Here is a 57,671-nt window from a genome sequence, read left to right as displayed (position 1 = left end):
AAGTGGTCGGTCAGGCGATCGCCGGGCAACGCGACAATGTCGTGCTGGTGAGCAAGGTCTATCCGCACAACGCCAGCCGCAAAGGCATCCTGAGGCCTGTGAGCGCAGTTTGCAACGCATGAAAACCGATTACATCGATCTCTACCTGCTGCACTGGCCGGGCTCCCATCCGCTTGAACAGACCGTCGAGGCGTTCGAAGCGCTGCGCAAGGCCGGCAAGATCGGCCGTTGGGGCGTTTCGAACTTCGATGTCTCGGACATGGATGAGCTCAACACGCTGGCGCAGGGCAGCGCCTGCGCCACCAATCAGGTGCTCTACAACCCTCAGGAGCGCGGCGTCGAATTCGACTTGTTGCCATGGATGGAAAACGCCCGGATGCCGCTTATGGCTTATTGCCCCATCGGCCAGGCCGGCGATCTGTTGACGAACCCGGCGATGATCGAGGTCGCTAGACGTCACAACGTCACCGCCGCGCAAATCAGCCTGGCCTGGGTGCTGCGCCAGGACGGGGTGATCGCGATTCCCAAGGCGGTGGACCCGCACCATCTGCAACTGAACGCCGCAGCCATCGCCATCGAGCTGACCAGCGACGACGAGCGCTTGATCGACGCCTCGTTCCCGGCGCCGTCGCGCAAGATGCGTCTGGCGATGGTGTAATGAACCGCAATCCCTGTAGGCGTGAGCTTGCTCGCGATTCGGGTCTGTCTGAGATTCAGGTTCTGGCTGACCGACAGGCTTCGCGAGCAAGCTCACTGCTACAGGGTGATGCGTAGCTTGCCGATACAAATCGTCACAAAACTGTCAAAACCGCTTGCGATGATGCCGCTCTGGATCCTGTGCCTGGCGCGGCACTTCTCACCTGCGAGCCTTCATGAATCAAAGCACCGCCCGTCATCAGGACGCTGAGATTTCCGGTCTGCTGTATGGATTCGCCTTTCGTAGCGGCGAGCCGGGGCGCGAAATCGATTCGCCCACCGCGCTGGAATACCTGCGCAATCGCGCCGAACCGAACGAGTTCATCTGGCTGCACCTGAACCTGGCCCACGCCAGCTGCGAACGCTGGCTCAAGACCCACCTTGAGCTGCCGGACGAGTTTCTCGAAGCGCTGCACGAAGGCTCACGCTCGACCCGCATCGAACATGTCGACTCTGCCCTGCTGGCGGTGGTCAACGATGTAGTGTTCGATTTCAATCGCGTCTCCACCGACATCGCCACCTTGTGGGTCTGCGTGCGCAGCAACCTGATGATCTCTGCGCGTCACCAGCCGCTGCGCTCGGTGGACAAATTGCGCTCGTCGGTCAAACACGCTGAGACCTTTCGCTCGCCCCTTGAACTGCTGGCGCACCTGTTGCGCGATCAGAGTGAGGTGCTGGCGCAGTTCATGCGCAAGACCAGCATCAGCGTCGACAGGATCGAGGACCAGTTGCTGTCCCAGCGCCTGAGCAACAACCGCACCGAACTGGGCGCCATGCGCCGGGTGCTGGTACGCCTGCAACGCCTGCTGGCGCTGGAACCAGGCTCGTTGATGCGCCTGCTGCATCGCCCGCCGCAGTGGTTGCTGGAGGACGACCTCCAGGAGCTGCGTCAGTCGACGGAAGAGTCGGCCCTGGTGATCAGCGACCTCACGGCGCTGGGCGAGCGGATCAAGCTGTTGCAGGAGGAAATCGCCGCCAACCTCAACGAACAGACCAACCGCACCCTGTTCACCCTGACCGTGGTGACCGTACTGGCGCTGCCGATCAACATCGTCGCCGGGTTCTTCGGCATGAACGTCGGCGGCATTCCGCTGGCCAGCGATCCCCACGGGTTCTGGGTGCTGGTGGCGTTGGTGGCGTCGTTCACCTTCATCGCCGGGCGCTGGGCATTTCGCAAGAGCCGGGATTATTGAGCCAAGCGCACATTACACGTGTGATCTGCCACTGGCCGAAGGCCTACAGGGTTCTCGGTGTTTTGGCGATTCGCGTCAGGCCGAACACCATAGCTTCGGCCAGATGCAATTTGCCAGCACCATCGGTCCCTTGCCGTAACAAATCCACTGCAAACCTGACCTGCGTCGCATCTCTGTCACATTTTGTAATGATCATGTTCGCCATCCCATCTGAACAGGATTGTGCATCATGGCGACCCCAACACTGGCTCAAGGCTCCCTGTCACAAGGTGCCGGGCTGAGTTCTCAATTCGGGCGCAAGCCTGGCGTTCTGACGATGGTAATGTTCTTCGCCGTACTCGGCCTGGGCCTGTTGTTCACCGCCTACAGCCTCAAGCAGGATATGGATGAGCTGGGCACGGTGGTGCTGACCTGGACCCCTTTCCTGCTACTGGGCGTTGCGCTGTTGATTGCGCTGGGGTTCGAGTTCGTAAACGGTTTCCACGACACCGCCAATGCGGTGGCCACCGTCATCTACACCCATTCTTTGCCTCCGAATTTCGCCGTGGTCTGGTCGGGGGTGTTCAATTTTCTGGGGGTGCTGTTTTCCAGCGGCGCGGTGGCGTTCGGCATCATCGCCCTGCTGCCGGTCGAACTGATCCTGCAAGTCGGCTCGTCGGCCGGTTACGCGATGATCTTCGCCCTGCTGATCGCCGCCATTTTATGGAACCTGGGCACCTGGTGGCTGGGCCTGCCAGCTTCGTCGTCGCACACCCTGATCGGCTCGATCATAGGCGTGGGCGTGGCTAACGCGCTGATGCATGGGCGCGATGGCACCAGCGGGGTGGATTGGTCGCAAGCCACCAAGATCGGTTACTCGCTGCTGCTCTCGCCGCTGGTGGGTTTCACCTGCGCGGCGTTGTTGCTGCTGGCGCTGCGTGCCTTCGTCAAGAACCGTGCGCTGTACAAGGCGCCGGAAGGCAACCAGCCGCCACCGATGTGGATTCGTGGGTTGCTGATCCTGACTTGCACCGGCGTGTCCTTCGCCCACGGCTCCAACGACGGGCAGAAAGGCATGGGCCTGATCATGCTGATTCTGGTCGGCACCCTGCCGATGGCCTACGCCCTGAACCGCGCGATGCCCGCCGACGAGTCGGTACAGTTCGCGGCGGTGGCGCAAGTCACGCAACAGGCGCTGACCAAGGTGGCGCCCCTGCCGGCGCCAGCCGACTCGCGCCTGACCCTGTCCACCTACATCCGCGACAAGCAGGCAACAGCGGAACTGGTGCCGGCACTGGCGGTGATGGCGGGCAAGATCGGTGATCAGGTCGCAAGCTACGGCTCGCTCAGCAAGGTCCCGGCCGAGGCGACCGCCAACGTGCGTAACGACATGTACCTGACCAGCGAAGCCATCCGCCTGATGGACAAGAACAAGGTCGGCAACTTCGATGCCGACACCCAGGGCAAGCTGCAGCTGTTCAAGCAGCAGATCGACAACGCCACCCGCTTCATCCCGCTGTGGGTCAAGATCGCGGTGGCCATCGCCTTGGGTCTGGGGACCATGGTCGGCTGGAAGCGCATCGTGGTCACCGTCGGTGAAAAGATCGGCAAGACCCACATGACCTACGCCCAGGGTGCTTCGGCCGAAGTCGTCGCCATGCTCACCATCGGTGCGGCCGACATGTACGGGCTGCCGGTGTCGACCACCCATGTGTTGTCTTCAGGGGTGGCGGGCAGCATGACCGCCAACGGCTCGGGGCTGCAGATGCGCACCCTGCGCAACCTGGCCATGGCCTGGATCCTGACCCTGCCAGCGGCGATCCTGCTGTCGGGCGGGCTGTACTGGTTGTTCACGCAGATTTTCTGATTTTGCAGAGACTCCCGTGCTCTCCTTCACAGGCGCTTTGGCGCCTGTTTTTTTGCCCGGACTTTGGGGACAACCCATGCCTGCTTCTGCCGAAGGCGTGGGAGGCCAGCGTGCTGACGATCTGCCGGAAACCGGCAGCAAATCCTGTCAGCGCTAGGCGCCTGACACAACCTGGTCGAATGGTTTCGGGACTGCTTCGCAGCCCATCGTCAGCAAGCTGAACTCCCACGCCCTCCGGGCAGAATCAGCCGCGAACCCAGCGTCACGACCTCATCAAACACGATCCATGTCCCATGCCCTCACTGTTCGGCCATTGATGCGCACCCTCGCCTGCCTAAGATGTCAGCAAGCCTTCAAGGCCGTGATTTCTTTCAAGTGAGCACCCTGATGACTCCAACAAGACCGACCTCTAGAACCTTGTACGACAAACACATCGACTCGCACACCGTGTGCAAACTCGATGACCAGGGCCATGTCCTGCTCTACATCGACCGTCAGGTGATCAACGAATACACCAGCCCCCAGGCGTTCAGCGGGCTGCGCGAGGCAGGTCGCGATGTCTGGCGCCCGGAAACCGCCCTGGCCGTGGTCGATCACGTCAACCCCACCGCCCCGCTACGCGTTGCCGCCATGGCCGATCCCGGTGGCGCATTGCAGGTGTCTTATCTGGCCGACAACTGCGAAAAATTCGGCATCGAGCTGTTCGACGTGCTCGACAAGCGTCAGGGCATCGAGCATGTGATCGCCCCTGAACAGGGCTTCATCCTGCCAGGCATGGTGATTGCCGCGGGGGACAGCCACACCACCACCTATGGCGCGCTGGGCGCGTTCGGTTTCGGTATCGGCACCTCGGAAATCGAACACCTGCTGGCCTCGCAGACACTGGTCTACAAACGCCTGAAAAGCATGCGCGTGAGCGTCGAGGGCGATCTGGCAAGCGGTGTGACCTCCAAGGACGTGATCATGGCGCTGATCGGCAAGATCGGCGCCTCAGGGGCCACCGGCTACGCCATCGAATTCACCGGCTCGACCATCAGTGCGCTGAGCGTCGAGGCGCGGATGACCATCTGCAACATGGCCGTCGAGGCCGGTGCACGGGGGGCGTTCATGGCGCCGGACGACAAGGTGTTCAGCTACCTCAAGGACAAACCCCGCGCGCCACAGGGCCAGATGTGGGAGCGCGCCGTGGCCAGCTGGCGCCTCCTGCACAGCGACCCGGGGGCGGTGTTCGACCGGGAAGTGCGCCTCGACGCACGCGCTCTGCAGCCGATGGTGACCTGGGGCACCAGCCCCGATCAGGCCGCCGCCATCAACGGCGCGGTGCCAGACCCGGAAGCCATCGCCGACCTGATCCTGCGTCAAGACATGCGCCGTGCCCTGACCTATATGGGCCTTGAGGCCGGCATGCCGCTGAGCGATATCGTCATCAGCCACGCGTTCATCGGTTCCTGCACCAACGCCCGCATCGAAGACCTGCGCGACGCCGCCCAGGTGGTGCGCGGCAAACATGTGGCCGAGCATGTGCGCGCGATGATCGTCCCCGGTTCCACCGCCGTGCGTGACCAAGCCGAAGCCGAGGGCCTGGGGGCCATTTTCCGCGATGCCGGTTTCGAATGGCGTCAGTCCGGCTGCTCCATGTGCCTGGCGATGAATGACGACGTGCTGGCCCCCGGCGATCGCTGCGCGTCCAGTACCAACCGCAATTTCGAGGGCCGCCAGGGCGCCGGTGCGCGCACCCACCTGATGAGTCCGGCAATGGTCGCCGCAGCCGCCATTACCGGCCACCTGACCGACGTTCGCAGCCTGCAGGGGAGTTTCTGAGATGCAGCCATTTACCCAGGTCAGTGGCAAGGCCGCGCCGATGCTGGCGGCCAACATCGACACCGATGTGATCATGCCCAAGCAGTTCCTCAAGGGCATCGACCGTGCAGGGCTGGATCGCGGCCTGTTCTTCGATTTGCGGTTTTTGCCCTCGGGCGCGCCCGATCCTCAATTCATCCTCAACCAGGCGGGGTGGCAGGGTGCGAAGTTCATGGTGGTGGGGCCGAATTTCGGCTGCGGCTCCAGTCGCGAGCATGCGGTGTGGGGCCTCAAGCAGATGGGCATCCAGGCGCTGATCGGCAGCAGCTTCGCCGGCATCTTCTACGACAACTGCCAGCGCAACGGCGTGCTGACCATCGTCCTGGAAGAGGCTCAGGTTCAAGCGCTGGGACAGGTCATCAGCCAGGCTGAAAACGCCCTGATCGAGGTGGACTTGCCGGCGCAGCAGATTCGTCTGCAGGATGGGCGAGCCATTGCCTTCAAGATCGATGAACTGCGCAAGAACGCGCTGTTGCTGGGGCTCGATGCGATTGGCAGTACGCTGCACAAACGCGAACAGATTCTGGCGTTCGAGCAGCGGCATCTGGCGCAGAATCCGTGGTTGAGCTGATCTGCAGTCGCGCTTGTGCCGCAGGCGTCGGCCTGCGGCCAGACGCATGACCGCGACATGACGACATCCGCCTCATAACGACAACCCCTGAAAATGCGCCTGCAGGAACTCCACGCAAACGCGCAATTTGCCTGAGTTGGCCAGCCGCGTCGGGTACACCGCCCAGACGTTGGCGCTTTCGGTGTAGTCGGGCAATACCTGCACCAGCGTTCCTTGCTCAAGAAACGGTTTGACGTCCCACAACGAACGCTGCAACACCCCTCGCCCGTCCAGCGCCCATTGCAGGACGATTTCGCCGCTGTTGGACGACAAGGGGCCGCTGACCCGCACGCTTTGCGGCACCCCATCATGCTCGACGTGCCAGATACCGAACGCGTTGTCGCGCTCCTTGATCACCAGGCAGTCGTGCTGTTCCAGATCGGCCAGCACCTCGGGCGTGCCGCGTCGGGCCAGGTAATCCGGCGCCGCGCACAGTACCCGCCGATTGCTCACCAGTTGGCGTCCGATGTGTTGCCCTGGGATGTCATCGCCCACGCGAATTTCCAGGTCGAAACCTTCGCTGACGATGTCCACCACCCGATCGAACAGATCCAGCCGCACTTCCAGGTCCGGATACGCCTGGGCCAGTTTCGAGATCGCCGGGGCCACATGATTGCGCCCGAAGCCGAACGAGCTGCACAGGTGCAATTTGCCCCGAGGCGCGCAATGCGCGTCGGACAGCTCGTCATGCAGCAGCTGGAAGTCTTCGAGAATCCGCACCGCCCAACGCTGCACTCGCTCGCCGTCTTCGGTCAGCGCCACCTTGCGGCTGGTGCGGTGCAGCAGGCGGGTGGCAAGAGTCGATTCGAGGATCTGGATGCGCTTGCTGACGTAGGCCGGCGACAGGCCCAGTTCATCCGCTGCGGCGGCGAACCCGGCCTTGCGAATCACGGTAAGAAATACCCGCAGGTCTTCGGGTAGCGGTGCCACTTCTTTTTTTGAGGTCATGCGGCTTCTTATTTGTCAGGCCTGAAAGGACTCCTGTAGGAGCCGGCTTGCTGGCGAATGCGCCAGGCCAGTCGCTGCAGAGGTGGCTGAACGGACGTATTCGCCAGCAAGCCGGCTCCCACAGTTTGAATGTTCGCAACAATAACACCGCACGCGGCGAGCCTTTTCAAAAGGTAAATACAGCTATATCTCCGAAAGTTCTAAAAATATGGGATTCAGTTCTTTTACGGAATATCTCTCAACCTCTATAAATGTCGCACCTACGCAACATACCGATTTTCATACAAGCCACCGATTTCGCTCGAAGGACTTCTCATGGATGTTTTCTGGTTTCTACCGACACACGGCGACGGCCATTACCTGGGCACCACCAAGGGCGCGCGCCCGGTCACCCTCAATTATTTGAAGCAAGTGGCGCAGGCCGCCGATGACCTGGGTTACCACGGTGTGTTGATTCCCACCGGCCGCTCCTGCGAAGACTCCTGGGTGATCGCCTCGGCACTGGTGCCTTTGACCGAGCGCCTGCGTTATCTGGTGGCGATCCGTCCAGGCATCATCTCGCCGACCGTTTCGGCGCGCATGGCGGCCACGCTCGATCGTCTGTCCGGCGGGCGTCTGCTGATCAACGTGGTCACCGGTGGCGATCCTGACGAAAACCGTGGCGACGGCAGCTTCCTGAGCCACAGCGAGCGCTACGAAGTCACCGATGAGTTCCTGAAAATCTGGCGCCGGGTACTGCAAGGCGAAGCCGTGGACTTCGACGGCAAGCACCTGAAGGTACAGAACGCCAAGGCGCTGTATCCGCCGATCCAGAAACCCTATCCACCGCTGTATTTCGGTGGCTCATCGCAGGCCGCCCACGAGCTGGCAGCCGAACAGGTCGACGTGTACCTGACCTGGGGTGAGCCACCTGCCGCCGTCGCCGAGAAGCTGGCCGACATCCGCGAGCGGGCAGCGCGCAATGGCCGCACCGTGAAGTTCGGCATCCGTCTGCACGTGATCGTCCGTGAAACCAGCGAGGAGGCCTGGAAAGCCGCCGACACGCTGATCGAACACATCAGCGACGAGACCATCGCCGCTGCACAGAAGTCCTTCTCGCGCTTCGACTCCGAAGGCCAGCGGCGCATGGCGGCCTTGCATGACGGTCGCCGCGACAATCTGGAAATCGCCCCCAACCTGTGGGCCGGTGTCGGCCTGGTGCGTGGCGGCGCAGGCACCGCGTTGGTCGGCAACCCGCAGGAAGTCGCGGCGCGGATCAAGGAGTACGCCGACCTTGGCATCGAGAGCTTTATCTTCTCCGGCTACCCGCACCTGGAAGAAGCCTATCGCTTCGCCGAACTGGTGTTCCCGCTGCTGCCTGAGCCGTATCGCAGCCTGGCTGGCCGTGGCATCACCAACCTGACCGGCCCGTTCGGCGAAATGATCGCCAACGACCTGCCGCCGCAGAAGTAAGGCCCGAAAACGCGTTATTGATCGCTACCCTGCTGCGCGCGGCAGCGATCAACGAACACTGATGCACAGCAGAACCCTGTGTTGCGCAGTCAGGCTTTGTAGCAACACGGCGTGCCGGCGGTGACGGCCATGACAACGCGACCGCCAGCAGCCGTGCTGCTACAAGACTGTCGATGCCCTCAGGTCTGCCGTTTGATGAGAAGGAGTTCCCTGCATGACCGCCAGCGTACCGTTTCAACCACAAGTGATCCCCATGCAGCTACTGACGTTACCGCCCTCCCCAGCCCTGGCGACATCGATTCGCGCCACTGCACAGGTGTTCGAGGACCCCAAATCGCGAGCGCTGCTGGCCCACGTGCAACAGGTCGCACCCAGTGACGCCAGCGTGCTGATCATTGGCGAAACCGGCACCGGCAAAGAGCTGGTAGCGCGTCATATCCACAACTTGAGCAGCCGCCGTCACCAGCCATTCGTGGCGGTGAACTGCGGCGCGTTCTCCGAATCACTGGTGGAGGCCGAGCTGTTCGGCCACGAGAAAGGCGCGTTCACCGGCGCGCTGACGGCCAAGGCTGGCTGGTTCGAGGAAGCCAACGGCGGCACGCTGTTTCTGGACGAGATCGGCGATTTGCCCATGGCGATCCAGGTCAAGCTGTTGCGCGTGTTGCAAGAGCGGGAAGTGGTGCGACTGGGTTCGCGTAAAAGCACCCCGATCAACGTTCGCGTGCTGGCGGCCACCAACGTGCAGCTAGAGCGGGCGATCAACGCCGGGCATTTTCGCGAAGACCTGTTCTATCGCCTGAATGTGGTCAATCTGGAATTGAGCACCCTGCGCGAACGCCCCGGCGACATCATGCCGCTGACTCGCCACTTCATCGAGGTGTATAGCCAGCGCCTGGGTTGCGGGCCGATCCAGATCAGCAGTGACGCCGAGCACAAGCTGCGTACCTACAGCTGGCCGGGCAACATCCGTGAACTGGAAAACGTCATCCACCACACCCTGCTGATTTGCCGCAACGGCGTGATCCAGTCCAGCGACCTGCGCCTGTCCAACCTGCGCCTGGAGCGTCAGGAGGAAGCTTCACCGGTCGTCGACGATTCGACCGAAGCGCTGCTGGCCCGGGCCTTTCAGAAGTTGTTCGAAGACCAGGCCGGCGCCCTGCACGAGAAGGTCGAAGACGCCCTGCTGCGCGCGGCCTACCGCTTCAGCCATTACAACCAGGTGCACACCGCGCAGCTGTTGGGGCTGAGCCGCAACGTGATCCGCGCACGGCTGATCAAGATCGGCGAACTGGCGGTGAACAAACGCCGTCCCGGCGAGCAGTTGCAGGGCGACCGGATGATGCAGCTGTCGGTCTGATTCGACGTCATCGGGTCAGCAGCGACAGGCATGCCCCACCCACTCAACGCGGCCCGACGACTTCGCTGACCAGCTCATAGCCGTTGAAGATCATTGCCGTAGCGCGGTGGGTGCCAAGCAGATCCCACAGATCGCCCTCACCGCTCTCGGCATTCTCGAAGGCTTTTTCGCAATCTGTTCTTGATTGCCAGAGCACATGAGCCAGCACGCGCTGACGGTCCTCGCTGACCTGCACGCTGGCACGAATGAAACCGGGATAGGTGCGGGTCAAACGCTCGAAGCGCTCATCCAGTGCCAAGACCAGACCTGCTTGCTGGCGCGGATGCACCGCAAACTCGACGAACTGACTGAACGCAAGGTTTGAGTCGTGTAACGTCATGAACACTCTCCACTGATGACGGTTGTTGCTGGACAGGATGCCGCCTGGGCCGCTGGCCCTGACATAGGTTTCTTGTGCTGCATGCCGGTTGCGGGCCGAGGCTGGGAAGGGTAAAACCTCCACCTAACTAGAGGTCAAGCGCCATTTGGCAATGCACAGGCAACGAAACGGCGATATGCGCACAGATTCCCCGAACATCACCCGAGAACTGACAGTAGGCCAACTTTCCGCGCGCAGCGGCGTGGCCATCACCGCGCTGCGCTTCTACGAAGCCAAGGGGCTGATCAGCAGCCGGCGAAACGCTGGAAACCAGCGGCGCTACCCGCGAGAGATGCTGCGCAGGGTGGCGCTGATCAAGACCGCGCAACGCCTGGGCATCCCCTTGGCAAGCATTGAATCGGCACTGCAGACGCTGCCCACGGATCGCCCGGCGACGCTGGATGACTGGAGCAGACTTTCCGAACGCTGGAAGGTCGATCTGGACGAGCGGATCAATCGCTTGACCGCCCTGCGCGATCAACTCAACGGCTGCATTGGCTGCGGCTGCCTGTCCATGGAGGCCTGTCCGTTACGCAACTGGGGCGACAGCCTGGGCGAAAGCGGCGCTGGCCCTCGCCTGCTGGATCAGGACTGAAGGTTCTGCGGGCTGACCAGGGTCCCGGCCAGGGTGCGGTCGGCCAGTGACAGGTGCATTTGCTGCATGGCCTGATTCAGGTCGTTGGTCGCCTGCAGCAGCGAGTTGGTCATGGCCATGATTTCCATCTGCAACTGACGCATCTTGCCTTCGCGCACCTTGGGCGACAGGGAGCGGTCGCTCATGAAGGCCTGCATGTCTTGCATTCTTTTGGCGATGCGTTCTTGAATCGAGCGGATCATCTTCAGCTGTTGCTTGATCCGGTCCGGCAGGTGACTGGCGTCGATGTCCGCGTTCTTGTCGCCGGTTTTCGCCGCCTTCTGCGCTTCGGGCGACAGCAGCACCTGGATGCCTTGACGCGCTTGCTCGGCGGCGCTGGGCATTGCCGAGGTGTCATCGGCCGTCTGCTGATTCCTGGCGACGGTCTGTTGCACCAGCGCTGCGGCGTCTGCCGGGTTCCTGAAACTCAAGCTCAACATGAATCAATGCCTCCATAGCCCTGATAATCGCGTGAATCCACCCGCTGCGTCAGACGGTTTTACCGGGGCGATACCGGGCTGTCGGCTCGTTCGGACAGCTCTTTAGGGGCAGGCAGGAAAATTGTGTCGGAGTCGACACAGTTTTCGCATCGGAGTCTTTTGCTTCTGCCCGGATAGATGCCGACCGTTTCTGCCCGGAGGGCTAAAGGTGTCGATTGCTGCCGCCCGAGGGCGACAAATGCCGACCGCTTCTGCATGGAGGGCTACAGGTGTCGATTGCTGCCGCCCGAGGACGACAAATGCCGACCGCTTCTGCCCGGAGGGCTACAGGTGTCGATTGCTGCCGCCCAAGGGCGACAAATGCCGACCGCTTCTGCCCGGAGGGCTACAGGTGTCGATTGCTGCCGCTCGAGGGCGACAAATGCCGACCGCTTCTGCCCGGAGGGCGTGGGAGTCCGGCTTGCCGACGATCTGGCGCGAAGCGTCAGCAAAACCGGTGAACGCTACGCACCTGACTCACCGCGCCGCCTGATTCTACTGCCGGTGCCCGGCAGCTCGTCCGGATGCGGCCCAGAGGCAAGCCCGTTCCTACGGCCTTCGGCCAGAATCAAAAGCAGCCGGTGCACAGGTGTTTATCGCCTCTGCCGCAGGACGACAGATGTCTGATGCTTCTGCCCGCAGGGTCACAAATGCCGACCGCTTCTGCCCGGAGGAACCCTGGAATCTCTCACAGATTAAAAGCGCTTTCAGGTCTGTACGCCCACCAACCGCGCCGCCAACGCTTTGGCTTGCAGGGCTACATCGGTCACGGCCGTGCTCTCCCACCACAGGCCACGCAACGGCGGGCCCATGGCGAACAGGCGCAAGGACACCTGGCCCTGGGCGTCCAGCACGGCGCCCCCGGGGTCGGCGGCGATGCCCAGGGCCAGCGGCCCGGGCTGGATCAATCCACGCGCCAGCAGTTGCCGAGGCAAGGGTTTATCGACCCGCCGCCAGTCGTATTGAATGCCCGTCGAGTTGATCAACGCCGCACCCTTGATCTCGGTCGGTTGATCATCGCCGCGATAGCGAACGCTGATCTGCACCTGCCCGAGCGGTGCGCGCTGAACAGCCTGCAGGCAGGCGGCATGGACACTCAACCGCCCTTCGCGCAGCAGGCGCTCCAGCAGCCGGGCACTGGGAGGCGGTGAACGATGGTGGTGGCTCTCCCACCAGGGCCGAACATGGCGTACGAACTGGCGCCGTTGTACGTCGCTGGCCTGACTCCACAGTCGTGGGATATGCACCCGCACGGTGTCCAGCGGCGCCTGCCAGTCGATGCCTTGCTCGATCGCCAATCGGCATTGTGCACGCAGCGCGCGGACCAGTTGTCGAGTGCTGCGAATGCCGTGATCGGCTCCCAGAAAGTCCGGCCAGCTCGGTGGCTGGCGGCGCACATGGGGCAGCAGCCCGTGCCGGGAGAAAACGTCGATGGGCCCGCGATGCCCGGCCTGTTCCAGGGACACCACGGCATCGACCATGGTCAGGCCGGAACCGATGATCAGCACCCGTCCCTGCGGGTCGAGCTGGCGCATGGCCGCGACATCCCAAGGATCCACCGCCGCCGCATTGAGCGCGTTGGAGTCGCGCTGCGGGGTGCGGGCCGCGGCGAACATGCCGGTGGCCAGCACACCGAGGCGCGCGGTGAGTTGCGTGTGATCGGCCAGAGTGATGTGTATGCCATCGGCGTCGCTTTGCAGATCCGTGACCTCGCCGCGCACGTGTTCAACCGTCGAACCGTGCCGCGCGCCGACTGCCTGAGCCTCGGCCAGACGCTGCTGTACATACAGCCCGAATATCCCGCGCGGGGCAAACAGCTCGGCCAGCGGCACATGTTGCTCATCGGACTCCGGCCAGCCGCCCGCGCCAATGTACTCACCCAGCCACTGGGTCAGATCGTCTGCTTTGTCCGGGTCGACACTCATGCGCGACGCATTGCCATTGAGCGTGTGGCCCAGCTCGGTGGCGCTGTAAGCCTCGCCGCGTCCCAGTTCGCTGCGCGATTCGATGATCACGACCCGCCGCTGCCCCGGCAGACGCAGCAACTGCACCGCCAGCATCGTGCCACTCAGGCCGCCGCCGACGATGAGGATGTCGGCACAAGGTCTGTTCTCTGAGGTCATTGCTTCTCGCCTTTTCTTCGCCACGATGGCGCGCACGCCTGATTATGGAGAGCGTGCCAATGGATTCAAACAGGACGTTGGTAGGCCCGTTGCGGTACGAAGGATGCAAGGCACGAGACATGCCGGCGTTTGCCGCAGTTGGCTGTATGAAAAGCGGGCAATGCGTTGATCAGGTGATGCTGGCGCAACAGCTCATGCACATCCCTGCCACCTTGCCTCATCGATCAGCGATGAAACCCTCTCTAGCAGCACGGCTTGCCGGCGGTAGCGCATTCAAAGACGCCACCGCCGGCAAGCCGCGCTGCTACAGAAAATCCAGCCGCTCACAGCACCACGTTCCTGACAAAACGCAGCACCTGCGCGCCTTCATTGCGGTAAGCATGCGGCCGATTGCTGGCGAACATGAAGAATTCGCCGGCTGCCAGCTGTCGGCTGTGCTCGGGCAAGACTACGGTCAGACTGCCCTCGATCACATAGACCTGTTCACTCCAGCCGTCGGGGTCGGCTTCGGACTCATAGGTCTCGCCCGGCGCCAGGCTGAACTCCCACAATTCCACTTCACGCCGGGCTCCCGCCTTGGCCAGCAACACCGCCTTGCTGCCGGGCAACAAGCCGGCCCAGGCGACTTCGTTGATGCGGCTCGGGTCGCGCTCGTCCGGCGCCTGGATCAGATCACTGAAGGCTACGTCCAGCGCCTCGGCCACCCGGTCAAGGGTCGCCAGACTGACATTTTTCTCACCCGCCTCGATCGCCACCAGCATGCGCCGACTGACCCCGGATTTTTCCGAGAGGGCGCTCTGGCTCAGGTCCGCCGCATGCCGCAAACGTCGCACATTGAGGCTGACGTGTTGCAGCACTGACGCTCGCTGTGAATGTTCTTTGTGCACGCTTGCCTCCTTGAGAAAGCCTCCCGGTGTACCACTTATCCTGTGACCACATGGCTTGCTGGCGGTGGCGATTGATCGGCGGCAAGCTTGCCTCCGGAAGGCCTAGCCCTTGCGCTTGCTATCCAGCCGCCGCAGGTGGCAGGTTACTTCCTCGCGGTCGTGGTAGAGCTGTTTGCAACCGATCGAGACCTTCACGCCCCGCGCCTTGAATCCTTCTTCGATGCGCTCGAGCAGACGGCGGACCTCGGCATAGCGCTGTTTCATCGGCAACTTGAGGTTGACCACCGCCTCACGGCACAGGCCTTCGCCCAGCCAGGTTTCCAGCAACGCCGCGTTGCGCGCCGGTTTTTCGACGATATCGCAGACCATCCAGTCCACCGGCTGACGGGGCTTGTAGGTAAAACCGTCAGCCATCAGGTGCTGCACCAGACCGGTGTCCATCAGGCTCTCGGCCATCGGACCGTTGTCGATGGCCGTCACCAGCATGCCGCGCCTGACCAGTTGGTAGGTCCAGCCGCCGGGCGCGGCACCCAGATCGACCCCGGTCATCTCGCTCGAGAGACGCTCGTCCCACTGATCGCGAGGGATGAAATGATGCCAGGCCTCTTCCAGTTTCAGCGTCGAGCGGCTAGGCGCCTCGCGGGGGAACTTCAGACGCGGAATGCCCATCGGCCACATTGCCGAGTTGTCTGCATCGGCCAGCCCCAGAAACACCTCGCGACCGCTTTTGAAGGTCAACAGCAGACGCGGCAGGCTGGGGTTGTCCACCAGTCTGCCGGCTTTCTCCAGGGCCTTGCGCAGCGGGGCCTCGAATTTACGGCAGAAGGTCGACAGCTCCTTGCCATCGTTGGTATCGACCACCTCAAGCCAGAGGCTGCCGCAGGTTGCAAAACCGGCCATGTGCTCAAGGATCACGCTGATGCGATCGGTTTCCGGCAATTGCACGAAAACCCCACGCGCCCACTGCCTGGGAAAGATCAGGTCGGTGAAGCGCACGCCGTTCATCAGGCGCTCAGCGCCGTCCGGCTCGGTGCAGATGAATTCGGCACAGGCCGCAACGGGCTTGGCCTTGGCATAACCGGACACCCCAAGGCGTGCGGCATGCTCGCTGATCTCCGAGCAGACCTCGCCTTCGAAACCGGGGCGGCAATGCATAAACAGGGTATTCACCGGACCATCTCCACGGCGCGTCGGGTGAAAACCGGCGCGACCTATATTTGAGGTTTAACCTCAACGACTCGAAAGCGGCGCATGATAACGGAATCAGGAACCACTGGCGCAGCCTCAGGGTCCAGTACTACTCAATGATCATGCAGGGCGCCGCTCAGAGCGCTCGCCGTACAACGTCTTACCACCCGTATTGAATGCACCGTTTTGCCCGTCCGTACCGTGCGGACTCGTCAAGGAGTTAGTTCATGCCCTCCCTCGATAGCCTGAAAAGCCTCAAGACCCTCAACGTCGGCGACAAGACCTACCACTACTTCAGCCTGCCCGAAGCTGCCAGAACCCTGGGCGATCTGGACAGACTGCCCATGTCGCTCAAGGTACTGCTGGAAAACCTGTTGCGCTGGGAAGACAACAAGACCGTGACGGGCGAGGACCTCAAGTCCATCGCCGCGTGGCTGACCGAGCGCAAGTCCGACCGGGAAATCCAGTATCGCCCTGCCCGGGTGCTGATGCAGGACTTCACCGGCGTACCCGCCGTGGTCGATCTGGCGGCCATGCGCGCCGCCGTGGCCAAGGCCGGCGGCGATCCGCAGCGGATCAACCCGCTGTCCCCGGTCGATCTGGTGATCGACCACTCGGTGATGGTCGACAAGTTCGGCGACGACAAGGCCTTCGGCGAAAACGTCGATATCGAAATGCAGCGCAACGGCGAGCGTTACGCCTTCCTGCGTTGGGGCCAGAGTGCCTTCGACAACTTCAGCGTGGTGCCGCCGGGCACCGGCATCTGCCATCAGGTCAACCTCGAATACCTGGGCCGTACCGTCTGGACCAAGGACGAAGACGGCCGCACGTACGCCTTTCCGGACACCCTGGTCGGTACCGATTCCCACACCACCATGATCAACGGCCTTGGTGTGCTGGGCTGGGGCGTGGGCGGCATCGAAGCGGAGGCGGCCATGCTCGGCCAGCCGGTGTCGATGCTGATTCCCGAGGTCATTGGTTTCAAGCTCACCGGCAAGCTCAAGGAAGGCATCACCGCCACCGACCTGGTGCTGACCGTTACCCAGATGCTGCGCAAGAAGGGGGTGGTGGGCAAGTTCGTCGAATTCTACGGCGACGGCCTGGCCGACCTGCCGCTGGCGGACCGCGCCACTATCGCCAACATGGCCCCGGAATACGGCGCCACCTGCGGGTTCTTCCCGGTCGACGACATTACCCTGGACTACTTGCGTCTCTCTGGCCGCCCGGATCAGACGGTCAAGCTGGTCGAGGCCTATTGCAAGGCGCAGGGCCTGTGGCGTCTGCCCGGGCAGGAGCCGGTGTTCACCGATGCGCTGGAGCTGGACATGGGCACGGTGGTCGCAAGCCTTGCCGGCCCCAAACGGCCACAGGATCGGGTCGCATTGCCTGACGTTGCCCAGGCGTTCGACGACTTTCTTGGCCTGGCCCTCAAACCCAGCAAACACGAAGAAGGCCGTCTTGAGAGCGAAGGCGGTGGTGGCGTGGCGGTGGGCAATGCCGAACAGGTTGGCGAGGCCGAATATCAATACGAGGGCGCAACCTATCGTCTGAAAAACGGCGCAGTGGTGATCGCCGCCATCACCTCCTGCACCAATACCTCCAACCCCAGTGTGATGATGGCCGCAGGTCTATTGGCGAAAAAAGCCGTGGAGAAAGGCCTGCAACGCAAGCCCTGGGTGAAAAGCTCGCTGGCGCCCGGTTCCAAGGTGGTCACCGACTACTACAATGCCGCCGGACTGACCGAGTACCTGGACAAGCTCGGTTTCGATCTGGTGGGTTACGGCTGCACGACCTGTATCGGTAACTCCGGCCCGCTTCCCGACCCGATCGAAAAAGCCATCCAGCAATCGGACCTGACCGTGGCCTCGGTGCTTTCCGGTAACCGCAACTTCGAAGGTCGCGTGCATCCGTTGGTCAAGACCAACTGGCTGGCGTCCCCGCCGCTGGTGGTGGCCTATGCGCTGGCTGGCAGCGTGCGCATCGACCTGAGTACCGAACCCTTGGGTGAAGGCAGCGACGGCAAGCCGGTCTACCTGCGTGACATCTGGCCGACGCAAAAGGAAATCGCCGACGCGGTGCTGAATGTCAGCACCGGCATGTTCCACAAGGAATACGCCGAGGTGTTCGCCGGCGATCAGCAATGGCAGGCGATCCAGGTCTCGAAAGATCCGACGTATGTCTGGCAGCACGATTCGACCTACATTCAGCATCCACCGTTTTTCGATGACGTGGCCGGGCCATTGCCGGTCATCGCCGATGTTCGGCAGGCACGGGTCCTGGCGATGCTCGGGGACTCGGTGACCACCGACCATATCTCCCCGGCCGGCAACATCAAGGCCGACAGCCCGGCAGGCCGTTACCTGCGAAGCAAAGGCGTGGAGCCCAAGGACTTCAACTCCTATGGTTCGCGTCGCGGCAACCACGAAGTGATGATGCGCGGCACCTTCGCCAACATCCGCATTCGCAACGAGATGCTGGGTAACGAGGAAGGCGGCTACACCCTGCATGTGCCGACCGATGAGAAGCTGCCGATCTACGACGCCGCCATGCGTTATCAACAGGAAGGCACGCCGCTGGTGGTCATCGCCGGGCAAGAGTACGGCACCGGCTCCAGCCGCGACTGGGCGGCCAAAGGCACCAACCTGCTGGGGGTCAAGGCAGTGATCGCCGAGAGTTTCGAGCGCATTCACCGCTCCAACCTGGTGGGCATGGGTGTGTTACCGCTGCAATTCAAGAACGGTCAGAGTCGCAAGACCCTGGAGCTCAACGGCAAGGAGATTTTTAACATCACCGGCCTGACCGGCGCGATCCTGCAACCGGGCATGAGCCTGACCCTGCAGATCACCCGCGAAGACGACAAACAGGAAAACGTCGAGGTGCTGTGCCGCATCGACACCTTGAACGAGGTGGAATACTTCAAGGCCGGCGGCATCCTGCACTACGTGCTGCGCCAGTTGATCGCGTCGTGAGGTAAATGCGACATCTATCGCCGCGTGCTTGATCGCTCCCATGCTCTGCGTGGTAGCACCTCGCCAGACGCTCCGCGTCGTCTGCTGGGTGACGCAGAGCGTCACGAGCTGCATTCCCACGCGGAGCGTGGGAACGATCCCATGCGACATCTATCGCCGCGTGATTGATCGCTCCCACGCTCTGCGTGGTAGCACCTCACCAGAAGCTCGGCGTCGTCTGCTGGGTGGCGCAGAGCGTCACGAGCTGCATGCCCACGCGGAGCGTGGGCACGATCCCTCTAGTGCGCCGCCTGCTTGTGATTCTGGCCAGAGGCGGTGGAAGCTGCCGGACCGGCGCAATGCCCACCTCCCGCCGGAAGCAGATGAATGCAGCCATTGCCAGAAACGCCCTACACCGGCGACTGAGAATTCCACCGAATCATCAGATACCTTTCATCCGTCTCCTACATGCATATCCGTTTAATCAACGTTAAAATCGCCGCCTTCTCCGACGCTCAAGGACGACATCATGCCGGCGCTTCGCTGGGCCACGCTGATCATGCTGGCTCTGGGCTATTGCATTGCGCTGGTGTACGGGCAACTGAGCATCCCGGTCACGGTGATCGTCGGGCTGTTGATCATGGCGGGGATTTGCGTCAGTCATTTCAGCCATTGGCTGGTGCGCGGCTTTGGTCATGGATTGTTCATCGCCCTGGCCGTTTCGCTGGCATGCCACTGGCTGCCCGGTTTCTTCAGCGCCAGAGCCATTGCCGCGGTACGCCTGAGCCCACAAGCGGCACCCTTCTCGATGTACCTCAATCTGGACAAACCCTTGATCGGCTTCTGGGTGGTACTGGCCTGCCCCTGGGTGTTCACCGCCGTGAACCCGCGGCGCATGCTGATCACCACGGGCCTGACCCTGCCGGTCACCACGGCCGTGTGCCTGGTCAGCGCGGTGTCGATGGGCCTGATCGGCTGGACACCGCAGTGGCCCGAGCAATCCGGCATCTGGGTGGTCAACAACCTGCTGTTGGTAACCCTCACCGAAGAGCTGGTCTTTCGCGGCTATATCCAGGGCGGCCTGAGCCGCTTGCTCAAGCGCCTGCCCTACCATCGAACGCTGGCCATCCTGATCGCCTCGCTGGCGTTTGGCCTTGCGCACGTCGGTGCCGGCTGGCAGTGGATGGTGCTGGCGGGCATGGCCGGGGTCGGCTACGGCATCGCCTACCGGTTCGGCGGGTTGCCAGCGGCGGTGATCACCCATTTCGGGCTCAATCTGGCGCATTTCAGCCTGTTCACCTACCCGATGTTCAACCGCTGAATATTGATACGCGACAAACCGTCCCATGACGCAGTTCACAAAATGCTTAATTTCCTGGCAGCGGCGCCGATAACTCGTCAAAGCCTTCCCGGATTGAACAGCTTATGCGCAATAACCAGCCCATCACCCAACGCGAACGGACCTTCCCAGCGCAGCAACGGTTGATCTCCACCACCGATGCGCGTGGCGTGATCACCTACTGCAACGACGCGTTCGTTGAAATCAGCGGCTTCTCTTATGAGGAGCTGCTCAAGGCACCGCACAACACCGTGCGTCACCCCGACGTGCCGTCGGCGGTGTTCGAGCACATGTGGAGCACCCTCAAGCAGGGCTTGCCGTGGATGGGCATCGTCAAGAACCGTTGCAAAAATGGCGATCATTACTGGGTCAACGCCTACGTCACGCCGGTCTTCGAGAACAAGCAAGTGGTCGGTTTCGAATCGGTGCGCATCAAGCCCACCGCCGAACAGATTCGCCGCGCCGAAGCCCTTTACCAGCGCCTCAACAGCGGCAAGGCCGCCGTGCCGAGCCGTGACAAGTGGCTGCCGGTGCTGCAGGACTGGCTGCCGTTCATCCTGGTCAGCCAGCTGAGTTTTCTGATCGGTGTATGGCTCAACTCTTATTGGGGCTTCGCGTTGGCCGCAGGATTGTCGGTACCGCTGGGCCTGATGGGGCTGAGCTGGCAGCAGCGCGGCATCAAGCGCCTGCTGCGTCTGGCCGAGCAGACCACCTCCGATCCGCTGATTGCGCAGATGTACACCGACAGCCGCGGTCCGCAAGCGCGTCTGGAAATGTCCATCCTCAGCCAGGAAGCGCGACTCAAGACCTGCCTCACCCGCTTGCAGGACACCGCCGAACACCTGAACGCCCAGGCGCGGCAGTCCGACTGTCTGGCCCAGGCCAGCTCCAAGGGGCTTGAGCGTCAACGCGTGGAAACCGAACAGGTCGCCACGGCGATCAACCAGATGGCCTCCACCACTCAGGAAGTGGCCAACCACGTACAACGCACCGCCGACGCCACGCAGCAGGCCAATGAACTGACCCGCCGCGGCCGCGACATTGCCGGCGAAGCCCGGCAGGCGATCCAGCGCCTGTCGGCATCGGTGGGGGAAACCGGCCTGACCGTGACCCAACTGGCCAAGGACAGTGACGAAATCGGCGGCGTGGTCGACGTGATCAAAGGCATTGCCGACCAGACCAACCTGCTGGCGCTCAACGCCGCCATCGAGGCCGCGCGTGCCGGCGAGATGGGCCGCGGTTTTGCGGTCGTGGCCGACGAAGTGCGTCAGCTGGCGCAGCGCACTACCGAATCCACCGGGCAGATCCACGCGCTGATCGCCAAGCTGCAAACCACCGCCAACAACGCCGTGCAGACCATGAACACCGGTCGCCGTCAGGCCGAGGAAGGGGTCGAGCAGGTGCTGGAGGCCGACAAGGCGCTGGTGGGTATCAGCGATGCAGTGGCCAATATCACCGACATGGCCACCCAGATCGCCGCCGCCACCGAAGAGCAGAGCTCGGTCGCCGAAGAAGTCAGCCGCAACATCAGCACCATCGCCCAGCTGGCCGACCAGACCTCCGATGAAGCCCGCCGCTCCGCCACCCTGAGCGCCGAACTGACCCACACCGCCAACACGCAGTATTCGCTGGTCGAGCGCTTCAACCGCTAAAACCCGGCGCGCAATACCCCAAGCCCCGACAGCGCACCTGTCGGGGCTTTTTTATGGGCGGTAAGAAAGTAGGACGTTTCTGAAGTTGTCGGTGCTGGTTATTTTAAGCGGCTTTAAGGGCGGGCACAGGGTTGACAGCGGGATTGAATCGCTATTAGTTGAATTTCAGATCAGCGATAAATAATTAATACCCGAGGGGTATTGATTGCTGATCTAGACAATTAATTTAGCGAGCATTTCCCCCCCGCACACCTGCGGCGACCGTATTTATGGAGAATATTATGACTGACACAAGCACTAGAAGCGGAATTCCGTTAACCCCGCCGATTGTTTCCATTGCCTATGCCGAAGATGGGCTATTGAAAACAACTGATCTGGAAACGCCAGTTCCCGTTCAAGTAATGGTCTGGCCGGCAGCTGAGCCAGGCTATTACTTTCAACTGACGCTTGATGATGAATGGGTAGGTGACAAGCGGACCATCACCGCGGCAGATAATGCCTATGACATGATTACCGTTCATCTCAGTGAACATCTACTCATTGAAAACGGTACGTATCAACTGGGGTATGTTGCGGTCAGTCCTATTACCGGCGCTTCTATGCCCTCTCCAAGGGTCTCCTTGAAAGTCGACCGCACCCCACCCGGCGCAGCCCTGCTTGCCCCGCTGATTTTCCCCAACGCAAGCTTCGGCGACCGCCTCACCGGCCTATTGCCTGGTTATGCCGGCATGGAGCAGGGCGATGTGATCCAGACACTGTGCAACGGCGTCCAGGGCCCGACCCACACCGTGCAGGCCGATGAGCTGAGCCTGCGCCCCATCGAGATCGATTTTGAACGTGAACTCATGCAAAGCCTTGCAGCCCAAACCGCGTGCATCGAGTACCTGATCACCGACCGCGCCGGCAATCAGTCGGTGATGTCATTGCCTGTCATGCTTTCGATGAAATTGTAACTGCAGAATATTGCCATTCGTTTGCTTATTTGACCCTCAGCGCTCCACGCATTTGCGTGGAGCATTTGTCAAAAAACGTGCATGGGCCCAATTGCCTTAATTTATTTTCACGACGTTATTTCCGCAGAGCCTACAACGGCGTGGGAAACATCCTAACTTGGAGCCTAAAATACCCGCTCAGCTTCGATACATAAACAATTACAACCAGCTTGAAACCGCAGAAATACCGTGCAACTCACAAAAACAGTAACCATTCAAGCGTCGGCAGCTGTTCACCAATACCCCGTAAAAGCTCTGCACCGGGCACGATTGACAGCAGGTTTTTTCGAATCGAACATAGGCAACCAAGACGCCCAGTCCTACAAATGCGGCTGTATCGTCTGAGTTCTTTTAAACGTTGTAACAGCCATTAGATCAAGGAGCTTCCATGGAAGACGAAATGGACATCCAGCCCCCCGACAAACCCGGCATTAAAGCATCGGATCTGGATAAGAAGCCGACGAACGATCCGTTAATGGAAAACACTAACGATGCCAACGATTCAACCGGCGGCGATGGACCACCGCTCCCTTATGAAGACGCGCAAGTACCCGCTCCTGGCGCGACCGCAAAGGAAACTGCGCTGATCTACTCAGACTACCTGCAGAACGTACAAAGTTTTGCGTGGCAGCCCGACGAAGAGAGCATGGCGGCCACTCCCACGTTCGCCGCACCCTATATCACCGGCCTGCCGTCCGGGAATCTGACTCAGGAACAACTGATTGCAGGCATTTTCATCAATGTGCCGCGCTCGCCCAAGTTGTGGGTCGGCGATCAACTGAAGATGCGGTGGGGTTACAACACCTTCTATACCACCGTGGCTGAATCAAACGGCCGCACCGGACCACGCCTGACTCAGTATCTGAACAGCGAAAAGCTGGGGGATTATAAAAACGGCGAGGTCGACGTGCGTTACGAAGTGGTCCGCCGTTCACGACTGGTCGGCGTCTCTGAAACCCTCAAGGTCACCCTTTCCGGCGACGGCAAAGGCCACCCTCGCCCACCCAACCGCGCCCGCGCCATTCGGCGCCGTAAATTACACCTGTAGGCGCACGGAAGCCGGCCTGCGCCACGCCGCCTGGGCCGGTGCTCGATAAAGCAAAAAGCCCCGACGGCATCTCTGCGGTCGGGGCCGGTTACAGCAGCATCAGCGCAGGCGATGACTCGCCCGCCGCGTCAGAACGCCAGACGCAAACCGACGTTCGCGCCCCACGGTTGCTCGACATGCTCGCCCTTCATGTAATCGAAGTCGGCATGCACCTGCAGACGCTCGGACAGCGACACCGAGACACCGGCGCCCAGCTCGACGCGGGAGCCGAACAGGTCGTTGTCGAAGCGCTGATCGTTGACGCTGACATGGTTGCTACGGGAGAACTCATGAGCCGCCGCCACCCGCACATAGGGCTGCACCACGCCACCGTCCTTGAGCGCAAACGGGCGCCCGACGGTCGCGCCGACCTTGCCCAGCATCGACTGGGTCTTGTCGGCCCTGGCCTGCAGGCCGTTGTCCAGCGAGTAGCTGTCGCCGCCGATCCAGACACTCGACAGCTGCGCGAAGGGCTCGACGAAGTACTCGTCAGGCAGCGCAATGTGCTTGCCGAACTCCACCGAGCCACCCACGGCCATGTTGCTGTAGTTGCCCTTGGCCTTCTCGCCATCGCTCATCGCCACCTTGGATGCGTTGTGAAACTGGTTCACTTTGAGCACGCCGTCCAGGTAGTAGCCATCCGAGGACAGCCAGGTGCCATAGGCGCCGAGGTAATAGCTGTCGACCTTGCCCGAGGTGCCACCACTGAGGTCCAGATCGGACGTGCTGTAGCCGCCCATCAAGCCCACCAGCAGTTGCCCGTCACTGACCGGCACCGGCGCATCGGCACCGAACGACAGGCCTTGCTGCTTCTGCTGATACGCCACACCCGAATCCAGCGAGGCGTTGAAGCGATTGCCATAACCGCGCATCCAGCCACCGCCTTGCTCCTGCCCACGCACCTGCCCCATGCGACTGCGCAAGGTGGTCAACTCACTGTTCCAGATCGTCGGCCCGGCGTTGAACAACGCCAACGCACTTTGCGTCGACGGACTGATGGTCTTGCCAGAACCGACGATGAACCAGTCCGTGCCTTGCTGTTGCAGTTCGTAGGAGTAGACGCCCAGGTCGGCGCGGCCACGGTTTCCCGCCAACTCGAACAGCGCGTCGCCGCCGCCTGTGTGCACCACGCGCAACGCCTCGAACGTCTGCGGCACCACCTCGACACCGGTGTTTTCGATGTTGACGTGATGGAAGCCGCTGGCCTGCCCGGTGACGTTGAGCAAGTCACCTGTGCCGTTATCCAGGTTGATGCGCATGTCGAACACCCCACGGCCGGACAGCTCGCCCAGGGTCAGGGTATTGAAACCCTCGCCACGGAAACTCACGCGGCCCGCGCCCAGCTTCAGGGTGGGCAGGCTGTTGTCGCCCAGCATGCGCCAACGAGCATCGGAGTTGATGGTCAGGCTGTTGACGTTTTCCACGTTGCCGCTCAGGCGCGCATCGTTTTGCAGCACCACATCAAACCGCGCACCGTCGGCGGCCAACAGGTTGCCCCTCAGACGACTGTCGTCGACGATCAGCTTGAGCTCGCCCTTGTCATGGACTTCGACCAGGTTGCCGTTTCCGGACAGCAGTTCGGCGTTGTTTTGCAGGGTGATGGTGGCTTTGGCGGTGTCCTTTCCGTTATCAAAGAGCTCAATCGCAGGACCAGAACGACCCTTTATCCTGGAATGGTCGATCGTGATCACACCGGGCAAGGGCTCAATACCTGCGGTAGGCATCGCTCCGGAGTGGGTTACCGCCATACCCACTACCTCGCCCTCGATCACGCTGTTGCCATTGATCTCAATGTTCGCAGAGCCTGCCTGTATACCTGCGCCTGCACCTTCAGAATTAATCAGACCCACTACATGGGTATCTGTCAGAACGGCGTCGCTGTTTCCTATTTTCACGCCGATGCCTGGGCCAGCAATCAAGCTGCGATGGATGTTGGCCGTGGCACGCTTGCCGGACATAGCCTGGAGCCATACCCCATATTTATCCGTGCTGACGATCACTGCGTCATCGGCCTCCAAACGGCCTGCATAGAGATGAACAGCGGCTGCAATGCCAGGACGATCCTGCGTCTGCTCAACGATGCCACCCTGGATATTCAAAATGGAGCCCGCAGCGGTGCTGTACACATTATTTACAGACGAGTTGGCCAACAGATTGAGCCTCGCCTCGCTTCCCAGAAGTCGATACTCCAGGCCCGTGGCCTGGTCGACATCCCGGACAGCACCGGCAGGCACGTCGATGGCTCCCGGCAATGCCTCCAGGCCTTGCCCAGTGGCGAACCCATAACCCGACAGCAGCATCCCGTACAGCCCACCCACAACTTGCCAATGAACGCCTACGCCCTTGCGTTTCGTACTGCCTCTACTGCTCACGTTCAGCATCCTCCCTCAAAAAGAGCCGGCAGCTTCGGCCAGTGCAATTCTGACCCTGAACCCAATCGGACATTATTGCAGGTGGGTCACGCTCAATTGAGGGTCGTCCTTTTCTTACAAACCCCTGTCATGGCTTACAAGAAAAAACCAGAGGTCCGATTAGACTGTAGGAGTTTTCTTTTCCGAAAAAGATGGGTGGCACAAATTAAAATTTCGATATAAATATATAACTTCAATCAATTTAAACCACGCGAGCCCGAATAAACAAACAATGTCTCTTCAGCACGCTGCAAGAACCAGGCGGGCTAATCCAGCATCAAAGGAAAACGATCAGAATTTAAAAAATCCGCAAACTTTCAGCACAAACCGGCATTAGAAATAAGGAACAAAAAAATGAAAAGATCGACGCATTCAGAAGAGTCAGCTATACAACAGCCACGCGGCTCGCTTCCGCCCCCCTCGCTACCGCAGGCCGATCCGGTGGATGGACTTCTGACTCTGGAACAGCTTGCTCAACCCGTCGTAATAGCTTTACCCGTCTGGCCTCAAGCAGTTCCCGGTCACTCCTACCAACTTGTGTGGACCGGCCTTCTGATAGGCGAAAAAAAGTACATCGGAAATGAGAAACCCGGCGACCCGCTGACACTGGAGATTCCGCCCTCCCTGCTCGCCGTGGACGGTACGCATCGGGTAGGGTACGCCGCCATAAATGAGACAGGCGGACAGGCCGCCCTTTCGCCTGACATCCCACTTATCGTCGACCGCACCGCTCCCGGCGGCGACCTGCTGGCTCCGCTGATTTTCGACCCGCGTCTGCTGCCCCTTACCGAGGCGTCACTCACAACCGCAGGCAACAGCCTGACGGGCAGGCTGCCCAGCTACTTCGACGCCAAATGGGGCGATGTCGTGCGCACCTACTGGGGGGATCAGCCGGGGCCACAGCGCACCCTGGTTGCAGAAGAACTTGGGGGCAGCGAAATCAGTTTCAGCTTCGAGCGCAGCTTTCTTGAGCAACTGAACGACGGCGATATCGCGGTGACTTACACCATCAGCGACCGCGCGGGAAACCTGTCGATCGTCTCTGAACCCGCCGTGCTGCGCCTGCAATTGCGCAACCACCCGCAGGACCTGCGAGCGCCGGTGGTGCCCAGGGCCACTGACGGCATGATCGAGCACAATGACGCTCGCCATGGCGTGCAGGTGCAGATCCCTCACTACGGCAATGCCCAGCCCGGCGATGTCATCGTGCTGAGTTGGGGTGGCCTGGCGCTGCCCGGTCAAGTCCTGGACGAACACGCGAGGGCGCAATCAAGCGTCCTGTCGATGACGGTCTCGTTCGCCACGCTGCAGGCCGCAGGCGATGGGCCGATCGAGGTGAGGTATGAAGTGCGCCGCGACGGCCTGGCGCCTGCCACCTCGCCTGCGACAACGGTCAACGTGTTCGTGAGCCTGCCCGGCCCACAGGACCCTATGCCGGAAACACTGATCAACGAGCACCTTGCCGCGCCTCGGGTGCGAGGCAAAGCTGAACATGCCACGCCTTTGATCAACTTTCTCGACCCAGACGATTACCTGCTCGACGCAGACACCGTCATCCCGTGGCAAACCGGCTTCAAGGCCTGCGATCAAATCCAGGTGTTCTGGGGGTCATGGCCCATACCGGTGGTTCGAACCCTTGACCAGAACGATATCGACGCCGGGCTTGATCTAGTCCTTTGCGTGCCGAACAAGGTGATCAGCGGCGAAGGGGTCGGGCGGGCCATCCCGGTGCGCTACCAGGTGACGCACGCCGGTAACCCCAACACCTCGCACTCTTCTACTCAGCCGGTCAGAGTCGTCTGCCGAGCGCTGTTACCCGGCGGCGAATGCGGGTTGCCGGGTGCGGTATTTGTCGATGTCGATGCCAGCCAGACCCTGCGCCTGCCGGTAATTGCCCAAGGCACTTCGCTGTTGATCAAGCCATACCGCAACATGCGTCCGGGTGACCAAATACAACTGTCGCTCACCGGCTTCGACGCTTTCGTGGATGGCAAGGTATTGGAGACAGCCGCGCTCAATCTTTCAACAACCGTGAGTGAAGAGGCGATAACCAGCGACATTATATTCAAGGTGCCCTCGAACATAGTGGAGCAGTTTTCAATCGGTGTTATCCAGGTCAAATATCGGATTGAAAATGATTACGGCGCTGCTGGATCCTTACTGTCTGCCGCTTACATCGACCGACGTATTCCACAGCCCCTCTGCGCGAACTGAAGTTTAAAAAAACAACTAGCACTCAAAAATAATATTTATTTATTGGTTGACCTCACCGCCAAACCCAGATTAGTTAAAAGTGTCTCGTAGCTGTATCCCATAAACTTCTACTCGATTACACCAGCACTGTTGCGCCGTCGATACTTTATATCTTCGGCAATTATAAAAAACCAGGTAGCCATTTCGCAGAAGACTTCCGGCTGCCTTCTTATTGGAGAAACACTATGTGCAATTCACATCAAACCCCATTGGTCACTCGTTATTCGGCCAAGGCATTGCCACAACCCAGCGTACCGGTAGCTGATCCCGTCGACGGTCTGTTAACCCTGGAAGACCTGCAACGTCCCGTGGTCATGAGTTTCGTGATGTGGCCGGAAGCTGTACCAGGCCACTCCTATCAACTGGCATGGAACGGTCTGCTCGTCGGTGAAAAGAAATACATCGGCAGTGAGCAGCCCGGCGACCCGCTAACCCTGGAAATACCGGTGGGTCTGCTGGGCGCCGATGGCGTCTACACGGCTGGCTATGCGGCAATTAATGAGATAGGCGGCCAAGCCGCCCTCTCGCCCGAAGTACCGCTGATCGTCGACCGCACCGCACCGGGCGGCAGCTTGCTGGCGGCCATGGTCTTCCCACCCGAAGCCCGGGATGGAGCGCTGACCTCCGACGAACTGAGCGCGTTGGGTGACGTGCTGGTTGCCGAAGTGCCGGGCTACGCCGGTATGGCCTGGGGCGACCGGATCCAGACCCAGTGGGGCAGCGTCGCCGGGCCGGAACACACCGTGACCGCATCTGAGGTCAACGACGATCGGGTGATGCTCAACTTCACCCGTGCGTTCCTGGAAAGCCTGGGGGATGTGAAGGAGCCCGTGCATTACATCGTGAGCGACCGTGCCGGTAACGTATCGATCAACTCCCAGGCAAGAACCTTTCAATTGTTTTTGCAGGAAATTCCTCAAGACTATCCGGCGCCTGCTTGCCCTCAGGCTGAGGACGGCCTGATCGACGACGCCGATGCCCGCGCCAGCGTAGCGGTGGACATTCCTCAGTACCCCAATATTCACGCCGGCGACGGCATTACCCTGTACTGGGGCGCCGATGCGTTGCAGGAGGTGCCGGTACAGCCCGGCGAAGAAACCTCGGACCCGGTGTTTGCCCTCAACGTGCCTTACGCCAGCATCGCTCAGGCGGGTGATGGCGCGGTCGAGTTGCGCTACGAGGTCCGTCGCAACGAGCTGCTGGTGGGCGGTTCGCTGCCATTGCCGGTCAGCGTCAACCTGACGTTGCCAGGCCCTCAGGACCCAGATCCGCAAACCCCTGAGAACGAAGCCCTGGCTCTGCCGATCATTCGCGGCACCAGTGACAACCCGAATAACGAAGACAACGTGATCGATGAGGATGACTTCCTGCTGGAAGCCACTGCGCTGATCGGCTGGCGCGATGCGTTTGCCATCAGTGACCGGATCAGCCTGTATTGGGGTTCGCAGAATACGCCGGTGGCATACACCCTGCGTTCCACCGACGTTGGCCGGGATCTGCTGCTGACCATTCCAAATGAGGTTATCGCAGCGCAAGGCACCGGCGACGATATCAAGGTGTATTACACGGTCACTCACGTGGGCAACCCCAATACCTCAAGGTCTGCGGCACAAGCGGTGATTGTGCGCTCCAAGGGCGATTTGCCAGGAGGGCCCGACGGCCTTGTAGGGCCGGTGTTCAGCAACGCCAACGATTTCAACGCCATCAGCCCGGTCAACAGCCCCGATGGCACGCCTATCTTCATCGCGCCGTATGTCAATGCCGATGCGTACCCACGGGTCAGCATCGTCTTTCACGGATACAACCGCGCTTATGGCGATACCCCGGTACCGGGCGCAAGCCTTGAAATTACCCGCGTACTTGACGAGTACGAACAGCTCAACGGCTACAGCTTCCGGGTCTCGGCCCAGCAACTGAGCCTGATTTGCGAAGGCCGGGGAGAAGCCTACTACCGCGTTCAGGGCCCGGACGGCCTGATGGTCAATTCCACAGTCACTCAAGTGATCATCACCATGGCCATTCCAGGGCAGGGCTGCTGATCGACCCATCGGCGGGCCTTCGGGCTCGCCAACTGACAATCAGAGAATGGATGACTCAACTCATGAATATTGCAACCAACGCGTTGTTGCCCGCACCTGCCATGCAGAACCTGCACGACCCAAGCGGCATTGGCTACGCCGATACGCTTGACCCGCAAGTCCCCCTTGCCGTGCGTGTCGGCCCCTATCTGGAGATAGCCGAGGGCGACGTCATTGATCTGCATTGCGACAGTCAGCTGGCGTTCAACTACACGGTTAAAAAGGAAGACCTGACCTCGGGGCTGTTCAACTTCGTGGTTCTCCCGCTGGACCAAAAATTCGTGGCTCAACCGGTGATCAGTCTTCACTACGAGGTCACCAAACCTATCGGTGGCCAGAAGAACCAGTCCCATCCGGCGCTCATTGCGGTCAAATTGACACTGCCCGGCGGCACTGACAGCAACCCCGCCACGCCCTGGGAAAACGAACGTCTGGCCAAACCAAAGGTGTCGCCTGAAGGCGTCATTACCTCCCCTGAAGGGGTGACAGTCGAAGTCGAGCCGTACTTGAACATGTTCGTTGGCGACAAGATCACCCTCTCCTGGCACGGCGAGCTGATTCGCAGCGAGATCACCGACCAGGCGCAGACAGGCCAGCCGGTCACCATCCCGATCAGCAAGGAAATCATCGAAAGCGCGGGCGATTCGGACATGCTGGAAGTGCGCTACGAGATCCGTGACATCGTCAACAACTGGTCACGCTGGTCGCTGCCGACCTATCTGGAAGTGGAAGCCGGACAATCGACGTTGCCAGCGCCCGTCACCCCGCAAGCGCCGGGCATGGAGCTGGACCTCGATCTGCTGTCTGGCGCTGATGTGCAGGTGCTGGTCATTGCCCATGCCGACATTCAGAACGGTGACCAATTGATGCTGTCGATGGAGCGCAGTACGGCAGAAGGTCTGGCGCTGCCAGGCTACACAGCCAGCCAAACGGTTGACCAACCCGGCAGCGTCTACGAGTTCATGGTGCCCAACGAGCAGTTCCAACCGATTACTCACGGGCGCGCCAGACTGCAATACAGGGTGGTTAAACCCTCGGGCGACACCTTGCGCTCCAAGAGCCTGGCGCTCAGGGTCGTTGGTGAGCCGATGCAGCTTGCGCTGCCCCGTGTACCCGTCGCCGAGGACAATGGAGGCGTGCTTGACCCCGGCTCCGTCAACGTCCAGGTCGAGGTGCCACCCTACTACTTCATGGCGCAGGGCAACGACCTTCACCTGTTCTGGATGGGTAGAAGCGAAAGCGGGGCCAACGTCATGCACGATGAATTGAAAACAGTCACCAGTAGCGATGTGGGCAGCGGCATGCGCTTTATCGTGCCAGACGAGAAGGTCAGCCTCCTGGCGGGTGGATCGGTCGAAATCTATTACACGGTCAACACGTTCGCTCGCGCATTTTTCACCTCGCCTTCATTGTTTCTGCCCGTCGGTGTCGAGCGCGTTGACCCCCTCCCCCTCCCCACCCTCAAGGAAGCCGAAAACAACATCCTCGATCCGGCCAACGCCGTCGACGGTGCCACGGTGGTGATCGGTGCCGGGGCCAATGTGCGTGAGGGCGAGAAGCTGACGGTGCGCTGGAGTGGTCCCAAGGGCAGCGATTCGAAAGCGCAGCTGATTACTGCTGAGCAGGCCGGCAGCGAGGTGTCGCTGGTGTTTGCCAGCGCGCTGGTGTCGGTCAACGACGGGCAGACGGTGCAGGTGTCTTACAGCGTCGCGCGGGTCAGTGGTGTAGTGCAGGATTCGGACACCCTTGAGGTGAAAATCCTCAGCGCGGCGCTCGATCTTCCTGCGCCGACGATGGACACCGTCGGACCTGACGGGGTGCTGCGTCCTTCGTTGATCAGCGGTCCCCAGGCCACTGTCCAAGCGACCTATCGAGGCATGCTGGCGGAGGATAAAGCCAGGGTGCGCTGGGTCGGCAAGACCCGTTACGACGGTCTGGAGCAAGAGGTCGGTGCGAGCACCCGCTTGACGTTCGGCATCCCGAAGACCTTCATCGACGAAAACGAAGGCGGCGCTGCGCAGGTGTCGTACCTGATCACTCGCAAGGGTGTAGAGATGGAGTCGCACACGCTTGAGCTTCAGGTTCGGGAGGGCCTGGTGCTGGACACTTCGCCTGCACCGTTGACCGGGAAGGTGTATCTACTGCCCGGCCGTCCCGATGTGCTGCCTGCATTCCCCAGCGGGACGACGGTCAAGCGCGCAGCCAGTGGCGGTCGCCCTCCTTACACCTACACCAGCAGCAACCCGGCGGTGGCTCACGTGGACGGTGAAGGGCTGACCTCGGTACGCGGCAACGGCGGGGCCACCATCAGCGTCACCGATGCGTCCGGCGATAGCAAAAGCTACACCGTGGCAGTCACAGGCGTCATCGAATGCCATGGCGTGGGGTCAGGGAATCTGACGCAGATGTCGAGTGCTGCATCGCGTATCGGCGGGCGTATTCCGAGCATTCATGAGCTGATCGAGATCCATAACGCCTTTGGCAATCGCTGGCCCATGGGTAACGGCAATTACTGGTCGTCCACGGTGGCCAAAGACGTCTTCGGCGCCAAGTGGTACTACATCAAGAACCTGAACTCCGGCAAGGATTTCAAGTTGCTGCATATCAATTCCAGCCTCGGTGTCGCGATCCGCTGACGCTGGAGGCGTGTATCACTCAAGGATGACCTGCCCGCTACCAACGCCGAGGACACCGTGCCCGCATGGCGGTGTCTTCAGCCTGTGTGGCAGCAGGTCGAAGCAGGAGAGATCATGGAAAACTCTACTCATCTGCCCCATTCACCCTTGCGGCTGCCGGCTGTCGAGGGGCACTTCAACGCTGTCGTCAACGCCAGGCAGTTTCTCACCACCCACCTGAGTGCAGTGTGGTGCTTGCGCCCCGAGCTCGACGGCGTGCGCACTCACAGCATCTGGAAAGTCCACGCCGTGGGCCAGGTGGCCTCGCGGCGCACGGTGTTCGGTTTTTTCATCGATCGAATGCTTAAACCGGGCACTTATGATCTGGTCGGCAATGATCGGCTGACCGTGGTTTACCACCTCACGCCCCGGCGTATCGCGCAGGTGTATCACTCCCGGGATTTTCAGCAAGGCAGCCTGACATTGCTCGCGTGTGAAATTGAAACCGGCCGCCTGAAAGGCACCTTTGAATTCGCCATCCCAGCGATCGGGTTCGAGGTGACCGACGGCCAATTCGAGCTGATCTGCGGCCCTGTTCCGAGTATCGGTCCATTACCCGGCTAATTGCCGGGCAACGTGTTCGGCGGCGTCTTGCAGGCATGCCTCATAGCTGACGCCCGCTGCCTTCAAGGGCTTGAGATCATGATTGGCGGTGGGCAGCCAGTGAATGTGAATCTGGCTTGCCAGCGTGTAGCCCTCGACGGTCTCGCGATTGCCCAGCGCATCGCGTTCACCCTGGATGATCAGGGTCGGGGTCTTGAGCTCGGCCAGATGCGCCACCCGCGGTTTTTCCGGTTTGCCAACGGCGTAGAACGGGTAACCCAGACAGATCAGTGCGTCGGCCTTGACCTCGTCGGCAATCAGGCTGGCCATGCGTCCTCCCATGGATTTACCGCCGACGGCCAGACGTCCGCTGACGAGCGCACGCACCGCCTCATGGACCTGATGCCAGCACTCGAGCAATTTGGCCTGAGGGTTTGGCGGGCGTCGGCCGCCGTCGAGGCGGCGCTGGGCCATATAGGGAAACTCGAAGCGCAACACACCGATACCCAGCGCGGCCAGTCGTCGGGCCATGTCGTTCATGAAGTCGCTGTCCATCGGGGCGCCTGCGCCATGGGCGAGAATCAGGGTCGCGGCCTGGCCCGACACAGCCGACGCCGGCGCATTCCACAGCCAACCGTGCTCATGTGCCAGTTGCGCGCACTGATCGGCCTCGATACTGGCAGGGTGTGCTTTTTTCATGCTTGCCTCGCTGCGGGCTCACGTCGGCGTGAGGTGACCTGGAAAGGTCGACATTATGCCGATGGGACGATGGCAACGGGCAGAAAACCGTCGGTCGGATGCCGAACCGGTGCTGATCCTTGGCCCAGCGCGCAGGCGTTGCGCTGCTCGCACGCAAGGTATGTCGGCATGCCACGAACGCTGTTCGCACCGTCGAGCGCTCAGACCATGAAGATCCCTGCGCAAGACAGCGTCGGTTCAGCTTCAGGTACTTACCCTTGCCCGGCACTTGGCAAAAAACCACCGATCTCCTGAGCGCCCCAAACCACACACAACCGGGCGGTTTCATCGACGGTTCAGGCGTTTTTGTCGGTTACCGGACGATCCACCGCGACGATCGCCGGCCTTATCTGCCAGCTCGGGCCAAAATTTTTGGGCAGCTAAAAAGTGCAATTGTCAGCGTCTTTTGTATACAACTTTAGGTGTAAAAGTCCTCCACCAAAGTACAGGGACAGCAGGAGGAGGAACGTTTCAGCACACTCCAGAAACTGTTGAACGCCGCGTCCCGCAAGGGGACGCGGCGGCTCGACAGACTCGCGCGGTCAAGTATCGCACTTGTTGTTCATATGGCTTCCATCGCGAGCCGTTCACGTCTAAGCTTGCCGCCACAGTGGTCCGGCGTCAGCTGGCCACAGGCCCAGTGAAAGGATTGTGCACGACACTTCAGCCCTCTTGCAGACAGACAGCAGCGATCTGTTCGTCACCCGCAGGGTTGTATCCAGTTTCCGGCATTCACGCGCGCTGCCTCACTCGACCTGTTCCCCCGCCCCTTCGGCCCACTTGGGCAGATCGCCTCGGCGCGTCTTCGCGCAGGTATCTGTTGGAAAACCTCAGCAGTCGATCCAGTTGACGTCTGTCCCGCCTGTGGCGCGGCAAAAGGTCTACGCTTTATTCGACGTTGCGGCTGTTACCACACTAATAAAATACCCAAACCGTGGAACCTTAGAATGAGCACAGCAATCAGTCCGACTGCTTATAACTATAAGGTAGTCCGCCAGTTCGCCATCATGACGGTGGTCTGGGGGATCCTTGGCATGGGGCTTGGTGTCTTCATCGCCTCACAACTTGTGTGGCCTGACTTGAACCTGGGTCTGCCCTGGACCACGTTCGGACGCCTTCGCCCCCTGCACACCAATCTGGTGATTTTCGCCTTCGGCGGATGCGCACTGTTCGGCACCTCCTATTACGTCGTGCAGCGAACCTGCCAGACGCGACTGATCTCCGACAGCATGGCGGCTTTCCATTTCTGGGGCTGGCAGGCGGTGATCATCGGCGCCATCATCACCCTGCCGATGGGTTACACCACCACCAAGGAATACGCCGAGCTGGAATGGCCGATCGCGATTCTGCTGGCCATTGTCTGGGTGACCTACGCGGCGGTGTTTTTCGGCACCATCGTCAAGCGCAAGACCAAGCACATCTACGTCGGCAACTGGTTCTACGGCGCCTTTATCGTGGTCACGGCGATGCTGCACATCGTCAACCACATGTCGTTGCCGGTCAGCCTGTTCAAGTCGTATTCGGCCTATTCGGGCGCAACCGATGCAATGATTCAGTGGTGGTACGGGCACAATGCCGTAGGCTTTTTCCTGACCACCGGCTTTCTCGGGATGATGTACTACTTCGTGCCCAAACAGGCCGAGCGCCCGATCTACTCCTACCGCCTGTCCATCGTCCACTTCTGGGCGCTGATTACCCTTTACATCTGGGCCGGCCCGCACCACCTGCACTACACCGCCCTGCCCGACTGGGCGCAGTCGCTGGGCATGGTGATGTCGATCATTCTGCTGGCGCCCAGCTGGGGCGGCATGATCAACGGCATGATGACCCTCTCCGGCGCCTGGCATAAATTGCGCACCGACCCGATCCTGCGTTTTCTGGTGGTGTCGCTGGCGTTTTACGGGATGTCGACCTTCGAAGGCCCGATGATGGCGATCAAGACCGTCAACTCGCTATCGCACTACACCGACTGGACCATCGGTCACGTACACGCCGGCGCCTTGGGCTGGGTGGCGATGATTTCTATCGGCGCGACCTATCACATGATCCCGAAAGTCTTCGGCCGGCCGCAGATGCACAGCATCGGCCTGATCAACACGCACTTCTGGCTGGCGACCATCGGCACCGTGCTGTACATCGCCTCGATGTGGGTCAACGGCATCACTCAGGGCCTGATGTGGCGTGCGATCAACGATGACGGCACCCTCACCTATTCCTTCGTCGAAGCGCTGCAAGCCAGCCATCCGGGATACATCGTGCGTGCCCTGGGCGGTGCGTTCTTCGCCAGCGGCATGCTGTTCATGGCCTACAACGTATGGCGCACCGTGCGTGCGTCGAATGCCGAAGAAGCCGAAGCCGCCGCCCAGATCGCTGTCGTGGGAGCCCACTGATGATCAGACACGAAACACTCGAGAAGAACATCGGCCTGCTGTCGATCTTCATGGTCATCGCCGTTGCCGTCGGTGGCCTGACCCAGATCGTGCCGCTGTTCTTTCAGGACGTGACCAACAAGCCGGTCGAAGGCATGAAGCCACGCCCGGCCCTGGAGCTCGAAGGCCGCGACGTGTTCATCGCCAATGGTTGCGTCGGCTGCCACTCGCAAATGATCCGCCCGTTCCGTGCCGAAACCGAACGCTATGGCCACTACTCGGTGGCCGGCGAAAGCGTCTGGGATCACCCGTTCCTGTGGGGCTCCAAGCGCACCGGTCCGGACCTTGCCCGGGTCGGTGGGCGCTACTCCGATGACTGGCACCGCGCGCACCTGTACAACCCGCGCAACGTGGTCCCCGAATCGGTGATGCCGGCGTATCCGTTCCTGGTGGAAAACCGCCTGGACGGCAAGCTCACCGGGCGCAAGATGGAAGTGTTGCGCAGCCTCGGCGTGCCCTATACCGACGAAGACATCGCCGGAGCCGGCGCCGCCGTCAAGGGCAAGACCGAAATGGACGCACTGGTGGCCTACCTGCAAGGCCTGGGCACCATCATCAAGAGCAAACGGTGATCGCTATGGATATCGGGATGATTCGAGGCCTGGGCACCGTTGTGGTGATGGTTGCCTTTATCGGCCTGGCGCTGTGGGTGTTCAGCCCGCGGCGCAAGGCTGAGTTCGACGACGCAACGTTGCTGCCCTTTGCCGACGATCCCGAGGCCATCAAGCACCTCGAGCAAGCGAAAGCTTCCAGGAGCAACAAACAATGACTACGTTTTGGAGCCTGTACGTCACCGTGCTGACGCTGGGCACGATCTTCTGCCTGACCTGGCTGCTGCTGGCGACCCGCAAGGGCCAGCGCGCCGAATCCACCGAAGAGACCGTCGGCCATTCATTCGACGGCATCGAGGAATACGACAATCCGCTGCCCAAATGGTGGTTCATGCTGTTTGTCGGCACCATCATCTTCGCCCTGGGCTACCTGGTGCTGTACCCGGGGCTGGGCAACTGGAAAGGCATGCTGCCGGGCTACGACTACGTCGATAACGACAAGCAAACCGCCTTCTCCAACGGCCAGCCGGGGTGGACCGGCGTGCACGAGTGGGAAAAGGAAATGGCCCGCTCGGACGCGCGCTTCGGTCCGATCTTCGCCAAGTTCGCCGCCATGCCCATCGAGGAGGTCGCCAAGGACCCGCAAGCACTGAAAATGGGTGGCCGTCTGTTCGCCTCCAACTGCTCGGTGTGCCATGGCTCCGACGCCAAGGGCGCGTACGGCTTCCCCAACCTGACCGATGCCGACTGGCGCTGGGGCGGTGAGCCGCAAACCATCAAGACCACCATCATGGGCGGACGGCACGCGGTGATGCCGGCCTGGGGCGAAGTGGTCGGCGATCAGGGCGTACGCGATGTATCGGCCTACGTGCTGACTCAGCTCGATGGCCGCAAACTGCCGGATGACGCCAAGGCAGACCCGGCCGCGGGGCAGAAAATCTTCGCCGCCAACTGCGTCGCCTGCCACGGGCCGGAAGGCAAAGGCACCCCCGCCATGGGCGCGCCGAACCTGACCCACCCCGGCGCGTTCATCTACGGTTCAAGCTTCGCGCAGCTGCAACAGACCATCCGCTACGGCCGTCAGGGCCAGATGCCGGCGCAGGAACTGCTGCAAGGCAACGACAAGGTGCATCTGCTGGCCGCCTACGTGTACAGCCTGTCGCATGGGGATAAGGCGGTGGAGGGGCAATAGTTCGCACGGTTGCCGCCAACGGCCCCGCCGTCGTGAACAAGCGGGGCTGTTCATCGGTTACACATTAAATCTTGAGCAGGCGGAGCGAGAGGCTTAGGATGCCAACCGTTAAGGTAGCAACGTAACTACATATAGCAACAAAGGATGACGCCCATGATCACTACTATTTCCAGCCGTGAGTTCAACCAGGACACCAGCGGCGCCAAAAAAGCTACCAAACAGGGACCGGTCTTCATCACCGACCGCGGGCGCCCGGCTCATGTATTGCTGACCATCGAGGATTACCAGAAGCTTGCTGGCGGCTCAGTCAACATCGTCGACATGCTGGCAATGCCAGGCATGGAAGACATCGAATTCCAGCCCGTTCGAAGCCCGATCAGCCCACGTGAAGTGGATCTGCTCTGATGTACCTGCTCGACACCAATGTCGTCTCGGAACTTCGAAAAAACCACAAGGCCGATCCGAATGTAATCAGATGGGCACGGCAGATCCCCGCGACCAGCCTCTACCTGTCTGCAATCACCGTGCTGGAACTGGAAGCCGGAATACTTCGACTCGAGCGCCGCGACAGCGCTCAGTCGGTGCTGCTCAGAACATGGCTCGAGCACCATGTTCTCCCGGCATTTTCGGGACGTATCCTGCCTGTTGATACGGCGGTTGCTTTCAAGTGTGCGCGTCTGCATGTGCCGGATTCGCGCAGTGAGTCCGATGCGATGATTGCCGCCACCGCCCTGGTACACGGCATGACAGTGGTGACGCGAAACACCGCCGATTTCGCGGGCAGCGCAGTTGCCTTGATCAATCCGTGGATCAGTCAATTGAACGAACAACGAGCGCCTTATGGCGTGCATGGATGACCACCATGCTGCAAGCCCCGATTGAACTGCCCGCGTTGCGGTTTGATCTGCATCAACCACCGCTGTCGATCGTGCACCGACTGACCAGAGCCCGCAGCCTTCGACTAAACTGAAGAGCGAGCCATGCGCTATGACAACCACTCGATGATCCTGGTCGGCATGTACTGACCGGGGCATTTTTTTCGCTGTCCCGTGACGTTTCGATGAGCACGCTTCAATGAGTATGCTGCGATGAGCCCTCAGATTCCGGTCCACAACGTCACGCCGCCAGCAAAAAACGACGGCGACACCGTTGACCTCTACGCCTCTCGGGAGAAGATCTACACCCGTGCGTTCACCGGTCTGTTTCGCAACCTGCGGATCGGCGGCGGGATTGCGCTTTTCCTCCTGTATTTCGGCACCGTGTGGCTCGACTGGGGCGGTCATCAGGCGGTCTGGTGGAACCTGCCCGAGCGCAAGTTCTACATCTTCGGCGCCACTTTCTGGCCGCAGGATTTCATCCTGCTCTCAGGCATTCTGATCGTCAGCGCCTTCGGGCTGTTTTTCATTACCGTCTTCGCTGGCCGCGTGTGGTGCGGCTATACCTGCCCGCAAAGCGTCTGGACCTGGATTTTCATGTGGTGTGAAAAGGTCACCGAGGGCGATCGCAACCAGCGCATCAAACTGGACAAGGCGCCGATGAGCGCCGGCAAATTCTCGCGCAAACTCGCCAAGCACGGCTTGTGGTTGCTGATCGGTCTGGTCACCGGGTTGACCTTCGTCGGCTACTTCTCGCCGATCCGCGAGCTCACCATGGACTTCTTCACCGGCCAGGCCGACGGCTGGTCGTATTTCTGGATCGCTTTCTTTACCCTTGCCACTTACGGCAATGCCGGCTGGCTGCGCGAGCAGGTGTGCATCTACATGTGCCCCTACGCACGCTTTCAAAGTGTGATGTTCGACAAGGACACACTGATTGTTTCCTACGACCCACGTCGAGGCGAGAAACGTGGCCCGCGCAAAAAGGAACTGGACTACAAGGCCCAGGGCCTGGGCGACTGCATCGACTGCACCATGTGCGTACAGGTCTGCCCGACCGGGATCGACATCCGCGACGGCCTGCAGATCGAGTGCATCGGCTGCGCGGCCTGTATCGATGCCTGCGACACCATCATGGACAAGATGAGCTACCCGCGCGGCCTGATCAGCTACACCACCGAGCACAACCTGTCCGGGCAGACCACGCACACGTTTCGCCCTCGGCTGATTGGCTATGCCGTGGTGCTGCTGGTGATGATCGGCGTGCTGACCGGCGCATTTTTCATGCGCTCGCTGGTGGGCTTCGACGTCAGCAAGGACCGCGTGCTGTACCGAGAAAATGCCGAAGGGCGAATCGAAAACGTCTACAGCCTGAAAGTGATGAACAAAGATCAGGTCGACCACACCTACGTACTGGACGCCACGGGCCTGCCGGACCTGAAACTCCAGGGTCGGCGCGAAATCAAGGTGTCCGCCGGGGAAATCTTCAGCATGCCGGTGGAGCTGTCGGTCTCGCCCGAGCAATTGCCGTCGAGCACCAACGAGGTCAGATTCATCCTCAAGGACATCGAAAACAGCGGCACCGAAGTACAAGCCAAGAGCCGATTCATCGGCCCACAAGTTCGTTGAGAGATGTCAGACATGACCGTAGCAACTGCCTCAAGCCCCTGGTACAAGCATCTTTGGCCATGGATCATCATCGCTATCCTGACCTGCTCGGTCACCCTGACGCTGTCGATGGTGACCATTGCCGTGAACCACCCCGACAATCTGGTCAGCGACAACTACTACGAGGCCGGTAAAGGAATCAATCGCTCGCTGGACCGTGAACTGCTCGCGCAAACCCTGAAGTTGCGCGCCTCCATCAGCCTGGATGACGTCACCGGGGAGGCCGATCTGCGGTTGACCGGCAACAGCCAGCCGGAAACGCTGGTGCTGAATCTGATCTCGCCGACCCAGCCTGAGAAAGACCGCAAGGTCGTGATGGCGCGCAACCCGGCGCAACCGGGACGGTACGTCGGGCAACTGAGCGACCGGGTCGAAGGCCGGCGCTTCGTCGAGCTGCTGGGCGTGGAAAACAGCCAGACCTGGCGCCTGTTCGAGGAGGAAGCCATCACCCGCAACAAGGACCTGATCCTGGGTGACGAACCGATTCAAGGTGCGGAAGCTGCCAACAAGTGAACCATCCGTGTCTGTGACCACCCCTTGCTTCCACTGCGCCCTGCCCGTTCCGCCCGGACGCCGTTTCAGCGCTGTGGTCCTTGGAGCGTCTCGCGAATTCTGTTGCCCGGGTTGCCAGGCGGTGGCGCAGACCATCGTCCAGAGCGGCCTGGAAAGCTACTACAGCCATCGCAGCGAAGCCTCGGTCAATCCGCAAACCCTGCCCACGCAGCTGGCTGATGAGCAGGCGCTGTATGACCGCCCCGATGTGCAGGCACCCTTCGTGCGCCACGACGAGGATCTGGCCGAAACCACGCTGCTGATCGAGGGCATCAGTTGTGCGGCCTGCGGCTGGCTGATCGAGCGTCATTTGCGCACCCTGCCTGGCATCGCCGAAGCTCGCCTGAACCTGTCCAGCCACCGTCTGCATGTACGCTGGCATGACGCAGACCTGCCGCTGAGCCAAGTGCTGAGCCAATTGCGCCACATCGGTTACGCCGCGCATCCCTATCATGCCGACCGGGCCACTGAACAGCTGGCCAGGGAGAACCGCCGCAGCCTGCGCCAGTTGGGGGTCGCGGGGCTGCTGTGGTTTCAGGCGATGATGGCGACCATGGCCACCTGGCCGGAATTCAACGTCGACCTGAGTCCCGAGATGCACACCATCCTGCGCTGGGTGGCGATGTTTCTGACGACGCCTATCGTTTTCTATAGTTGCGCGCCCTTTTTCAAAGGCGCCCTGCGAGACCTGCGTACCCGCCACCTGACCATGGATGTGTCAGTGTCGCTGGCCATCGGCATGGCCTATCTGGCCGGGATCTGGACCGCGATCAGCGGTGTCGGCGATCTGTATTTCGACGCAGTGGGCATGTTTGCGCTGTTCCTGCTGACCGGGCGTTATCTGGAACGGCGGGCCCGCGAACGCACGGCTGCGGCCACCGCGCAGCTGGTCAACCTGCTGCCGGCCTCCTGCCTGCGTTTGAAGGAAGACGGGCAGAGCGAGCGCATCCTGCTCAGTGAGCTGCGCCTCGGCGATCACGTGCTGGTGCATCCCGGTGCCATCCTGCCAGCCGACGGCCAGATCATCGCCGGCCGCTCAAGCGTGGATGAGTCCCTGCTGACCGGCGAGTACCTGCCACAGCCACGTGTCCAGGGGGATGCGGTCACCGCTGGCACATTGAACGTCGAGAGCGTGCTGACCGTCGAGGTCCGCGCCCTTGGCCACGACACTCGACTGTCTGCCATCGTGCGTCTGCTGGAGCGTGCGCAATCGCAGAAGCCACGGCTGGCGCAGATTGCCGATCATGCCGCGCAATGGTTCTTGTTGATTTCGCTGCTGTTGGCTGCCGGGATTGGCCTGCTGTGGTGGCAACTGGACCCGCATCGCGCGTTCTGGATCGTCCTGTCGATGCTGGTTGCCACCTGCCCTTGCGCGCTGTCGCTGGCCACGCCGACTGCCTTGACCAGCGCCACCGGCACCCTGCACAAACTCGGCCTGTTGCTGACCCGCGGGCACGTGCTCGAGGGCTTGAATCAGATCGATACCGTAATCTTCGACAAGACCGGCACGCTGACCGAGGGGCGGCTCACGCTCAGGGCCATTCGCAGCCTGGGGTCGTTGAGCAGCGACGACTGCCTGTGCCTGGCGGCGGCGTTGGAAAATCGCTCTGAACATCCGATTGCACGCGCCTTCGGCAACACGCCGCTGACCGCCGATGAGGTGACCAGCGTCCCGGGGCTGGGGCTGGAAGGTCAGATCGACGGTCGTCGTGTGCGGATCGGCCAGCCGGCGTTTGTCTGCGCACTGAGCAACAGTCCCGTGCCGCCCATGCCCGACGAGCCGGGCCAGTGGTTGCTGCTGGGAGACGCCGCGCAGGTGCTGGCCTGGCTGGTGCTCGATGACCGGATGCGCGAGGACGCTGCGGCGTTGGTTGATGCATGCAGACAGCGCGGCTGGAAAACCCTGTTGCTGTCTGGCGACAGTTCGCCAATGGTGGCCAGGATTGCGGCGCAGCTGGGCATCGACGACGCCCGTGGCAGCTTGCGACCCGACGACAAACTGCGCGTTCTGCAACAGCTCAGGGCGCAGGGGCGCAAGGTCTTGATGATCGGCGATGGGGTCAATGACGTGCCGGTGCTGGCGGCCGCCGACATCAGCATTGCCATGGGCTCGGCCACTGATCTTGCGAAAACCAGCGCCGATGCCGTGTTGCTGTGCAACCGCCTGCAAGTGCTGGTACAGGCGTTCGTGCTGGCGCGGCGCACCCGGCGCATTATCATCGAGAACCTGCTGTGGGCCGGGCTGTACAATGGCTTCATGTTGCCCTTCGCTGCCCTTGGCTGGATTACACCGTTGTGGGCGGCGGCGGGGATGTCCATCAGCTCGCTGATCGTGGTCCTCAATGCCTTGCGCCTGACCCGCGCGAAGGCCGGCCAGCTGCCTGCGGCCAGCGCCAGCAGCCGCCCGTTACCGGCTTGAACACACGTCGAATCCCGGAGGTTCAATGCCAGCGCTCTACATCATGATTCCGGTCGCCCTGTTGATCGTCGCCGTGGCGATCTACGTGTTCTTCTGGGCCGTGGACAGTGGGCAGTACGACGATCTGGACAGCCCCGCGCACAGCATCCTGTTCGATGATCAGGACCCCGGGCACCAGGCCGGCGTGGATGAGGCGTCAAGCAAGCCCTCAGCGACGAAACAGGACGACCAACCATCATGAACGGCTCCTGCCGAGGTGCGACCGGGCGGACGACATCGCGAGCAAGCTCAGGCCTACAGGGGGCGACGGTCCCTTGCAGGCGTGAACTTGCTCGCGATGGCGTCGGCACAAGCACCCCATCAGCGGCAGGCGCCAACCATGCCTGACCTCTTCCCCCAACTGCTGTCCGCGCTGATCCTCGGCTTGCTCGGTGGCGGCCATTGTCTGGGCATGTGCGGCGGCCTGATGGGCGCCCTTACGCTGGCCATCCCCAGGGAACAGCGCAGCCGACGTTTCGGGATGCTGCTGGCCTACAACCTGGGTCGGGTTTTCAGCTACACCTGCGCCGGCTTGTTGATCGGCTTGGCGGGCTGGGCGGTTGCCAACAGTCCGGGGGCGATGGTGCTGCGGGTGGTGGCGGCATTGCTGCTGATCAGCATGGGCCTGTATCTGGCCGGATGGTGGAGCGGCCTGACGCGCATCGAAGGGCTGGGGCGCTGGCTGTGGCGTTACATCCAGCCGCTGGCCAGCCGCCTGCTGCCGGTATCGAGCACACCGCGGGCCTTGCTGCTCGGCGCGCTGTGGGGATGGCTGCCGTGCGGTCTGGTCTACAGCACGCTGTTGTGGTCGGCCAGCCAGGGCAGCGCACTGAACAGCGCGCTGCTGATGCTGGCGTTCGGCATTGGCACCTGGCCCGCGCTGCTGGCCACCGGGCTTGCCGCCGAGCGCACCCACGCGCTGCTGCGCAAACGCAGCCTGCGGGTGACCGGAGGTTTGCTGGTGATTGTATTTGGCCTGTGGACCCTGCCCGGCCCGCATCAGCATTGGTTGATGGGGCATTGAGCCCGCGGCACGCCAGCGCACCCTCAGTGGCGACGCACACTCGACCTGCTGTTGGTTCTGTCCTGAGGGTAGCCGGCTTGCTGGCTTGCACATGAGCACTTGCCTTGACCCGAAAACGGCAGGGGTCATCCATTGACCCAGATCAACAAAGCGCATCGACGCATTCCCTAAACTGCCTTTACCGCCAGCCTTCTCGGGAATGCCCCCATGCTCGACGACCTTCGTTGGGACTCTGAACTCATCCGCCGCTACGACCTGACCGGACCGCGTTACACCTCCTACCCCACTGCGGTGCAGTTTCATACACAAGTAGGCGCCTTCGATCTGCTGCATGCGCTGCGTGACAGTCGTAAGGCGCTGCGTGCGCTGTCCCTCTACGTGCACATCCCGTTCTGCGCCAACATTTGTTACTACTGCGCCTGCAACAAAGTCATTACCAAGGACCGAGGCCGCGCCAAAGCCTACCTGCAACGGCTTGAGCACGAGATCCAGATGATTGCCTGCCACGTTGACAGCCGTCAGGTGGTCGAGCAGTTGCACGTGGGTGGTGGTACGCCGACCTTCCTCAGTCATGTCGAACTGCGCCAGCTGATGGCGCACTTGCGCAAGCATTTCACCCTCCTGGATGAACACGCGGGTGACTACGGCATCGAAATCGACCCCCGCGAAGCCGACTGGTCGACCATGGGCCTGTTGCGCGAGCTGGGCTTCAACCGCGTCAGCCTTGGCGTGCAAGACCTCGACCCGTTGGTGCAGCGCGCGATCAACCGTCTGCAAGGTCTGGACGAAACCCGCGCCATCGTCGAAGCGGCGCGCACGCTGCAATTTCGCTCGGTGAATATCGACCTGATCTACGGCCTGCCCCTGCAGACCCCGGATGGTTTCGCCCGGACCGTGGATGAAGTCATTGCGCTGCAACCTGATCGGTTGTCGGTGTTCAATTATGCGCATCTGCCCGAGCGCTTCATGCCGCAGCGGCGGATCGACACTGCGCAACTGCCAAGCGCCGAACACAAGTTGCAGATCCTGCAGCGCACCATCGAACAGCTGACCGGTGCCGGCTACCGCTACATCGGCATGGACCACTTCGCCCTGCCCGACGACGATCTTGCGATTGCCCAGGAAGAAGGCACGCTGCAGCGCAACTTTCAGGGTTACACCACCCATGGCCATTGCGATCTGATCGGGCTGGGCGTTTCGGCCATCAGCCAGGTGGGCGATCTCTACGCGCAGAACAGCAACGATCTGACCGATTACCAGAATGTACTGGGCAGCGATCTGCTGGCGACCAAGCGCGGCCTGCTGTGCAATGCCGACGACCGCGTGCGCAGGGCAGTGATTCAACAGCTGATCTGTCACTTCAGCCTGGATTTCGCCAGCATTGAAACGGCCTTTTGCATCGACTTTCGCGGTTACTTCAATGATCTCTGGCCCAGGTTGCTGGGCATGGCCAGGGACGGGCTGATCCACCTGGACGCCAACGGCATCCGCGTCACGGCGTCCGGGCGCTTGCTGGTGCGCTCGATCTGCATGGTGTTCGATGCGTACCTGAGCCTGCAAAACCGCCAGCAGTTTTCCAGGGTGATCTAGAAGAAGCTTGAGTCCAGCACCCGCAATCATTTTCACGCCATGCAGGGCGCAGGCTGGTCGGCGCGCCGAGCGGCGGGTTACCCTTACGACTTATGTGTGTTTTGCCACAAGGAATTACCCGATGTCTGAGCCAGTAAAGTTGCGTGCTCATACCCAGGCTCACTGCAAGGACTGCAGCCTGGCCCCGTTGTGCCTCCCGCTTTCATTGAACCTGGAAGACATGGATGCACTGGACGATATCGTCAAACGTGGCCGGCCGTTGAAGAAAGGCGAGTTTCTGTTTCGCCAGGGCGATGCCTTCAACTCGGTGTACGCCGTGCGCTCCGGTGCGCTGAAGACCTTCAGCCTGAGTGACGGCGGCGAAGAGCAGCTCACCGGCTTTCACCTGCCCAGCGAACTGGTCGGGCTGTCGGGGATGGACGCCCAGGCCTATCCGGTGTCGGCCCAGGCGATGGAAACCACCTCGGTCTGCGAAATCCCCTTCGAGCGCCTGGACGAATTGTCGGTGCAACTGCCGCAATTGCGTCGTCAGTTGATGCGGGTCATGAGCCGCGAAATTCGTGATGACCAGCAGATGATGCTGCTGCTTTCCAAGAAGACCGCCGATGAGCGCATCGCCACGTTTCTGGTCAATCTGTCGGCGCGGTTCCGCGCACGGGGGTTTTCCGCCAATCAGTTCCGCCTGAGCATGTCGCGCAACGAAATCGGCAACTACCTAGGGCTGGCGGTTGAAACCGTTTCGCGGGTTTTCACCCGCTTTCAGCAGAACCAGCTGATTGCCGCCGAAGGCAAGGAAATCCACATTCTGGACCCCATCGGGCTGTGCGCACTGGCGGGCGGTTCGCTGGAAAGCTGATGGCGAGATGCACCGGGCAGGCTTAGACTAGCGACTTTTGCTTCAGTCTCCTGCCCAGGATCCCTCGATGATTTTCGACGAATTCAGCTTCAAATCCCTGATCCGCCCCGTGGTCGATTTCCCCAAGCCGGGCGTCATCTTTCGTGACATCACCCCACTGTTCCAGTCGCCCAAGGCCCTGCGCCTGGTGATCGACAGCTTCGTGCAGCGCTATATCGACTCGGAATTCACCCATGTTGGCGCCATGGATGCCCGGGGTTTTCTGATCGGCTCGATCATCGCCTACGAACTCAACAAACCCCTGGTGCTGTTTCGCAAGCAAGGCAAGCTGCCGGCTGACGTACTGGCCGAGGGTTATCAGACCGAATATGGCGAAGCGTTTCTGGAAGTCCACGCCGACAGCCTGTGCGAGGGCGATTCGGTGGTGATGTTCGATGACTTGATCGCCACCGGCGGCACCCTGATCGCCGCCGCCAACCTGATCCGGCGCATGGGCGCACGGGTGTTCGAAGCCGCCGCGATCATCGACCTGCCGGAACTGGGCGGCTCCCAGCGTCTGGAAGACATGCAAATCCCGACGTTCTGCCTGACCCGGTTTGCGTTGAGCGACAAGTAAACCGCCGACAACACCTCTTCTGTGGGAGATTCTATGGTTTCAAACAAGCTCCTCAAGCAGTTTTGGACTATTGCGCCGCCTGCTTTTGATTCTGGCCGCAGGCCGTGGGAGCTTGGCTTGCCAGCGATCTGCCGGGCACCGGCAGTAGAGTCAGATGGCGCGGCGGGCCAGGTGCACCGCGTCCACAGGCTTTGCTGGCGCTTCGCGCCAGATCGTCGGCAAGCCAACTCCCACGCCCTCCGGGCAGAAGCGGGTAAACATCTGACGGCCGCGTGCAGAAGCAATCGACCCCTGTTGCGCCGCCTGCTCTTGATTCTGGCCGCAGGCCGTGGGAGCTTGGCTTGCCAGCGATCTGCCGGGCACCGGCAGTAGAGTCAGACGGCGCGGCGGGTCAGGTGCATCGCGTCCACAGGCTTTGCCGGCGCTTCGCGCCAGATCGTCGGCAAGCCAACTCCCACGCCCTCCGGGCAGAAGCGGGTGAACATCTGACGGCCGCGCGCAGAAGCAATCGACCCATGTTGCGCCGCCTGCTTCTGATTCTGGCCGCAGGCCGTGGGAGCCGGCTTGCTGGCAAGTGCGTTGTGTCAGTCAACACTGATGTGCCTGACCTGACGCATTCGCCAGCAAGCCGGCTCCTGCAGGGAATGAAAACTATCTCAGAGCTGTATCGGCTTACGCCCGGCAAACGAATGCGCCAGCGTGCCGCCATCGACCATCTCCAGCTCACCACCCAGCGGCACGCCGTGGGCGATGCGCGAGGCGATCAGGCCTTTGTTGTTGAGCAACTGGGCAATGTAGTGAGCGGTGGCCTCGCCTTCCACGGTGGGGTTGGTGGCCAGGATCACTTCGCTGAAGCTGCCCTGCTCCTGGATCCGCGTCATCAGTTGCGGAATACCAATGGCCTCGGGGCCAAGGCCGTCGAGGGGCGACAAATGCCCCTTGAGCACGAAGTAGCGACCGCGATAACCGGTCTGCTCGACCGCGTACACATCCATCGGCCCTTCCACCACGCACAGCAGGCTGTCATCGCGGCGGGGATCGGAGCACTGCGGGCAAAGCTCCTCCTCGGTAAGGGTGCGGCACTGCTTGCAATGGCCGACGCCTTCCATGGCCTGCGCCAACGCCTGGGCCAGGCGCGAGCCGCCGCTGCGATCGCGCTCAAGCAACTGCAACGCCATGCGCTGGGCGGTTTTCTGACCGACGCCTGGCAGAATGCGCAGGGAGTCGATCAACTGGCGAATCAGGGGGCTGAAGCTCATCGAGGAAAAGTCTCACAAAAACACGAGACGCGGTTTATACCCGCGCCTCTGACAAGCGTCAAATCACGCTCATGACACCTTGACCACCAGCTTGCCGAAGTTCTTCCCCTCCAGCATGCCGATGAACGCATCCGGGGCATGCTCCAGGCCTTCGACCACGTCTTCGCGGAACTTCACCTTGCCGTCCTTCACCAACGGCAGCATGGCCTGCATGAATTCTTCCAGGCGATGGTAGTACTCCTCGTAGACGATAAAACCCTGGATCCGCGCGCGCTTGGTCAGCAACGTGCGCATCAGCAAAGGCAAGTGATTCGGGCCTTCGGGCAGCCGTTGCGCATTGTACTGCGCGATCAGCCCGCACAGCGGCACCCGTGCGTGCTCATTGAGCAGCGGCAACACCGCCTCGAAGACCTTGCCGCCGACCAGTTCAAAGTAAATGTCGATGCCGCTGGGGCAAGCCTCACTCAACTGCTCGGCGAAGTGCTCACTCTTGTGATCGACACAGGCGTCGAAACCCAGCTCATCCATCACGTAACGACACTTGTCGACGCCGCCTGCGATACCCACCACTCGCAGGCCGTGAAGCTTGGCGACTTGGCCGACCACCGAGCCCACGGCGCCGGATGCGGCTGCGACCACCAGGGTTTCCCCTGCCTGGGGTTTGCCAATGTTCATCAGGCCCATGTAACCGGTGATGCCCGGCATGCCGAGCACGCCAACGGCCATCGACGGGCTGGGCAGGCCCTCAGGCATCGGCATCAGGTTCTTGCCGTCGGAAATACTGTGGGTTTGCCAGCCGGTCTGACCCACCACCAGATCACCGACCTTGAAAGCGGGGTGACGCGACTGCTCGACCACACTGGCCGCTCCACCCTCCATCACTGCATCGATTTCCACCGGCGGCGCATAGGACGGTGCGTCGCTCATGCGACCGCGCATGTAAGGGTCAAGGGAAAGGTACAGCGTGCGTAGCAGTACCTGGCCGTCTTCCAGGTCGGGCAACGCCTCGCGTTCCAGGCGGAAGTTTTCCGGCGTCGGTGAGCCCTGGGGGCGGGAGGCGAGGACGATACGCTGGTTGAGGATCAATTCTTGCGACATCGGGAATAGCTCCTTGAATGACTATAGAAAGCAGACCGTCGCTGTCCAGAGGGGTTCGGTTGGATGTGGCGGGTAATATGACACGCGTCATCAGCCGGGTGAACATCGACAGTGGCTGATGATCGGTACCCGTGCGCCTTGCCCGCGGTGGCGTCGCTGCAATCGTTACCGTCGGCAGGCCGAACGGCCACAGGCGCCTGAGGCGAAAACCGGATGGCCGAAACGCCTGGCCCACACGCAAAAATGCCAGGCACGGGGCCTGGCATTGGGCGTTGCTACCTGCGCTCGATCAGAACGGCAGTTTCATGCCCGGCGGCAGCTGCATCCCGGCAGTCATGCTGGCGGTTTTTTCCTGGCTTGCTGCTTCGATCTTGCGCACCGCGTCGTTGACGGCGGCGGCGATCAGGTCTTCAAGGATTTCCTTGTCTTCCTGCATCAGGCTGTCATCGAGGCTGACGCGTTTGACGTCGTGACGACCGGTCATTACCACGCTTACCAGGCCTGCGCCCGATTGGCCGGTCACTTCAGCATTGGCCAGTTCTTCCTGCATCTTGGCCATTTTTTCCTGCATTTGCTGAGCCTGCTTCATCAGGCCAGCCATGCCACCTTTCATCATGGGAGTTCTCCTCGAGAGTCAACGGGTTCTGTACGCGGCGCCAAGTCAGCTTAGCGCCTCGCAGTGATTAAGGGGTTTGCGCCACCGGCACATCCACGGGTGCAATCGTATCTTCGCGGATGATCGCACCGAACTGCTGGAGCATCTGCTGGATGAACGGATCGTCCTGGATTGAGACCTCGGCCTCACGCTGGCGATCGGCACGCCGGCGCGCTCCAGCCTGCGCCGGGGTTTCCTGTTCGGGCTTGATCAGCTCGATACTCAGGTTGATGGTGCGTTCATGGTATTGGTTCAGCGCATCGTTCAAGCGGCGCTGCTGCGTGGGGTTGAACAGCGCGCTGTGCGCTGGATCCAGGTGCAGCAACCAGTTGTCGCCGTCCACCGAGATCAGCGTGCAGTTGGCAGCGATGCTGCCGGTCATGCCGGAAACCGGCAGCTTGGGACACAGATCCAGCCAGTCGGCGGCAAGCCCGGTCGCAGGCTTTGATGCCGGCAACAACTCAGGCTGCTTTTCCACCGCCTCAGCGGTGTCGTGGGCCAGATCGTCCAGATAGGCGAACGAGGCCGGATCGATGTCCACGTCCGGCTCGTAATAGTCGTCATCCGGTGGCGGCTCGTCGTCACGCTCCATGGGGGCAGGCACATAAGCCACGGCATCGGGCACGTGCTCGAGCATCTGCGGGGTGACCACATCGGCGGCCGCCTGCAGCTGTTCCTGGGACTCGACCTCCGGCGCATCCGGCACCGGGCTGGCCGGTGCAGGCGTGGGCATGGGCGTCAGCTCCGGCTGCTCGGCCACAGTGTCGAGTAGCGGCTCAGGGATCTCTTCAGCGACCGGCGCCGGTGCCGGCTCCGGTTCGCTGACCGCCACCGAGGCCCTGGGCTCGTTCCACGGCAGGTCGACTTCTTCGACCGGCACCGGCACCGCAGCTGACGACGGCACCGCCGCGCTGGGCAACGCCGCAGGTGCCGCGGCTAACGGCGTTGGCGCAACTGCTGCCATCACCGGCGCCGACCTCGGTGCAACCGCTGCCGCACCGGCCACCGCTGCCTGGGAATCAACCGTGGCCGGGTTGATCCCCACTGACTTTAACGGCTGTCTCGGTGCATCGTCGGTGTCCGCCGGGCGGAACGCCAGCATCCGCAGCAGGACCATTTCGAAGCCGCCACGCGGATCCGGCGCCAACGGCAGGTCGCGACGACCGATCAGGCCCATCTGGTAGTAGAACTGCACGTCTTCGGCGGGCAGGGCCTGAGCCAGTGCCAGTACCCGGTCACGGTCGCCATGGCCGTTGTCGACACCCTCTGGCAGCGCCTGGGCGATGGCCACGCGGTGCAGCACATTGAGGATTTCCGAAAGCACGCCGCTCCAGTCCGGACCCTGCTCGGCAAGGTGGCGAACCGCCTCGAGCAGCGAGCGCGCATCACCGTCGATCAGTGCGGTGAGCACGTCATAGACCTGGCCGTGATCGAGCGTGCCAAGCATTGCCCGCACGTCGGCGGCCAGCACCTTGCCCTCACCAAAGGCAATCGCCTGATCGGTCAGGCTCATGGCGTCACGCATCGAGCCATCGGCGGCACGGCCCAGCAGCCACAGCGCGTCGTCTTCGAACGGGATGTTTTCAGCGCCCAGGACGTGGGTCAGGTGCTCGACCACGCGCTCAGGGGTCATGTTTTTCAGCGAAAACTGCAGACAGCGCGACAGGATGGTCGCCGGCAACTTCTGCGGGTCAGTGGTCGCGAGAATGAATTTGACGTAGGGCGGCGGCTCTTCCAGGGTCTTGAGCAAGGCGTTGAAAGAGTGGCTGGAGAGCATGTGCACTTCGTCGATCAGGTAGACCTTGAAGCGCCCGCGGCTCGGCGCATACTGCACGTTGTCGAGCAGCTCGCGGGTATCTTCGACCTTGGTGCGGCTGGCGGCGTCGATCTCGATCAGGTCGACGAAACGACCCTCATCGATCTCCCGGCACACCGAACATTCGCCGCATGGCGTGGACGTGATGCCGGTTTCGCAGTTCAGGCATTTGGCGATGATCCGCGCGATGGTGGTCTTGCCGACCCCGCGCGTGCCGGTGAATAAATAGGCATGGTGCAGGCGCTGGCTGTCCAGCGCATTGATCAAGGCCTTGAGCACATGGGTCTGGCCGACCATTTCGCGGAACGAGCGCGGACGCCATTTACGTGCAAGAACCTGATAACTCATTGAAAACCGTCGCGACTGGGTTGCGGAAGACCGCTAATGCTAGCGGAGCGGGGGCAAAATTGCATCCGGGCAATATGAGTACGCGCATATAAGCAATCTGCCGCTAGACTGCCACCACGGTCTAAAAGCCAAATGGTCGAGGGACCCTATGCGTCTGTTGGCACTGAGCGCCTTGTTGTTAATGAGTGGGGCCAGCCATGCCGAGGAAACGCCCTTGAGGTTTTCCATCGCCGATTCCTGGTCCATGCCCTTGGTACAGATCGACGATCATCAGGCCACCGGTGGCATTCTGTTCGACATCATGCAGAGCATGGCGGCTCAGGCGAAGCTGTCCGCCGAATATCGTGTGGTAGCGGTCAAGCGCGTGCAGCGCACACTCGAACGGGGCACCATCGATGTGCGCTGTTATGCCGCGCAGTCGTGGATGCCCAACCTGTCCGGGGACTATACCTGGAGCCTGCCCTTGCTGATCCAGCGCGACTTGCTGATCAGCACACCGGATAACCCTGCCCCCGTGGACCCCGGCACGCTCGACAACGAAGCCATCGGCACGGTGCTGGGTTACGCCTACCCTACCCTGCAGTCGGCTTTCGACAGCCGCCGCCTGCACCGTGACGATGCGCGCAGCGAGGTTCAGGTCCTACAGAAACTTCAGATTCATCGCTACCGCTACGCCGTTGGCAACCAATGGTCTCTGGACTGGTTCAACCGTAACCTGCCCCAAGACCAGCAGCTGCGCGGGGTGGCGGTGATCGACGAGCAGCCGGTGGGTTGCATCGTGCGCAACGACACGGCGATACCGGCCCAACGCTTGATGCGCATCCTGCTGCGCATGCGCATGTCCGGCGAAATCGACCGCATCATGAGCCGCTACAACACGGTGTCAGGCTTGCCGGCCGACCGCCCTGCCGCTGCGCCCTGAAACCTGGCCGAAGGCTCTGTTTCGGGCCCTTTGGACTGTCGTATTAATGTCACATTGCAGGATTAGGATCCGTCGACATAATTGGTAACACCTCAGATCCCGTAACAGGAGCCGTGATGAGCGACAAACAACAAGATCAAGACAAGCCGTCCGCTGCCAATATCTCCATTGACACCCCTGCCGACACCAGCCGTCGCCGCTTCCTGGGCGGCGTCGCGGTGCTGGGTGCAGGTGCGACGCTGAGCAGCGTCGTGTCAGCCGGCGAGTCCCCCGACAGCGGTCAGACCACCGCCCTTGAGACCACGCTCAGTGGCCCTGAACTGGACCAGGCCCTGCAAGACAACGTCAAGACCATCGTGGTGATCTTCGGCGAGAATCGCAGCTTCAATAACCTGTTCGCCAACTTTCCAGGTGTCGAAAAACCGCTGTCAGCGGTCAAGCCTGCCGACTACCAGCAGCGTGACCGCGACGGCAAGGTGCTCGACAGCCTGCCGCTGTGCTGGGGCGGAATCTGCCAGGTCGGCCCGCAGAACATCGATGGCGTGACCTATGCCACCGGGGTTCAGTATCAGGAAAACCTGCCAAACGCGCCTTATGCGCTCAAGGGTCCGAGCGGCGAAGACCTGCCGCTGAGCGTGGTCACCCGCGATCTCTGGCATGTGTTCTATCAAAACCAGATGCAGATCAACGGCGGCAAGAACGACGGTTTCGTCGCCTGGGCCGACTCCGGAAGCCTGACCATGGGTCACTACGGTCAAACCCAGTACTCGCTGCGTCTATGGGACGTTGCCCGGGAGTTCGTGCTCTGTGACAACTTCTTCCAGGGCGCCTTTGGTGGCTCGTTCCTCAACCACCAGTACCTGGTCTCGGCCAAAGTGCCGTTCTACCCAAACGCCGCCAACTCACCGGCCAATTCGCAGATTGCCCAGCTGCAAAGCGACGATCCGCTGGAGTATCGCCTCAAGCCACTGGAAAAATCCCCAGCCAGCGCCATGACCGGGCCGCCGCAGTTCGGTCCCAGCCTGCTGACCCCGGACGGCTACGCAGTCAATACCATGGCTCCGCCGTATTGGCCGACCTGGTTGCGCGACAAAGACAATCCCGACTACTCGCAACCCAACCTGGCCAACATGCTGGTGCCGCAAACCCACGATCACATTGGCGACAAACTGTCGAAGAAGAACATCGACTGGGCCTGGTATTCAGGCGCCTGGCAAGTGACCCTCGACGCCTACAAGGATTCGGCGGGTATCCCCAAGATCCCCAACTTTCAGTACCACCATCAGCCACTGAACTACTTCAAGCGGCTGGGTCCGGAAAATACCGCAGAGCGCAACAAGCGGTTGCGTGATGGCGGCCTGGGCGATGATCCGACCACCAATAAATTCTTCGCCGAGGTTCAAGCAGGCAAGTTGCCTGCGGTGACGTTCTACAAGCCCCAGGGCAACCTGAACATGCACGCCGGGTATGCCGACGTCGCGGCCGGTGACCGGCACATCGACCGGGCCGTGAAAATGCTGCGCAACAGCCCACAGTGGAAGAACATGGTGATCGTCGTCACGGTCGATGAGAACGGCGGCTGGTGGGATCACGTTGCCCCGCCCAAAGGTGATCGCTGGGGCCCGGGCACCCGTATCCCGGCCATCGTCATCTCACCGTTCGCGCGCAAGGGCACGGTGGACCATACGATCTACGACACCGCCTCGATCTTGCGCCTGATCACCCGCGTACACGGCCTGGAGAAGCTCGACGGCATCGTTGAGCGGGACAATGCGATGGTTGCGCGCGGACAGGCACCGATGGGTGACCTGACCAACGCCTTGCATTTCCCGGCATAACCGGAGCAGAGATCGGTACCCCCCGGGCGGCTGGCGGCGCCCTCACTGACGCCGCCACTCGCCCGCCGGCCACGGGATGTCGGTCGAGGCGAGCCGGATCCCGCCAGTAATCCGCTGCAGGCAAGTGTCCCCGGTGCCGTTGCAGCCACCCATGCAGATGCCGGGAAAAATCGGCGCTATCTGTCTATGTACAGCCTCGCAGCGCCTCCCTAGAGTGGCCGATTCCAATCATCGGCTCAGGAGAGAGCGCCATGCCCCACACACTGAAATTTCAGCAGGTCGATGTGTTTTCCGCCGCAGCGACACAAGGCAATCCGCTGGCGGTGGTGTGCGCCGCCGATGACCTGACCGATGCGCAGATGGCCGCTTTCGCCCGCTGGACCAACCTCAGTGAGACCACATTCCTGCTGCGCCCGACCCATCCCGAGGCGGATTATCGCGTGCGCATCTTCACCACCACGCGCGAATTGCCTTTTGCCGGGCATCCGACACTGGGCAGTTGCTCTGTCTGGCTGGACAACGGCGGTATCCCCAAGGGCAATGAAGTCGTACAGCAATGCGCCGCGGGCCTGGTCCGGATCCGACGTGACGGCGCACGCCTGGCATTCTGCGCTCCACCTCTGTTGCGCAGCGGCCCGGTAGAAGATCAGGTGTTGCAGCGGATCGTCACAGGACTGGGCATACAGCGCGAGCAAGTAGTCGCCAGCCAGTGGGCCGACAACGGCCCGGGCTGGGTCGCGGTGATGCTGTCGAGCCGTGAACAAGTGCTGGCTATCCGCCCCAACTATCAGGCGCTCGGTGGCCTGAATGTAGGTATTGTCGCGCCGTGGAGCGGGCCGGACGCCGAGGCCGACTTCGAGGTCCGCGCGCTGACCGGCGATCTGGGTGCCGAAGACCCGGTCACCGGCAGCCTCAACGCAAGCCTTGCGCAATGGCTGATTCCGGCTGGTCTGGCGCCGAGCCAATACAAGGCCCGCCAAGGCACTGTGCTGGGCCACCGCGGAGAGGTCAGCATCGAGCAGATCGGCGAGCAGATCTGGGTCGGAGGAGATGTGCAGAAATGCATTTCAGGTGAGGTGACGCTGTAGGTCATTTGCGGCATCGCCTGCGTCTGCGCAGCGCTGCCGCTCATTCACTTGCACCGGTTCAGCGCCTGTCGCTTCGCCGCCCTCCCTGGGCAGGCGAAGCGTCAGCATCGCCAACAACACCGCCACCAGAGCAATGGCCACATAAACCCCGACGAACGAGCCATTGAAACTGGCCAGTAGCCCGGCGCAGAAGTTGCCGATCATGCCGCCGACGCCTTGCAGAATGTTGGCCACACCAAAGATCGTGACCGACAGCGCCGCGCTGCTGGCCATCTTCGACACGTACGCCGGAATCAGCCCGAACACCGGATAGAAGGCCACCGCAAACAACACACCCGCCACCAGGGGCCAGTGACCGCTGGGGTGGACGACAAAGATCAATGCTGCCGAGGCCACACAGGCGTAAACCAGCAGCATCGCCGCTCGCAG

At 61.5% G+C, this 57,671-nt stretch carries 46 protein-coding genes and 1 pseudogene (2 of these 47 running past the window's edge); 34 read left to right on the top strand and 13 right to left on the bottom strand.

What is annotated here, in order from left to right; translation table 11 throughout:
- The 5 genes and pseudogenes from ACI2KS_RS07805 to leuD form a co-directional block, all read left to right on the top strand.
- Positions 1-658 (top strand): annotated as a pseudogene (locus ACI2KS_RS07805) (aldo/keto reductase) (it extends 175 nt beyond the left edge of the window).
- Between the two features lie 214 nt (positions 659-872).
- Entirely contained in the window at positions 873-1,889 is a 1,017-nt protein-coding gene (locus ACI2KS_RS07800) for a transporter (protein ID WP_404618812.1), read from the top strand.
- Between the two features lie 229 nt (positions 1,890-2,118).
- Entirely contained in the window at positions 2,119-3,735 is a 1,617-nt protein-coding gene (locus ACI2KS_RS07795; protein WP_404618810.1) for an inorganic phosphate transporter, read from the top strand.
- 387 nt (positions 3,736-4,122) lie between these two features.
- Positions 4,123-5,556, top strand: a complete 1,434-nt coding sequence (gene leuC, locus ACI2KS_RS07790) for a 3-isopropylmalate dehydratase large subunit (protein WP_404618808.1) — start codon at positions 4,123-4,125, stop codon at positions 5,554-5,556.
- 1 nt (position 5,557) lies between these two features.
- Positions 5,558-6,166: a 3-isopropylmalate dehydratase small subunit gene (leuD, locus tag ACI2KS_RS07785; protein ID WP_404618806.1), complete on the top strand. Its 609-nt coding sequence runs from the start codon at positions 5,558-5,560 to the stop codon at positions 6,164-6,166.
- A gap of 72 nt (positions 6,167-6,238) precedes the next feature.
- On the opposite strand, the gene ACI2KS_RS07780 is transcribed toward leuD, so the two are convergent.
- Positions 6,239-7,153 (bottom strand): LysR substrate-binding domain-containing protein, encoded by a 915-nt coding sequence (locus tag ACI2KS_RS07780; protein ID WP_404618804.1) that lies wholly within the window; start codon positions 7,151-7,153, stop codon positions 6,239-6,241.
- A 315-nt stretch (positions 7,154-7,468) separates the two neighbouring features.
- Here ACI2KS_RS07780 and ssuD point away from each other — a divergent pair, with 315 nt between their 5' ends.
- Both ssuD and ACI2KS_RS07770 read left to right on the top strand, forming a co-directional pair.
- Entirely contained in the window at positions 7,469-8,605 is a 1,137-nt protein-coding gene (ssuD, locus tag ACI2KS_RS07775) for an FMNH2-dependent alkanesulfonate monooxygenase (protein WP_404618802.1), read from the top strand.
- 253 nt (positions 8,606-8,858) lie between these two features.
- Positions 8,859-9,962 (top strand): sigma-54 interaction domain-containing protein, encoded by a 1,104-nt coding sequence (locus ACI2KS_RS07770; RefSeq protein WP_404619475.1) that lies wholly within the window; start codon positions 8,859-8,861, stop codon positions 9,960-9,962.
- A 43-nt stretch (positions 9,963-10,005) separates the two neighbouring features.
- Here ACI2KS_RS07770 and ACI2KS_RS07765 read toward each other — a convergent pair whose 3' ends face one another.
- Positions 10,006-10,341 (bottom strand): antibiotic biosynthesis monooxygenase, encoded by a 336-nt coding sequence (locus tag ACI2KS_RS07765; RefSeq protein WP_404618800.1) that lies wholly within the window; start codon positions 10,339-10,341, stop codon positions 10,006-10,008.
- A gap of 175 nt (positions 10,342-10,516) precedes the next feature.
- Here ACI2KS_RS07765 and soxR point away from each other — a divergent pair, with 175 nt between their 5' ends.
- Positions 10,517-10,975, top strand: coding sequence for a redox-sensitive transcriptional activator SoxR (soxR, locus tag ACI2KS_RS07760; RefSeq protein ID WP_404618798.1), 459 nt, complete (start codon positions 10,517-10,519; stop codon positions 10,973-10,975).
- On the opposite strand, the gene ACI2KS_RS07755 is transcribed toward soxR, so the two are convergent.
- The 4 genes from ACI2KS_RS07755 to rlmM all read right to left on the bottom strand — a co-directional run bounded on the left by ACI2KS_RS07755 (position 10,966) and on the right by rlmM (position 15,673).
- Entirely contained in the window at positions 10,966-11,454 is a 489-nt protein-coding gene (locus ACI2KS_RS07755) for a hypothetical protein (RefSeq protein ID WP_404618796.1), read from the bottom strand. The two genes, soxR and ACI2KS_RS07755, sit on opposite strands and share 10 nt — an antisense overlap.
- A gap of 746 nt (positions 11,455-12,200) precedes the next feature.
- On the bottom strand, positions 12,201-13,616 hold the full coding sequence (locus tag ACI2KS_RS07750; RefSeq protein WP_404618794.1) for an FAD/NAD(P)-binding protein: 1,416 nt from the start codon (positions 13,614-13,616) through the stop codon (positions 12,201-12,203).
- 323 nt (positions 13,617-13,939) lie between these two features.
- Positions 13,940-14,503, bottom strand: coding sequence for a helix-turn-helix domain-containing protein (locus ACI2KS_RS07745; RefSeq protein WP_404618792.1), 564 nt, complete (start codon positions 14,501-14,503; stop codon positions 13,940-13,942).
- A gap of 102 nt (positions 14,504-14,605) precedes the next feature.
- Positions 14,606-15,673, bottom strand: a complete 1,068-nt coding sequence (gene rlmM, locus ACI2KS_RS07740) for a 23S rRNA (cytidine(2498)-2'-O)-methyltransferase RlmM (RefSeq protein ID WP_404618790.1) — start codon at positions 15,671-15,673, stop codon at positions 14,606-14,608.
- 245 nt (positions 15,674-15,918) lie between these two features.
- Between rlmM and acnA the strand changes: the two genes are divergently transcribed.
- The 5 genes from acnA (at position 15,919) to ACI2KS_RS07715 (ending at position 23,670) form a co-directional block, all read left to right on the top strand.
- Entirely contained in the window at positions 15,919-18,660 is a 2,742-nt protein-coding gene (acnA, locus tag ACI2KS_RS07735) for an aconitate hydratase AcnA (protein WP_404618788.1), read from the top strand.
- Between the two features lie 508 nt (positions 18,661-19,168).
- On the top strand, positions 19,169-19,960 hold the full coding sequence (locus ACI2KS_RS07730) for a lysostaphin resistance A-like protein (RefSeq protein ID WP_404618786.1): 792 nt from the start codon (positions 19,169-19,171) through the stop codon (positions 19,958-19,960).
- Positions 19,961-20,064: 104 nt separating this feature from the next.
- Positions 20,065-21,630, top strand: coding sequence for a methyl-accepting chemotaxis protein (locus ACI2KS_RS07725; protein WP_404618784.1), 1,566 nt, complete (start codon positions 20,065-20,067; stop codon positions 21,628-21,630).
- Positions 21,631-21,911: 281 nt separating this feature from the next.
- Complete coding sequence (locus tag ACI2KS_RS07720; protein ID WP_404618782.1) at positions 21,912-22,583, top strand: hypothetical protein; 672 nt, start codon at positions 21,912-21,914, stop codon at positions 22,581-22,583.
- 427 nt (positions 22,584-23,010) lie between these two features.
- The gene (locus tag ACI2KS_RS07715) at positions 23,011-23,670 is read left to right on the top strand and encodes a hypothetical protein (protein WP_404618780.1); all 660 of its coding nucleotides are present in this window, start codon (positions 23,011-23,013) and stop codon (positions 23,668-23,670) included.
- Positions 23,671-23,798: 128 nt separating this feature from the next.
- Here ACI2KS_RS07715 and ACI2KS_RS07710 read toward each other — a convergent pair whose 3' ends face one another.
- Positions 23,799-26,081 (bottom strand): autotransporter outer membrane beta-barrel domain-containing protein, encoded by a 2,283-nt coding sequence (locus ACI2KS_RS07710; RefSeq protein ID WP_404618778.1) that lies wholly within the window; start codon positions 26,079-26,081, stop codon positions 23,799-23,801.
- A 393-nt stretch (positions 26,082-26,474) separates the two neighbouring features.
- Between ACI2KS_RS07710 and ACI2KS_RS07705 the strand changes: the two genes are divergently transcribed.
- The 4 genes from ACI2KS_RS07705 (at position 26,475) to ACI2KS_RS07690 (ending at position 33,690) form a co-directional block, all read left to right on the top strand.
- On the top strand, positions 26,475-28,334 hold the full coding sequence (locus ACI2KS_RS07705) for a hypothetical protein (RefSeq protein WP_404618776.1): 1,860 nt from the start codon (positions 26,475-26,477) through the stop codon (positions 28,332-28,334).
- Positions 28,335-28,558: 224 nt separating this feature from the next.
- Positions 28,559-30,412: a hypothetical protein gene (locus tag ACI2KS_RS07700; protein ID WP_404618774.1), complete on the top strand. Its 1,854-nt coding sequence runs from the start codon at positions 28,559-28,561 to the stop codon at positions 30,410-30,412.
- Between the two features lie 62 nt (positions 30,413-30,474).
- Positions 30,475-33,087: a hypothetical protein gene (locus ACI2KS_RS07695; protein ID WP_404618772.1), complete on the top strand. Its 2,613-nt coding sequence runs from the start codon at positions 30,475-30,477 to the stop codon at positions 33,085-33,087.
- Between the two features lie 114 nt (positions 33,088-33,201).
- On the top strand, positions 33,202-33,690 hold the full coding sequence (locus ACI2KS_RS07690; RefSeq protein WP_404618770.1) for a hypothetical protein: 489 nt from the start codon (positions 33,202-33,204) through the stop codon (positions 33,688-33,690).
- Here ACI2KS_RS07690 and ACI2KS_RS07685 read toward each other — a convergent pair.
- Positions 33,679-34,368, bottom strand: coding sequence for an alpha/beta family hydrolase (locus tag ACI2KS_RS07685; RefSeq protein WP_404618768.1), 690 nt, complete (start codon positions 34,366-34,368; stop codon positions 33,679-33,681). The genes ACI2KS_RS07690 and ACI2KS_RS07685 overlap by 12 nt on opposite strands.
- Positions 34,369-35,354: 986 nt before the next feature.
- On the opposite strand from ACI2KS_RS07685, the gene ccoN reads away from it, so the two are divergent.
- From ccoN to ACI2KS_RS07615, 14 genes are all read left to right on the top strand, one after another.
- On the top strand, positions 35,355-36,797 hold the full coding sequence (gene ccoN, locus ACI2KS_RS07680; protein WP_404618766.1) for a cytochrome-c oxidase, cbb3-type subunit I: 1,443 nt from the start codon (positions 35,355-35,357) through the stop codon (positions 36,795-36,797).
- A complete protein-coding gene (gene ccoO / locus ACI2KS_RS07675; RefSeq protein ID WP_404618764.1) occupies positions 36,797-37,408 on the top strand; it encodes a cytochrome-c oxidase, cbb3-type subunit II in 612 nt (203 codons plus the stop codon). Before ccoN ends, ccoO begins: the two co-directional genes overlap by 1 nt.
- A gap of 5 nt (positions 37,409-37,413) precedes the next feature.
- A complete protein-coding gene (locus ACI2KS_RS07670; protein WP_074755401.1) occupies positions 37,414-37,605 on the top strand; it encodes a CcoQ/FixQ family Cbb3-type cytochrome c oxidase assembly chaperone in 192 nt (63 codons plus the stop codon).
- Positions 37,602-38,579 (top strand): cytochrome-c oxidase, cbb3-type subunit III, encoded by a 978-nt coding sequence (gene ccoP, locus ACI2KS_RS07665; RefSeq protein ID WP_404618762.1) that lies wholly within the window; start codon positions 37,602-37,604, stop codon positions 38,577-38,579. Before ACI2KS_RS07670 ends, ccoP begins: the two co-directional genes overlap by 4 nt.
- A gap of 153 nt (positions 38,580-38,732) precedes the next feature.
- Positions 38,733-38,984, top strand: a complete 252-nt coding sequence (locus ACI2KS_RS07660; RefSeq protein WP_404618760.1) for a type II toxin-antitoxin system Phd/YefM family antitoxin — start codon at positions 38,733-38,735, stop codon at positions 38,982-38,984.
- On the top strand, positions 38,984-39,436 hold the full coding sequence (locus ACI2KS_RS07655; protein WP_404618758.1) for a type II toxin-antitoxin system VapC family toxin: 453 nt from the start codon (positions 38,984-38,986) through the stop codon (positions 39,434-39,436). The genes ACI2KS_RS07660 and ACI2KS_RS07655 overlap by 1 nt, the downstream gene beginning before the upstream one ends.
- A 231-nt stretch (positions 39,437-39,667) precedes the next feature.
- The gene (ccoG, locus tag ACI2KS_RS07650) at positions 39,668-41,083 is read left to right on the top strand and encodes a cytochrome c oxidase accessory protein CcoG (RefSeq protein ID WP_404618756.1); all 1,416 of its coding nucleotides are present in this window, start codon (positions 39,668-39,670) and stop codon (positions 41,081-41,083) included.
- 12 nt (positions 41,084-41,095) lie between these two features.
- The gene (locus ACI2KS_RS07645; RefSeq protein WP_404618754.1) at positions 41,096-41,635 is read left to right on the top strand and encodes a FixH family protein; all 540 of its coding nucleotides are present in this window, start codon (positions 41,096-41,098) and stop codon (positions 41,633-41,635) included.
- A gap of 7 nt (positions 41,636-41,642) precedes the next feature.
- Entirely contained in the window at positions 41,643-44,093 is a 2,451-nt protein-coding gene (locus ACI2KS_RS07640) for a heavy metal translocating P-type ATPase (protein ID WP_404618752.1), read from the top strand.
- Between the two features lie 25 nt (positions 44,094-44,118).
- Complete coding sequence (ccoS, locus tag ACI2KS_RS07635; protein ID WP_404618750.1) at positions 44,119-44,334, top strand: cbb3-type cytochrome oxidase assembly protein CcoS; 216 nt, start codon at positions 44,119-44,121, stop codon at positions 44,332-44,334.
- A gap of 138 nt (positions 44,335-44,472) precedes the next feature.
- Positions 44,473-45,156 carry a sulfite exporter TauE/SafE family protein gene (locus ACI2KS_RS07630; RefSeq protein ID WP_404618748.1) on the top strand — a complete coding sequence of 228 codons (684 nt, stop codon included), beginning with the start codon at positions 44,473-44,475 and terminating at the stop codon, positions 45,154-45,156.
- A gap of 207 nt (positions 45,157-45,363) precedes the next feature.
- On the top strand, positions 45,364-46,746 hold the full coding sequence (gene hemN / locus ACI2KS_RS07625; protein ID WP_404618746.1) for an oxygen-independent coproporphyrinogen III oxidase: 1,383 nt from the start codon (positions 45,364-45,366) through the stop codon (positions 46,744-46,746).
- A 121-nt stretch (positions 46,747-46,867) separates the two neighbouring features.
- Positions 46,868-47,602 carry a fumarate/nitrate reduction transcriptional regulator Fnr gene (fnr, locus tag ACI2KS_RS07620; protein WP_404618744.1) on the top strand — a complete coding sequence of 245 codons (735 nt, stop codon included), beginning with the start codon at positions 46,868-46,870 and terminating at the stop codon, positions 47,600-47,602.
- A 67-nt stretch (positions 47,603-47,669) separates the two neighbouring features.
- Positions 47,670-48,218, top strand: coding sequence for an adenine phosphoribosyltransferase (locus tag ACI2KS_RS07615; RefSeq protein ID WP_404618742.1), 549 nt, complete (start codon positions 47,670-47,672; stop codon positions 48,216-48,218).
- A 656-nt stretch (positions 48,219-48,874) separates the two neighbouring features.
- Here the strand turns inward: ACI2KS_RS07615 and recR are convergent.
- The 4 genes from recR to dnaX all read right to left on the bottom strand — a co-directional run bounded on the left by recR (position 48,875) and on the right by dnaX (position 53,394).
- On the bottom strand, positions 48,875-49,477 hold the full coding sequence (gene recR, locus ACI2KS_RS07610) for a recombination mediator RecR (RefSeq protein ID WP_404618740.1): 603 nt from the start codon (positions 49,475-49,477) through the stop codon (positions 48,875-48,877).
- A 69-nt stretch (positions 49,478-49,546) separates the two neighbouring features.
- Positions 49,547-50,575 carry an NADP-dependent oxidoreductase gene (locus ACI2KS_RS07605; protein ID WP_404618738.1) on the bottom strand — a complete coding sequence of 343 codons (1,029 nt, stop codon included), beginning with the start codon at positions 50,573-50,575 and terminating at the stop codon, positions 49,547-49,549.
- Positions 50,576-50,864: 289 nt separating this feature from the next.
- Positions 50,865-51,191: a YbaB/EbfC family nucleoid-associated protein gene (locus ACI2KS_RS07600; protein WP_062385680.1), complete on the bottom strand. Its 327-nt coding sequence runs from the start codon at positions 51,189-51,191 to the stop codon at positions 50,865-50,867.
- A gap of 67 nt (positions 51,192-51,258) precedes the next feature.
- Positions 51,259-53,394 carry a DNA polymerase III subunit gamma/tau gene (dnaX, locus tag ACI2KS_RS07595; protein WP_404618736.1) on the bottom strand — a complete coding sequence of 712 codons (2,136 nt, stop codon included), beginning with the start codon at positions 53,392-53,394 and terminating at the stop codon, positions 51,259-51,261.
- A gap of 148 nt (positions 53,395-53,542) precedes the next feature.
- Here dnaX and ACI2KS_RS07590 point away from each other — a divergent pair, with 148 nt between their 5' ends.
- The 3 genes from ACI2KS_RS07590 (at position 53,543) to ACI2KS_RS07580 (ending at position 57,242) form a co-directional block, all read left to right on the top strand.
- Positions 53,543-54,316 (top strand): substrate-binding periplasmic protein, encoded by a 774-nt coding sequence (locus ACI2KS_RS07590; RefSeq protein WP_404618734.1) that lies wholly within the window; start codon positions 53,543-53,545, stop codon positions 54,314-54,316.
- A gap of 116 nt (positions 54,317-54,432) precedes the next feature.
- Entirely contained in the window at positions 54,433-56,154 is a 1,722-nt protein-coding gene (locus tag ACI2KS_RS07585) for an acid phosphatase (RefSeq protein ID WP_404618732.1), read from the top strand.
- A gap of 251 nt (positions 56,155-56,405) precedes the next feature.
- Positions 56,406-57,242, top strand: a complete 837-nt coding sequence (locus ACI2KS_RS07580; protein WP_404618730.1) for a PhzF family phenazine biosynthesis protein — start codon at positions 56,406-56,408, stop codon at positions 57,240-57,242.
- On the opposite strand, the gene ACI2KS_RS07575 is transcribed toward ACI2KS_RS07580, so the two are convergent.
- On the bottom strand, positions 57,222-57,671 hold the 3' portion of the coding sequence (locus ACI2KS_RS07575) for a nitrate/nitrite transporter (RefSeq protein ID WP_404618728.1). The gene runs 828 nt beyond the window's last position; 450 of the gene's 1,278 nt are visible here — the last part of the coding sequence; the start codon falls outside the window, past its right edge; the stop codon is at positions 57,222-57,224. The two genes, ACI2KS_RS07580 and ACI2KS_RS07575, sit on opposite strands and share 21 nt — an antisense overlap.

It is taken from the genome of Pseudomonas sp. NPDC087358, from assembly GCF_044900785.1.
Taxonomy (GTDB): domain Bacteria; phylum Pseudomonadota; class Gammaproteobacteria; order Pseudomonadales; family Pseudomonadaceae; genus Aquipseudomonas.
This window is presented reverse-complemented; position numbering and strand designations above follow the sequence as displayed.

Coding starts and splice junctions, on each gene's coding strand:
- ACI2KS_RS07800 (WP_404618812.1), top strand. CDS start 873: ATGAATCAAAGCACCGCCCGTCATCAGGACGCTGAGATTTCCGGTCTG.
- ACI2KS_RS07795 (WP_404618810.1), top strand. CDS start 2,119: ATGGCGACCCCAACACTGGCTCAAGGCTCCCTGTCACAAGGTGCCGGG.
- leuC (WP_404618808.1), top strand. CDS start 4,123: ATGACTCCAACAAGACCGACCTCTAGAACCTTGTACGACAAACACATC.
- leuD (WP_404618806.1), top strand. CDS start 5,558: ATGCAGCCATTTACCCAGGTCAGTGGCAAGGCCGCGCCGATGCTGGCG.
- ACI2KS_RS07780 (WP_404618804.1), bottom strand. CDS start 7,153: ATGACCTCAAAAAAAGAAGTGGCACCGCTACCCGAAGACCTGCGGGTA.
- ssuD (WP_404618802.1), top strand. CDS start 7,469: ATGGATGTTTTCTGGTTTCTACCGACACACGGCGACGGCCATTACCTG.
- ACI2KS_RS07770 (WP_404619475.1), top strand. CDS start 8,859: ATGCAGCTACTGACGTTACCGCCCTCCCCAGCCCTGGCGACATCGATT.
- ACI2KS_RS07765 (WP_404618800.1), bottom strand. CDS start 10,341: ATGACGTTACACGACTCAAACCTTGCGTTCAGTCAGTTCGTCGAGTTT.
- soxR (WP_404618798.1), top strand. CDS start 10,517: ATGCGCACAGATTCCCCGAACATCACCCGAGAACTGACAGTAGGCCAA.
- ACI2KS_RS07755 (WP_404618796.1), bottom strand. CDS start 11,454: ATGTTGAGCTTGAGTTTCAGGAACCCGGCAGACGCCGCAGCGCTGGTG.
- ACI2KS_RS07750 (WP_404618794.1), bottom strand. CDS start 13,616: ATGACCTCAGAGAACAGACCTTGTGCCGACATCCTCATCGTCGGCGGC.
- acnA (WP_404618788.1), top strand. CDS start 15,919: ATGCCCTCCCTCGATAGCCTGAAAAGCCTCAAGACCCTCAACGTCGGC.
- ACI2KS_RS07730 (WP_404618786.1), top strand. CDS start 19,169: ATGCCGGCGCTTCGCTGGGCCACGCTGATCATGCTGGCTCTGGGCTAT.
- ACI2KS_RS07725 (WP_404618784.1), top strand. CDS start 20,065: ATGCGCAATAACCAGCCCATCACCCAACGCGAACGGACCTTCCCAGCG.
- ACI2KS_RS07720 (WP_404618782.1), top strand. CDS start 21,912: ATGACTGACACAAGCACTAGAAGCGGAATTCCGTTAACCCCGCCGATT.
- ACI2KS_RS07715 (WP_404618780.1), top strand. CDS start 23,011: ATGGAAGACGAAATGGACATCCAGCCCCCCGACAAACCCGGCATTAAA.
- ACI2KS_RS07705 (WP_404618776.1), top strand. CDS start 26,475: ATGAAAAGATCGACGCATTCAGAAGAGTCAGCTATACAACAGCCACGC.
- ACI2KS_RS07700 (WP_404618774.1), top strand. CDS start 28,559: ATGTGCAATTCACATCAAACCCCATTGGTCACTCGTTATTCGGCCAAG.
- ACI2KS_RS07695 (WP_404618772.1), top strand. CDS start 30,475: ATGAATATTGCAACCAACGCGTTGTTGCCCGCACCTGCCATGCAGAAC.
- ACI2KS_RS07690 (WP_404618770.1), top strand. CDS start 33,202: ATGGAAAACTCTACTCATCTGCCCCATTCACCCTTGCGGCTGCCGGCT.
- ACI2KS_RS07685 (WP_404618768.1), bottom strand. CDS start 34,368: ATGAAAAAAGCACACCCTGCCAGTATCGAGGCCGATCAGTGCGCGCAA.
- ccoN (WP_404618766.1), top strand. CDS start 35,355: ATGAGCACAGCAATCAGTCCGACTGCTTATAACTATAAGGTAGTCCGC.
- ccoO (WP_404618764.1), top strand. CDS start 36,797: ATGATCAGACACGAAACACTCGAGAAGAACATCGGCCTGCTGTCGATC.
- ACI2KS_RS07670 (WP_074755401.1), top strand. CDS start 37,414: ATGGATATCGGGATGATTCGAGGCCTGGGCACCGTTGTGGTGATGGTT.
- ccoP (WP_404618762.1), top strand. CDS start 37,602: ATGACTACGTTTTGGAGCCTGTACGTCACCGTGCTGACGCTGGGCACG.
- ACI2KS_RS07660 (WP_404618760.1), top strand. CDS start 38,733: ATGATCACTACTATTTCCAGCCGTGAGTTCAACCAGGACACCAGCGGC.
- ACI2KS_RS07655 (WP_404618758.1), top strand. CDS start 38,984: ATGTACCTGCTCGACACCAATGTCGTCTCGGAACTTCGAAAAAACCAC.
- ccoG (WP_404618756.1), top strand. CDS start 39,668: ATGAGCCCTCAGATTCCGGTCCACAACGTCACGCCGCCAGCAAAAAAC.
- ACI2KS_RS07645 (WP_404618754.1), top strand. CDS start 41,096: ATGACCGTAGCAACTGCCTCAAGCCCCTGGTACAAGCATCTTTGGCCA.
- ccoS (WP_404618750.1), top strand. CDS start 44,119: ATGCCAGCGCTCTACATCATGATTCCGGTCGCCCTGTTGATCGTCGCC.
- ACI2KS_RS07630 (WP_404618748.1), top strand. CDS start 44,473: ATGCCTGACCTCTTCCCCCAACTGCTGTCCGCGCTGATCCTCGGCTTG.
- hemN (WP_404618746.1), top strand. CDS start 45,364: ATGCTCGACGACCTTCGTTGGGACTCTGAACTCATCCGCCGCTACGAC.
- fnr (WP_404618744.1), top strand. CDS start 46,868: ATGTCTGAGCCAGTAAAGTTGCGTGCTCATACCCAGGCTCACTGCAAG.
- ACI2KS_RS07615 (WP_404618742.1), top strand. CDS start 47,670: ATGATTTTCGACGAATTCAGCTTCAAATCCCTGATCCGCCCCGTGGTC.
- recR (WP_404618740.1), bottom strand. CDS start 49,477: ATGAGCTTCAGCCCCCTGATTCGCCAGTTGATCGACTCCCTGCGCATT.
- ACI2KS_RS07605 (WP_404618738.1), bottom strand. CDS start 50,575: ATGTCGCAAGAATTGATCCTCAACCAGCGTATCGTCCTCGCCTCCCGC.
- ACI2KS_RS07600 (WP_062385680.1), bottom strand. CDS start 51,191: ATGATGAAAGGTGGCATGGCTGGCCTGATGAAGCAGGCTCAGCAAATG.
- dnaX (WP_404618736.1), bottom strand. CDS start 53,394: ATGAGTTATCAGGTTCTTGCACGTAAATGGCGTCCGCGCTCGTTCCGC.
- ACI2KS_RS07590 (WP_404618734.1), top strand. CDS start 53,543: ATGCGTCTGTTGGCACTGAGCGCCTTGTTGTTAATGAGTGGGGCCAGC.
- ACI2KS_RS07585 (WP_404618732.1), top strand. CDS start 54,433: ATGAGCGACAAACAACAAGATCAAGACAAGCCGTCCGCTGCCAATATC.
- ACI2KS_RS07580 (WP_404618730.1), top strand. CDS start 56,406: ATGCCCCACACACTGAAATTTCAGCAGGTCGATGTGTTTTCCGCCGCA.